General features: G+C 54.0%; 55 protein-coding genes (2 of these 55 only partly in view). 37 read left to right on the forward strand and 18 right to left on the reverse strand.

The genetic code is table 11. The features are described from left to right. On the reverse strand, nt 1-525 hold the 5' end (the start) of the coding sequence (gene ackA / locus J4728_RS09365) for an acetate kinase (protein WP_000095689.1). The gene continues 678 nt to the left of window position 1, outside the view; only the first 525 of its 1,203 coding nucleotides appear in the window; the start codon lies at nt 523-525; the stop codon falls past the left edge of the window. 339 nt (nt 526-864) lie between these two features. On the opposite strand from ackA, the gene yfbV reads away from it, so the two are divergent. The 4 genes from yfbV to J4728_RS09385 all read left to right on the forward strand — a co-directional run bounded on the left by yfbV (nt 865) and on the right by J4728_RS09385 (nt 4,470). Beyond that, nucleotides 865-1,320 carry a terminus macrodomain insulation protein YfbV gene (yfbV, locus tag J4728_RS09370; protein ID WP_000106617.1) on the forward strand — a complete coding sequence of 152 codons (456 nt, stop codon included), beginning with the start codon at nt 865-867 and terminating at the stop codon, nt 1,318-1,320. An 82-nt stretch (nt 1,321-1,402) separates the two neighbouring features. Further along, the gene (locus tag J4728_RS09375; protein ID WP_000426135.1) at nt 1,403-1,897 is read left to right on the forward strand and encodes a YfbU family protein; all 495 of its coding nucleotides are present in this window, start codon (nt 1,403-1,405) and stop codon (nt 1,895-1,897) included. Beyond that, entirely contained in the window at nt 1,890-2,567 is a 678-nt protein-coding gene (locus tag J4728_RS09380; RefSeq protein WP_001555201.1) for a sugar phosphatase, read from the forward strand. The genes J4728_RS09375 and J4728_RS09380 overlap by 8 nt, the downstream gene beginning before the upstream one ends. 76 nt (nt 2,568-2,643) lie before the next feature. Then, entirely contained in the window at nt 2,644-4,470 is a 1,827-nt protein-coding gene (locus J4728_RS09385; protein ID WP_001012856.1) for an SLC13 family permease, read from the forward strand. Between the two features lie 90 nt (nt 4,471-4,560). On the opposite strand, the gene yfbR is transcribed toward J4728_RS09385, so the two are convergent. Beyond that, nucleotides 4,561-5,160: a 5'-deoxynucleotidase gene (gene yfbR / locus J4728_RS09390; RefSeq protein ID WP_000813882.1), complete on the reverse strand. Its 600-nt coding sequence runs from the start codon at nt 5,158-5,160 to the stop codon at nt 4,561-4,563. Nucleotides 5,161-5,253: 93 nt separating this feature from the next. Continuing rightward, a complete protein-coding gene (gene alaA / locus J4728_RS09395) occupies nt 5,254-6,468 on the reverse strand; it encodes an alanine transaminase AlaA (protein WP_000074540.1) in 1,215 nt (404 codons plus the stop codon). A 931-nt stretch (nt 6,469-7,399) separates the two neighbouring features. Here alaA and lrhA point away from each other — a divergent pair. The 15 genes from lrhA (at nt 7,400) to nuoN (ending at nt 24,109) form a co-directional block, all read left to right on the forward strand. After that, nucleotides 7,400-8,338, forward strand: coding sequence for a transcriptional regulator LrhA (gene lrhA, locus J4728_RS09400; protein ID WP_000606288.1), 939 nt, complete (start codon nt 7,400-7,402; stop codon nt 8,336-8,338). A gap of 79 nt (nt 8,339-8,417) precedes the next feature. Continuing rightward, complete coding sequence (locus J4728_RS09405; protein ID WP_001522276.1) at nt 8,418-8,570, forward strand: hypothetical protein; 153 nt, start codon at nt 8,418-8,420, stop codon at nt 8,568-8,570. A gap of 394 nt (nt 8,571-8,964) precedes the next feature. Continuing rightward, a complete protein-coding gene (nuoA, locus tag J4728_RS09410) occupies nt 8,965-9,408 on the forward strand; it encodes an NADH-quinone oxidoreductase subunit NuoA (RefSeq protein ID WP_000062993.1) in 444 nt (147 codons plus the stop codon). A 15-nt stretch (nt 9,409-9,423) separates the two neighbouring features. After that, nucleotides 9,424-10,086: an NADH-quinone oxidoreductase subunit NuoB gene (gene nuoB / locus J4728_RS09415; protein WP_000386728.1), complete on the forward strand. Its 663-nt coding sequence runs from the start codon at nt 9,424-9,426 to the stop codon at nt 10,084-10,086. Nucleotides 10,087-10,172: 86 nt separating this feature from the next. Beyond that, a complete protein-coding gene (nuoC, locus tag J4728_RS09420) occupies nt 10,173-11,975 on the forward strand; it encodes an NADH-quinone oxidoreductase subunit C/D (protein WP_000247855.1) in 1,803 nt (600 codons plus the stop codon). 2 nt (nt 11,976-11,977) lie between these two features. After that, nucleotides 11,978-12,478 carry an NADH-quinone oxidoreductase subunit NuoE gene (gene nuoE, locus J4728_RS09425; protein WP_000545038.1) on the forward strand — a complete coding sequence of 167 codons (501 nt, stop codon included), beginning with the start codon at nt 11,978-11,980 and terminating at the stop codon, nt 12,476-12,478. Next, nucleotides 12,475-13,812: an NADH-quinone oxidoreductase subunit NuoF gene (gene nuoF / locus J4728_RS09430; protein ID WP_000800048.1), complete on the forward strand. Its 1,338-nt coding sequence runs from the start codon at nt 12,475-12,477 to the stop codon at nt 13,810-13,812. Before nuoE ends, nuoF begins: the two co-directional genes overlap by 4 nt. Before the next feature lie 30 nt (nt 13,813-13,842). Further along, a complete protein-coding gene (gene nuoG, locus J4728_RS09435; RefSeq protein WP_039590107.1) occupies nt 13,843-16,569 on the forward strand; it encodes an NADH-quinone oxidoreductase subunit NuoG in 2,727 nt (908 codons plus the stop codon). Further along, nucleotides 16,566-17,543 (forward strand): NADH-quinone oxidoreductase subunit NuoH, encoded by a 978-nt coding sequence (gene nuoH, locus J4728_RS09440; protein WP_000118515.1) that lies wholly within the window; start codon nt 16,566-16,568, stop codon nt 17,541-17,543. Before nuoG ends, nuoH begins: the two co-directional genes overlap by 4 nt. Nucleotides 17,544-17,557: 14 nt before the next feature. Then, nucleotides 17,558-18,100, forward strand: coding sequence for an NADH-quinone oxidoreductase subunit NuoI (nuoI, locus tag J4728_RS09445; protein ID WP_000172747.1), 543 nt, complete (start codon nt 17,558-17,560; stop codon nt 18,098-18,100). 10 nt (nt 18,101-18,110) lie between these two features. Beyond that, complete coding sequence (nuoJ, locus tag J4728_RS09450) at nt 18,111-18,665, forward strand: NADH-quinone oxidoreductase subunit J (RefSeq protein WP_208211650.1); 555 nt, start codon at nt 18,111-18,113, stop codon at nt 18,663-18,665. Next, nucleotides 18,662-18,964 carry an NADH-quinone oxidoreductase subunit NuoK gene (nuoK, locus tag J4728_RS09455; RefSeq protein WP_000612687.1) on the forward strand — a complete coding sequence of 101 codons (303 nt, stop codon included), beginning with the start codon at nt 18,662-18,664 and terminating at the stop codon, nt 18,962-18,964. The genes nuoJ and nuoK overlap by 4 nt, the downstream gene beginning before the upstream one ends. After that, nucleotides 18,961-20,802 carry an NADH-quinone oxidoreductase subunit L gene (nuoL, locus tag J4728_RS09460; protein WP_001056582.1) on the forward strand — a complete coding sequence of 614 codons (1,842 nt, stop codon included), beginning with the start codon at nt 18,961-18,963 and terminating at the stop codon, nt 20,800-20,802. The genes nuoK and nuoL overlap by 4 nt, the downstream gene beginning before the upstream one ends. 313 nt (nt 20,803-21,115) lie before the next feature. Beyond that, nucleotides 21,116-22,645, forward strand: a complete 1,530-nt coding sequence (gene nuoM, locus J4728_RS09465) for an NADH-quinone oxidoreductase subunit M (protein ID WP_000926431.1) — start codon at nt 21,116-21,118, stop codon at nt 22,643-22,645. A 6-nt stretch (nt 22,646-22,651) separates the two neighbouring features. After that, nucleotides 22,652-24,109 carry an NADH-quinone oxidoreductase subunit NuoN gene (gene nuoN, locus J4728_RS09470; protein ID WP_045901367.1) on the forward strand — a complete coding sequence of 486 codons (1,458 nt, stop codon included), beginning with the start codon at nt 22,652-22,654 and terminating at the stop codon, nt 24,107-24,109. A 377-nt stretch (nt 24,110-24,486) separates the two neighbouring features. On the opposite strand, the gene J4728_RS09475 is transcribed toward nuoN, so the two are convergent. Further along, on the reverse strand, nt 24,487-24,654 hold the full coding sequence (locus tag J4728_RS09475) for a DUF1877 family protein (protein WP_223149278.1): 168 nt from the start codon (nt 24,652-24,654) through the stop codon (nt 24,487-24,489). Nucleotides 24,655-25,113: 459 nt separating this feature from the next. Here J4728_RS09475 and J4728_RS09480 point away from each other — a divergent pair, with 459 nt between their 5' ends. Next, nucleotides 25,114-26,895, forward strand: a complete 1,782-nt coding sequence (locus J4728_RS09480; RefSeq protein ID WP_023200433.1) for a vWA domain-containing protein — start codon at nt 25,114-25,116, stop codon at nt 26,893-26,895. A gap of 40 nt (nt 26,896-26,935) precedes the next feature. Here the strand turns inward: J4728_RS09480 and J4728_RS09485 are convergent, their stop codons facing one another. Then, on the reverse strand, nt 26,936-27,937 hold the full coding sequence (locus J4728_RS09485) for a chemotaxis protein (RefSeq protein ID WP_208211652.1): 1,002 nt from the start codon (nt 27,935-27,937) through the stop codon (nt 26,936-26,938). A 65-nt stretch (nt 27,938-28,002) separates the two neighbouring features. Next, nucleotides 28,003-28,920: a ribonuclease BN gene (gene rbn / locus J4728_RS09490; protein WP_000419093.1), complete on the reverse strand. Its 918-nt coding sequence runs from the start codon at nt 28,918-28,920 to the stop codon at nt 28,003-28,005. 60 nt (nt 28,921-28,980) lie between these two features. Here rbn and J4728_RS09495 point away from each other — a divergent pair, with 60 nt between their 5' ends. The 9 genes from J4728_RS09495 to pmrD all read left to right on the forward strand — a co-directional run bounded on the left by J4728_RS09495 (nt 28,981) and on the right by pmrD (nt 37,262). Continuing rightward, nucleotides 28,981-29,442, forward strand: a complete 462-nt coding sequence (locus J4728_RS09495; RefSeq protein WP_000568155.1) for a GNAT family N-acetyltransferase — start codon at nt 28,981-28,983, stop codon at nt 29,440-29,442. Nucleotides 29,443-29,496: 54 nt separating this feature from the next. Continuing rightward, a complete protein-coding gene (elaB, locus tag J4728_RS09500) occupies nt 29,497-29,802 on the forward strand; it encodes a stress response protein ElaB (RefSeq protein WP_001519663.1) in 306 nt (101 codons plus the stop codon). Nucleotides 29,803-29,902: 100 nt separating this feature from the next. Beyond that, a complete protein-coding gene (gene menF / locus J4728_RS09505) occupies nt 29,903-31,198 on the forward strand; it encodes an isochorismate synthase MenF (protein ID WP_000555674.1) in 1,296 nt (431 codons plus the stop codon). Between the two features lie 85 nt (nt 31,199-31,283). Then, nucleotides 31,284-32,954, forward strand: coding sequence for a 2-succinyl-5-enolpyruvyl-6-hydroxy-3-cyclohexene-1-carboxylic-acid synthase (gene menD / locus J4728_RS09510; RefSeq protein ID WP_000116392.1), 1,671 nt, complete (start codon nt 31,284-31,286; stop codon nt 32,952-32,954). Next, on the forward strand, nt 32,951-33,709 hold the full coding sequence (gene menH / locus J4728_RS09515) for a 2-succinyl-6-hydroxy-2,4-cyclohexadiene-1-carboxylate synthase (protein ID WP_000979134.1): 759 nt from the start codon (nt 32,951-32,953) through the stop codon (nt 33,707-33,709). Before menD ends, menH begins: the two co-directional genes overlap by 4 nt. A 14-nt stretch (nt 33,710-33,723) precedes the next feature. Beyond that, on the forward strand, nt 33,724-34,581 hold the full coding sequence (menB, locus tag J4728_RS09520) for a 1,4-dihydroxy-2-naphthoyl-CoA synthase (RefSeq protein WP_000640013.1): 858 nt from the start codon (nt 33,724-33,726) through the stop codon (nt 34,579-34,581). Then, nucleotides 34,581-35,543 (forward strand): o-succinylbenzoate synthase, encoded by a 963-nt coding sequence (gene menC, locus J4728_RS09525; RefSeq protein ID WP_021000546.1) that lies wholly within the window; start codon nt 34,581-34,583, stop codon nt 35,541-35,543. Before menB ends, menC begins: the two co-directional genes overlap by 1 nt. Continuing rightward, complete coding sequence (menE, locus tag J4728_RS09530) at nt 35,540-36,907, forward strand: o-succinylbenzoate--CoA ligase (RefSeq protein WP_208211654.1); 1,368 nt, start codon at nt 35,540-35,542, stop codon at nt 36,905-36,907. Before menC ends, menE begins: the two co-directional genes overlap by 4 nt. Before the next feature lie 97 nt (nt 36,908-37,004). Then, nucleotides 37,005-37,262, forward strand: a complete 258-nt coding sequence (gene pmrD / locus J4728_RS09535) for a signal transduction protein PmrD (protein ID WP_000455132.1) — start codon at nt 37,005-37,007, stop codon at nt 37,260-37,262. Here pmrD and arnF read toward each other — a convergent pair. Genes arnF through arnB form a run of 7 tightly spaced genes read right to left on the reverse strand, consistent with a single transcriptional unit; the run spans nt 37,257 to nt 44,609 of the window. Then, a complete protein-coding gene (gene arnF, locus J4728_RS09540) occupies nt 37,257-37,634 on the reverse strand; it encodes a 4-amino-4-deoxy-L-arabinose-phosphoundecaprenol flippase subunit ArnF (RefSeq protein WP_000538694.1) in 378 nt (125 codons plus the stop codon). The two genes, pmrD and arnF, sit on opposite strands and share 6 nt — an antisense overlap. Beyond that, complete coding sequence (arnE, locus tag J4728_RS09545; protein WP_000579485.1) at nt 37,634-37,969, reverse strand: 4-amino-4-deoxy-L-arabinose-phosphoundecaprenol flippase subunit ArnE; 336 nt, start codon at nt 37,967-37,969, stop codon at nt 37,634-37,636. Before arnE ends, arnF begins: the two co-directional genes overlap by 1 nt. Continuing rightward, on the reverse strand, nt 37,966-39,612 hold the full coding sequence (gene arnT / locus J4728_RS09550) for a lipid IV(A) 4-amino-4-deoxy-L-arabinosyltransferase (protein ID WP_079840229.1): 1,647 nt from the start codon (nt 39,610-39,612) through the stop codon (nt 37,966-37,968). Before arnT ends, arnE begins: the two co-directional genes overlap by 4 nt. Then, entirely contained in the window at nt 39,609-40,508 is a 900-nt protein-coding gene (gene arnD, locus J4728_RS09555) for a 4-deoxy-4-formamido-L-arabinose-phosphoundecaprenol deformylase (protein WP_000169769.1), read from the reverse strand. Before arnD ends, arnT begins: the two co-directional genes overlap by 4 nt. Next, entirely contained in the window at nt 40,505-42,487 is a 1,983-nt protein-coding gene (gene arnA, locus J4728_RS09560) for a bifunctional UDP-4-amino-4-deoxy-L-arabinose formyltransferase/UDP-glucuronic acid oxidase ArnA (protein WP_001749045.1), read from the reverse strand. The genes arnD and arnA overlap by 4 nt, the downstream gene beginning before the upstream one ends. After that, a complete protein-coding gene (arnC, locus tag J4728_RS09565) occupies nt 42,484-43,467 on the reverse strand; it encodes an undecaprenyl-phosphate 4-deoxy-4-formamido-L-arabinose transferase (RefSeq protein WP_000458893.1) in 984 nt (327 codons plus the stop codon). Before arnC ends, arnA begins: the two co-directional genes overlap by 4 nt. Before the next feature lie 2 nt (nt 43,468-43,469). Next, the gene (gene arnB, locus J4728_RS09570) at nt 43,470-44,609 is read right to left on the reverse strand and encodes a UDP-4-amino-4-deoxy-L-arabinose aminotransferase (RefSeq protein ID WP_001279284.1); all 1,140 of its coding nucleotides are present in this window, start codon (nt 44,607-44,609) and stop codon (nt 43,470-43,472) included. 298 nt (nt 44,610-44,907) lie between these two features. Between arnB and pmrG the strand changes: the two genes are divergently transcribed. After that, on the forward strand, nt 44,908-45,513 hold the full coding sequence (gene pmrG / locus J4728_RS09575; RefSeq protein WP_000879258.1) for a lipopolysaccharide core heptose(II)-phosphate phosphatase PmrG: 606 nt from the start codon (nt 44,908-44,910) through the stop codon (nt 45,511-45,513). Between the two features lie 44 nt (nt 45,514-45,557). Here the strand turns inward: pmrG and nudI are convergent, their stop codons facing one another. Further along, complete coding sequence (gene nudI / locus J4728_RS09580) at nt 45,558-45,983, reverse strand: nucleoside triphosphatase NudI (RefSeq protein ID WP_001249902.1); 426 nt, start codon at nt 45,981-45,983, stop codon at nt 45,558-45,560. A gap of 278 nt (nt 45,984-46,261) precedes the next feature. Between nudI and J4728_RS09585 the strand changes: the two genes are divergently transcribed. The 7 genes from J4728_RS09585 to J4728_RS09615 all read left to right on the forward strand — a co-directional run bounded on the left by J4728_RS09585 (nt 46,262) and on the right by J4728_RS09615 (nt 52,722). Further along, entirely contained in the window at nt 46,262-46,804 is a 543-nt protein-coding gene (locus J4728_RS09585; protein WP_001670658.1) for a YfaZ family protein, read from the forward strand. 114 nt (nt 46,805-46,918) lie between these two features. Beyond that, complete coding sequence (locus J4728_RS09590) at nt 46,919-48,115, forward strand: nicotinamide mononucleotide deamidase-related protein YfaY (protein WP_208211656.1); 1,197 nt, start codon at nt 46,919-46,921, stop codon at nt 48,113-48,115. A gap of 249 nt (nt 48,116-48,364) precedes the next feature. After that, nucleotides 48,365-49,147, forward strand: coding sequence for an IclR family transcriptional regulator (locus tag J4728_RS09595; protein ID WP_000894170.1), 783 nt, complete (start codon nt 48,365-48,367; stop codon nt 49,145-49,147). Between the two features lie 13 nt (nt 49,148-49,160). Next, nucleotides 49,161-50,366, forward strand: a complete 1,206-nt coding sequence (rhmD, locus tag J4728_RS09600; RefSeq protein WP_001530644.1) for an L-rhamnonate dehydratase — start codon at nt 49,161-49,163, stop codon at nt 50,364-50,366. A gap of 55 nt (nt 50,367-50,421) precedes the next feature. Further along, nucleotides 50,422-51,711, forward strand: coding sequence for an MFS transporter (locus tag J4728_RS09605; RefSeq protein ID WP_000028931.1), 1,290 nt, complete (start codon nt 50,422-50,424; stop codon nt 51,709-51,711). A 25-nt stretch (nt 51,712-51,736) separates the two neighbouring features. Continuing rightward, nucleotides 51,737-52,540, forward strand: a complete 804-nt coding sequence (gene yfaU / locus J4728_RS09610) for a 2-keto-3-deoxy-L-rhamnonate aldolase (RefSeq protein ID WP_000992941.1) — start codon at nt 51,737-51,739, stop codon at nt 52,538-52,540. Between the two features lie 5 nt (nt 52,541-52,545). Beyond that, on the forward strand, nt 52,546-52,722 hold the full coding sequence (locus J4728_RS09615) for a hypothetical protein (protein ID WP_001112764.1): 177 nt from the start codon (nt 52,546-52,548) through the stop codon (nt 52,720-52,722). 109 nt (nt 52,723-52,831) lie between these two features. Here the strand turns inward: J4728_RS09615 and sseL are convergent, their stop codons facing one another. The 4 genes from sseL to glpA form a co-directional block, all read right to left on the reverse strand. Further along, nucleotides 52,832-53,854, reverse strand: a complete 1,023-nt coding sequence (gene sseL / locus J4728_RS09620; protein ID WP_001017720.1) for an SPI-2 type III secretion system effector deubiquitinase SseL — start codon at nt 53,852-53,854, stop codon at nt 52,832-52,834. Nucleotides 53,855-54,279: 425 nt separating this feature from the next. Next, nucleotides 54,280-55,470, reverse strand: a complete 1,191-nt coding sequence (gene glpC, locus J4728_RS09625; protein WP_208211658.1) for an anaerobic glycerol-3-phosphate dehydrogenase subunit GlpC — start codon at nt 55,468-55,470, stop codon at nt 54,280-54,282. Further along, nucleotides 55,467-56,726: a glycerol-3-phosphate dehydrogenase subunit GlpB gene (glpB, locus tag J4728_RS09630; RefSeq protein ID WP_000667146.1), complete on the reverse strand. Its 1,260-nt coding sequence runs from the start codon at nt 56,724-56,726 to the stop codon at nt 55,467-55,469. Before glpB ends, glpC begins: the two co-directional genes overlap by 4 nt. Continuing rightward, nucleotides 56,716-57,671, reverse strand: the 3' portion of a protein-coding gene (gene glpA / locus J4728_RS09635) for an anaerobic glycerol-3-phosphate dehydrogenase subunit A (RefSeq protein ID WP_208211660.1). It continues 673 nt past the right edge of the window; the window shows 956 of its 1,629 coding nt (coding positions 674-1,629); its start codon lies off the right edge, out of view; the stop codon is at nt 56,716-56,718. The genes glpB and glpA overlap by 11 nt, the downstream gene beginning before the upstream one ends.

The raw sequence follows: 57,671 nt of genomic DNA on the forward strand, positions 1-57,671 counted from the left end.
GCCGTGTTCTTTATACAGGCTGTACGGCAGGGCATACAGGTAAGATTCTTCCGGCATGGTCTGATGGAAGGCGGTGTCGAATACTGCAACGTTTTTATCTTTCAGCTGCGGGAAAGATTTCAGCGCTTCGGCGATACCAATCAGGTGAGCCGGGTTATGCAGCGGTGCGAAAGAGGCGGAATCTTTGATGCCCTGAATGACGGACTCATCAATGACTACGGAGCTGGTATACTTCTCGCCGCCGTGTACGATACGGTGACCAATTGCAGTTAACTGCGCAGACAGTTCTGGTTTTTGTGCCAGAATAGTGTTAACGATAAAGTTCAGCGCTTCACTGTGAGCGGCGCCTGCACCTAAAGCCGCTTCTTGTTTACTGCCGTCCATTTTCCATTTGATGCGTGCTTCTGGCAGATGGAAACATTCGGCTAAACCAGAAAGGTATTCATCACCATTAACTGCATCAATAATTGCAAATTTCAGTGAAGAACTACCGCAGTTCAGAACCAGTACTAACTTACTCGACATGGAAGTACCTATTTATGATACGTGGCTAAAAAAACGTCAGTGAGCCATAGAGCGTAGCGCATGATAGCCCTGACATTTATGATTAACATCATGCGCAGGAGTTTTTTTGGGCATGATGGAAGAAATACCTTTGAGTCTATGCCATTTTGCGTATTTTTCAGCCAATGGCATACTATGTGTAATATTGACGACTCAATGATTTTAAACTACCGGCCTTTGACAGGCCGACACAGGATACCTGATAGTGGGTATCGAAGACAAAATGTTTTGAACGTTGTCCCTCGCAGTTGTTGTTTTGCACAAATTTTTTAAATTTTATATGTGAAGTTGAGGTAGGCCATGTCGACACCGGATAATCGCTCCGTAAATTTTTTTAGCTTATTTCGCCGGGGGCAGCACTACGCGAAGACGTGGCCGATGGAAAAACGGCTGGCGCCCGTTTTCGTCGAAAACCGCGTCATTCGTATGACGCGCTATGCCATACGATTTATGCCGCCTGTCGCCGTCTTTACATTATGCTGGCAGATAGCGCTGGGCGGTCAGTTAGGTCCGGCCGTGGCGACCGCCCTGTTCGCCCTGAGCTTGCCTATGCAGGGATTATGGTGGTTAGGGAAACGTTCCGTGACGCCATTGCCGCCTTCAATCCTTAACTGGTTTTACGAAGTTCGCGGTAAATTGCAGGAGGCTGGACAAGCGCTGGCACCGGTAGAAGGAAAGCCGGATTACCAGGCATTAGCTGACACGCTTAAGCGCGCCTTCAAACAACTGGATAAAACTTTCCTGGATGATTTGTAATTGACCCCGGATTACGCATATAAAAGAAGGCATACCAATGCCTTCTTTTTTTCATCGCTATAGCGTGATACAGGAGTTCAAAATGGAAATGACCAACGCGCAACGTCTGATTTTGTCTAACCAGTACAAAATGATGACGATGCTCGATCCCACCAACGCCGAGCGTTACCGTCGCTTACAAACAATTATTGAACGCGGCTACGGCCTGCAGATGCGCGAGCTGGATCGCGAGTTTGGCGAGCTGACGGAAGAGACCTGTCGTACCATCATCGATATTATGGAGATGTACCATGCGCTGCACGTCTCCTGGACCAACCTCAAAGATACGCAAGCCATCGACGAACGTCGCGTCACCTTCCTGGGGTTTGACGCCGCGACGGAAGCGCGTTACCTCGGCTATGTCCGTTTTATGGTGAATATAGAAGGACGCTACACTCACTTTGACGCCGGGACGCACGGCTTTAATGCCCAGACGCCGATGTGGGAAAAATACCAGCGGATGTTGAATGTCTGGCATGCCTGCCCGCGTCAGTACCACCTGAGCGCGAATGAAATCAATCAAATCATTAATGCCTGAGGAGGCTCGCGTGCAGTGTAAAGGTTTTCTGTTTGATCTGGATGGAACGTTGGTTGACTCATTACCTGCCGTCGAACGCGCGTGGTGTAGCTGGGCCGATCGTTTTAACCTTGCTCATGATGAGGTGCTGGGCTTTATTCATGGCAAACAGGCGATCACCTCGTTGCGGCATTTTATGGCGGGTAAATCGGAGGCGGAAATTGCCGCTGAGTTTACGCGCCTGGAGCAAATAGAAGCCACTGAAACCGCAGGGATCACCGCGTTGCCGGGGGCAGTCGATTTACTCAATCACCTGAATAAAGCGGGCATTCCGTGGGCTATCGTCACCTCCGGTTCAATGCCGGTCGCGCGTGCGCGCCATCAGGTCGCGGGCCTTCCAGCGCCAGAGGTGTTTGTCACCGCCGAACGAGTCAAACGCGGCAAACCGGAGCCGGATGCGTATTTGCTGGGCGCACAACTGCTTGGCCTGGCCCCTCAGGAGTGCGTCGTAGTAGAAGATGCCCCGGCTGGCGTGCTGTCCGGACTGGCTGCGGGCTGCCACGTCATTGCGGTCAATGCGCCGGCCGACACGCCGCGTCTGGCGGATGTTGATTTTGCGTTGGATAGCCTGACGCAATTATCGGTCGCTAAACAACCAAACGGCGATGTGGTGGTGTTAAGAAAGACCTGATCATGATATCGCCCCGCTTTGGCGGGGCATATTTATGGCAGAATCGCGTTATCTTCTCATCTGACAAGGATATGTTGTGAACGGTGAATTGATTTGGGTTCTCTCTTTACTGGCGATTGCCGTCGTGTTGTTTGCGACGGGCAAAGTACGTATGGATGCGGTGGCTTTATTCGTCATTGTTGCTTTTGTCCTTAGCGGTACCTTGACCCTTCCGGAAGCCTTCTCCGGCTTTAGCGATCCGAATGTCATTCTTATCGCCGCCTTATTTATTATTGGCGACGGCCTCGTGCGCACCGGCGTTGCGACGGTGGTCGGTACCTGGCTGGTTAAAATGGCGGGCAGCAGTGAAATCAAAATGCTGGTTTTACTGATGATCACCGTCGCCGGACTTGGCGCTTTCATGAGTTCAACCGGCGTGGTGGCGATCTTTATCCCCGTTGTTCTTAGCGTTTCTATGCATATGCAGACCTCGCCTTCGCGCCTGATGATGCCGCTGAGTTTTGCCGGGCTTATCAGCGGAATGATGACGCTGGTGGCGACGCCGCCGAACCTGGTGGTTAACAGTGAACTGCTGCGTGAAGGCCTGCACGGGTTCAACTTTTTTAGCGTGACGCCGCTGGGGATAGTGGTGTTGGCGCTCGGCATTGTTTATATGCTGGTGATGCGCTTCATGCTAAAAGGCGATGCGCCCGGACAACAGGCCGGTAAGCGGCGCACTTTCCGCGATCTTATCCGCGAGTACCGTCTGACGGGGCGCGCTCGTCGTCTGGCGATTCGCCCCGGTTCGCCGATGGTGGGACAGCGGCTGGACGACCTTAAACTGCGCGAACGTTACGGCGCCAATGTCATCGGCGTTGAACGCTGGCGGCGCTTTCGGCGGGTTATCGTCAATGTGAACGGCGTATCGGAGTTTCGCGCTCGCGACGTTCTGCTGATTGATATGTCGGCGGCGGAGGTTGACCTCAGAGAGTTCTGCGCCGAGCAACTGCTGGAACCGATGGTATTGCGTGGAGAATATTTTTCCGATCAGGCGTTGGATGTTGGCATGGCGGAAATTTCGCTTATTCCGGAGTCTGAACTGATAGGCAAGTCGGTGCGTGAAATCGCCTTCCGTACACGTTACGGGCTGAATGTGGTCGGCCTGAAACGCGACGGCGTCGCGCTGGAAGGATCGCTGGCCGATGAACCGTTATTGATGGGCGATATCATTCTGGTTGTGGGGAACTGGAAGTTAATCAGCCTGCTGGGGCAAAAAGGCCGCGACTTTGTGGTGCTGAATATGCCGGTCGAGGTCAGCGAAGCCTCTCCTGCGCACAGCCAGGCGCCGCACGCCATTTTCTGCCTGGTACTGATGGTGGCGCTGATGTTGACCGATGAAATTCCCAACCCGATCGCGGCGATTATCGCCTGCCTGCTGATGGGGAAATTTCGCTGTATTGATGCTGAAAGCGCGTATAAAGCGATCCACTGGCCGAGTATTATCTTGATTGTGGGTATGATGCCGTTTGCGCTGGCGTTGCAAAAAACCGGCGGCGTCTCTCTGGTCGTGCAAGGATTAATGGATATCGGCGGCGGCTATGGGCCGTATATGATGCTGGGATGCCTGTTCGTGCTGTGCGCCGTCATAGGACTGTTCATTTCTAACACGGCAACGGCGGTGCTGATGGCGCCGATTGCGCTGGCGGCGGCGAAATCGATGGGGGTGTCGCCCTATCCGTTTGCGATGGCGGTGGCGATGGCGGCATCCGCCGCCTTTATGACGCCGGTTTCATCGCCGGTGAATACTCTGGTTCTGGGGCCGGGAAACTATAGCTTTAGCGATTTTGTGAAGCTTGGCGTGCCGTTCACGCTTATTGTGATGGCGGTTTGTATTGTGATGATTCCGATGTTGTTTCCGTTTTAACCCAGGCTGGAAAAGGCCTGATGGCGCTACGCTTATCAGGCCTACGGGAAGAACGGTAGGCCGGATAAGGCGTTAGCCGCCATCCGGCAACTAAAGCGGTGAATCCTGGCTTATCTCGTCAAGAGAGAGATGGAAACTTGGTACGAACACCGCCATAAAATAGTCCATCTCCTGGCTGCGACGTAATTCCAGCGTTTTTTCCAGCCGCGTTTTTGCCAGGCCAAACTCATTATTTCCCGCTGAGAGCTCCTCCAGGCATTTCAGGTAGGCGCAAAGCGCATCGGCCTGTTTTACGATTGCCTGTTCTTCTTCGCTCCAGGCATTCTCATCAATAAGCGGTGCGAAAATATCGCGTAATTCATCCGGCGCCATATCAACCAGCTTTTGCTGGGCGATTTTTTCGATCGCTTTATATTCCTGGGCTATCTGGGAATTAAAATATTTTACCGGCGTTGGCAGATCGCCGGTCAGTACTTCCGAGGCATCATGATACATCGCCAGAAGCGCGATGCGTTCAGCATTGAGCTGACCGCCAAATTTACGGTTTTTTATCGCCGCCAACGCATGGGCGACCATCGCCACCTGCAGACTATGTTCGGAGACGTTTTCCGTACGCACGTTACGCATCAGCGGCCAGCGGTTAATCAACTTCATGCGGGAGAGATGGGCGAAAAAATGGCTCTGCTTCATAGATTACCTTTTGTTTTCACTGCGGCAGACTTCATTGTGCGGGGAGGGGAATGAAGATGCAATTCAGGCTACCGAAGTAGCCTGAATTTAAGATTATTGATGGTAACCTGAGAGGAAACGCCCAAAGCGGTTGATGGCCATCTCCAGGTCATCTTCACGCGGTAGCGTCACAATGCGGAAGTGATCCGGCCACGGCCAGTTAAAGGCGGTACCTTGCACCAGCAGCACCTTTTCCTGTAGCAGGAAGTCCAGCACCATCTTCTGGTCGTCGTGAATATTAAAACGTTTAGCGTCGATCCTGGGGAACATGTACAACGCGCCGCGCGGTTTTACGCAGGAAACGCCGGGAATATCGTTAATCAACTCCCAGGCGCGGTTACGCTGTTCATACAGTCGACCGCCCGGCAGAATAAATTCGCTAATGCTTTGATAGCCGCCGAGCGCGGTCTGAATAGCATGTTGCGCCGGGACGTTGGCGCACAGGCGCATTGAGGCTAACATCTCCAGCCCTTCAATATAGCCCTTCGCATGTTTTTTCGGCCCGTTCAGCACCATCCAGCCCTGGCGGAAGCCGGCGACGCGATAGGTTTTAGACAAACCATTAAAGGTGATGGTCAGCAGATCAGGCGCCAGTGCGGCGATAGAGTGATGCTCGGCATCGTCATAGAGAATCTTGTCATAAATTTCATCGGCGAAGATGATGAGATTATGCTCGCGCGCAATGTTGACAATTTCCATCAACAATTCTTTAGAATAGACGGCGCCAGTAGGGTTGTTTGGATTAATAATGACAATACCACGCGTACGTGGGGTGATTTTGGCGCGGATATCGTCAAGGTCCGGGAACCAGTCGGAAGATTCATCGCAAAGATAATGTACCGCCTTGCCGCTGGAGAGCGATACCGCCGCTGTCCATAACGGATAATCGGGCGCGGGAACCAGCATTTCATCGCCACTGTTAAGCAACGCCTGCATCGCCTGAACGATCAGCTCGGAAACGCCGTTACCGATATAGATATCTTCCACGGTTACATCGCGCATTCCACGGGCCTGATAATGCTGCATAATCGCTTTACGGGCGGAATAAAGCCCTTTCGAGTCGCAATATCCTTGCGCCGTCGGCAAATTACGAATGACATCGACCAGAATTTCGTCCGGCGCTTCGAATCCGAAGGGGGCGGGGTTGCCGATATTCAGTTTAAGAACTTTATTACCTTCTTCCTCAAGGCGTTTCGCTTCTTTCAGAACGGGGCCACGAATGTCATAACAGACATTTTCGAGTTTGCTGGATTTTTCAATGGGGGACATGAATCTTGACCTTTTAGCTGTTATTGCCACTCCCTGCCGTGGAAGTCAGCACGAAACAATGTACTCCCACGACGGTGAGTTTTGAAGAGTGAACAGAAGAAGATTTTGTTTATTTTTAACGCGCTTTCGTACTGTTTAAAACTTCATAAAATCATTTGGTTAGATGCATTTTCTATTTTTGTCTGTATGTGTAGTGTTTTATTCTATATGATTGCGCGTAATGTGGTTTTTTATGTTGTCAGAAATTATCTGTTTTATGAGAGATAAGCATTCATCATTAGTGTCGCGTCGGCTATTTCGGAAATACTGAGTATTAAAGGTAAAATGAGAAGGTTAGACCTTTCCGGCGGCGGGGGGTGTGAAACTATTGTTAAGTATAATTAATGAATGGTAGAAATCTTAATTAATTATTATTTAATATTTAAAAAGCATTTACTAAAGTCGTAATAATATCTTTCTGGTCCGATTAGTATAACATATCCCAGGTTAAGATTATTCGTAATAATACTTATAAATATAGCGGTTTTAGGTTAAGATAATGATCCGAAACGGGGGCGTAGTCTGCGTTGTCTGCTAATTATCATGACGCGATTTTATACATAACCTATTGTTCAATATATTGTTTTTGTATCTGTGCGTCTCGGTAAACTATTTGACGCTGTTACAAGATTTACACGTCCATCATTAGCAGAAATCTGTAGACGCCTAAAGGTATGACACATTCTCTTTGATATATCCAGATCGGTTGCATTTGGTATTATATCAGTAAGTAAGAGAAGTGTTTTGGTCGTATTTTCAATTACATTCTAACATTTACCTGGGTAACCAGGCGGTACTGCGAAGGATGCACATTACAAATGGAATTGCTTGTTTCTGAATGCACAGCATTAACCAGGTCAGCCCGATATGACCCGCCAGTAAGTGAAAAATTATGATAAATGCAAATCGTCCGATAATTAACCTCGATCTCGATCTGCTGAGAACGTTCGTGGCCGTTGCCGATCTGAACACCTTCGCCGCGGCGGCGGCGGCGGTATGTCGTACTCAGTCTGCGGTCAGTCAGCAAATGCAGCGTCTTGAGCAACTCGTGGGAAAGGAATTGTTCGCCCGCCATGGTCGTAACAAACTTTTGACCGAACACGGTATCCAGCTTCTGGGGTACGCCAGAAAAATCCTGCGTTTTAATGATGAGGCGTGTTCATCATTAATGTTCAGTAATCTTCAGGGAGTGTTAACAATCGGCGCTTCTGATGAATCAGCTGATACTATCCTGCCTTTTTTGCTTAGCCGAATCAGCTCGGTTTATCCGAAACTCGCGCTTGATGTACGGGTAAAACGCAACGCCTATATGGTGGACATGGTTAAATCGCAGGAAGTAGATTTGGTGGTGACGACTAACCAACCTCATTCGCTGGACTGTCTGAATTTGCGGACCTCGCCCACCCATTGGTATTGTGCGGCTGAGTATGTTTTGCAAAGGGGAGAGCCCGTACCACTAGTCCTGCTGGACGATCCCAGTCCATTCCGCGATATGGTGCTGGAGACGCTAAATGCAGCGGGTATTCCCTGGCGGCTGGCCTATGTGGCGTCTACATTACCGGCGGTACGCGCGGCCGTTAAAGCCGGTCTTGGCGTAACGGCTCGACCTGTCGAAATGATGAGTCCCGACCTTCGCGTGCTGGGCGCCGCAGACGGATTACCGCCTTTGCCGGATACGGAATATCTGTTGTGCCGCGATCCCAATAGCCAGAACGAGCTGGCGATGGTGATTTTCCATGCGATGGAAAGCTATCAAAACCCATGGCATTACAACCAGTTTTCTGCAGAGGGCGGAGATGATCCGCTGATGGTGGAAGGGGGTTTTGAGTAGCTCGCAGGCAAAAGGCGCTAAGTCGTAAATGTAAAAAAGAGCCGCTGGCGATGAAAAAACGCTCAGTGGCTCTTTTTTTGTGCCCATCTGTACGCGCTTAACCGCACAAATTGTAAAAGTTGCGGTAAATCAGCCAGTAGCGATTCGCAGTTCAATGTGGGCAAAAAATAACCAGAACATCCATTTTATGAATTTGCATGTTAAAAAACTAGAGAAATTGTTGCTGTTTTAGGGGGTGAATTAACAAAAGCGTGTCACAGATCAAGAAAATACTCCCATTTAGGGGGAGGCATCTTCACAAATTCCTGTCAAAATAGGTGTGTGTTATTTCTTTTGCTTCACAACGGACACGATTCAACAACATAAAATCCCCCCTGGTCGAAGAGTCATTTTCTCCAGGATGGCACTTAATGTTAATGATGATGAATTGATGTAAATTAATGTGAAGGAACTTTTGTTAAAGTTGACAAAAGGTTATAGAAAGGAGTAAAAAACCACATCAATTAGCTGTTTTTATCATTTTCTACAGTAATTGTAGGGTTTTTTTTATTCCTCCCCATGAATCGATGTGGCGTCCATCTGCCGTAAAGAGCAGAGGAACTGGCGCTACTTTTGATGAGTAAGCAATGAGTATGTCAACATCCACTGAAGTCATCGCTCATCACTGGGCATTCGCTATCTTTCTTATCGTTGCCATTGGCCTGTGCTGCCTGATGCTGGTAGGCGGTTGGTTTTTGGGCGGTCGCGCACGCGCGAGGCACAAGAACGTTCCGTTTGAATCAGGTATCGACTCGGTCGGCACCGCCCGCTTACGCCTGTCTGCCAAGTTTTACCTGGTAGCCATGTTCTTCGTTATCTTCGACGTTGAAGCGCTGTATCTGTTCGCATGGTCGACTTCTATCCGCGAAAGCGGCTGGGTTGGCTTTGTGGAAGCTGCAATTTTTATTTTTGTGTTACTGGCTGGTCTGGTTTATCTGGCGCGTATTGGCGCGTTGGACTGGACGCCCGCGCGTTCACGCCGCGAGCGTATGAACCCGGAAACGAACAGTATCGCTAATCGTCAACGCTAACCGCGAGGCATTAAGATGGATTATACGCTCACCCGCATAGATCCTAACGGTGAGAATGACCGTTACCCCCTGCAAAAACAGGAGATCGTAACCGACCCCCTGGAGCAGGAAGTTAACAAAAACGTGTTCATGGGCAAACTGCATGACATGGTTAACTGGGGCCGTAAAAACTCAATTTGGCCCTACAACTTCGGCCTTTCTTGCTGCTATGTAGAGATGGTGACCTCTTTTACCGCAGTGCATGACGTTGCCCGTTTCGGCGCGGAAGTGCTGCGTGCGTCGCCACGTCAGGCTGACCTGATGGTGGTGGCCGGTACCTGCTTTACCAAAATGGCCCCGGTTATTCAGCGTCTGTATGACCAAATGCTGGAGCCAAAATGGGTCATTTCTATGGGCGCCTGCGCCAACTCCGGCGGCATGTACGATATTTATTCGGTAGTGCAGGGCGTTGATAAGTTCATCCCGGTGGATGTGTATATCCCTGGCTGTCCGCCGCGTCCGGAAGCGTATATGCAGGCGTTGATGCTGCTGCAAGAATCGATTGGCAAAGAGCGCCGTCCGCTCTCATGGGTGGTGGGCGATCAGGGCGTGTATCGCGCCAATATGCAGCCAGAACGCGAACGTAAACGCGGCGAGCGTATTGCCGTCACGAACCTGCGTACCCCGGACGAGATTTAATTTGCGCCTGTCGGCAGCAGCACTTCACTTCGCTAACCACTATTTTAATAGCGCGAAGCACTGCCGACCACCACGGACCATTTGCAATGGTGAACAATATGACCGACTTAACCGCGCAAGACGCTGCATGGAGTACCCGCGATCATCTTGATGATCCGGTTATCGGCGAACTGCGCAACCGTTTTGGGCCGGATGCCTTTACCGTTCAGGCGACCCGCACCGGTATCCCCGTTGTTTGGGTCAAGCGTGAACAACTACTGGAGGTTGGCGATTTCTTAAAGAAACTGCCGAAACCTTACGTCATGCTGTTTGACTTACACGGCATGGATGAACGCCTGCGTACGCACCGTGACGGGTTACCCGCCGCGGATTTTTCCGTTTTCTACCACCTGATTTCCATTGAGCGTAATCGCGATATCATGCTCAAGGTGGCGTTGTCTGAAAACGACCTGCGCGTGCCGACCTTCACTAAACTTTTCCCTAACGCCAACTGGTACGAGCGTGAGACCTGGGAGATGTTTGGTATTGATATCGAAGGCCACCCGCACCTGACGCGCATCATGATGCCGCAAACCTGGGAAGGCCATCCGCTGCGTAAAGATTATCCGGCGCGCGCGACCGAATTCGACCCGTTTGAGCTGACCAAAGCCAAGCAGGATCTGGAGATGGAAGCGCTGACCTTTAAGCCGGAAGACTGGGGGATGAAGCGCGGGACTGACAACGAGGACTTTATGTTCCTCAACCTCGGCCCGAACCACCCGTCTGCGCACGGTGCGTTTCGTATTATCCTGCAACTTGACGGTGAAGAAATCGTCGACTGCGTGCCGGATATCGGCTATCACCACCGCGGCGCCGAAAAAATGGGCGAGCGCCAGTCCTGGCATAGCTACATTCCCTATACCGACCGTATCGAATACCTCGGTGGTTGCGTCAATGAAATGCCGTACGTGCTGGCGGTAGAAAAGTTGGCAGGGATCACCGTCCCGGATCGTGTGAACGTCATCCGCGTGATGCTCTCCGAACTGTTCCGCATTAACAGTCATCTGCTGTACATCTCGACCTTTATTCAGGACGTCGGCGCGATGACGCCGGTCTTCTTTGCCTTTACCGACCGGCAGAAAATTTATGACCTGGTGGAAGCCATTACCGGTTTCCGTATGCACCCGGCCTGGTTCCGTATCGGCGGCGTCGCGCACGACTTGCCGCGCGGTTGGGATCGCCTGCTGCGAGAGTTCCTTGAGTGGATGCCGAAGCGTCTGGATTCTTACGAGAAAGCCGCGCTGCGTAACACTATTCTGAAAGGGCGTTCGCAGGGCGTTGCCGCTTACGGCGCGAAAGAGGCGCTGGAGTGGGGCACCACCGGCGCAGGGCTGCGCGCGACCGGGATCGACTTCGACGTACGTAAATGGCGTCCATACTCTGGCTACGAAAACTTTGACTTTGAAGTGCCGGTGGGCGGCGGCGTTTCCGACTGCTATACCCGCGTGATGCTGAAAGTGGAAGAGCTGCGCCAGAGTCTGCGCATTCTTCAGCAGTGCCTCGATAACATGCCGGAAGGGCCGTTCAAAGCGGATCACCCGCTGACCACGCCGCCGCCGAAAGAGCGCACGCTGCAACATATCGAAACCCTGATCACCCACTTCCTGCAGGTCTCCTGGGGCCCGGTGATGCCGGCGCAGGAGTCCTTCCAGATGGTGGAAGCGACGAAGGGGATTAACAGTTACTACCTGACCAGCGACGGCAGCACTATGAGCTACCGTACCCGCGTGCGCACGCCGAGCTTTGCGCACCTGCAGCAGATTCCCTCGGCGATCCGCGGTAGCCTGGTCTCCGACCTGATTGTCTATCTGGGTAGTATCGATTTTGTTATGTCAGATGTGGACCGCTAATTATGCACGAGAATCAACAACCACAAACCGAGGCTTTTGAGCTGAGTGCGGCAGAGCGTGAAGCGATAGAGCACGAGAAGCACCACTACGAAGACCCGCGTGCGGCGTCCATTGAAGCGCTGAAAATCGTTCAGAAGCAGCGTGGCTGGGTGCCGGACGGCGCGATCTACGCTATTGCCGATGTGTTGGGTATTCCGGCGAGCGACGTCGAAGGCGTCGCCACATTCTACAGCCAGATCTTCCGTCAGCCGGTCGGTCGCCACGTGATTCGCTACTGCGACAGCGTGGTGTGCCATATCACCGGCTATCAGGGGATTCAGGCCGCGCTGGAAAAAAATCTCAACATCAAACCGGGGCAGACGACCTTTGATGGTCGCTTTACGCTGCTGCCGACCTGCTGCCTGGGGAATTGCGATAAAGGGCCGAACATGATGATTGATGAGGATACTCACAGCCATCTGACCCCGGAAGCCATTCCTGAACTACTGGAGCGGTATAAATGAAAAACGTTATCCGTACTCCCGAAACCCATCCGCTGACCTGGCGTCTGCGCGATGACAAACAGCCGGTCTGGCTGGATGAATATCGTAGCAAAAACGGCTACGAAGGCGCGCGTAAGGCGCTGACCGGCCTGTCTCCGGATGAAATCGTCAGCCAAGTAAAAGACGCCGGTCTGAAAGGGCGCGGCGGCGCGGGCTTTTCCACCGGTCTGAAGTGGAGCCTGATGCCGAAAGATGAATCCATGAACATCCGTTACCTGCTGTGTAACGCCGATGAAATGGAGCCGGGCACCTATAAAGACCGTCTGCTGATGGAACAGCTGCCGCACCTGCTGGTGGAAGGCATGCTGATCTCCGCGTTCGCGCTGAAAGCGTATCGCGGCTACATCTTCCTGCGCGGCGAATATATCGAAGCGGCTGTACATCTGCGCCGTGCGATTGCTGAAGCCACCGAGGCCGGGCTGCTTGGCAAAAATATCATGGGCACCGGGTTCGACTTTGAACTGTTTGTCCACACCGGGGCAGGGCGTTACATCTGTGGTGAAGAAACGGCGCTGATTAACTCCCTCGAAGGCCGCCGCGCGAACCCACGCTCCAAGCCGCCCTTCCCGGCGACCTCCGGCGTATGGGGCAAACCGACCTGTGTGAATAACGTCGAAACGTTGTGCAACGTCCCGGCAATCCTCGCCAACGGCGTGGAGTGGTACCAGAACATCTCGAAAAGCAAAGATGCGGGTACCAAGCTGATGGGCTTCTCAGGTCGCGTGAAGAATCCGGGACTGTGGGAATTACCGTTCGGCACCACCGCGCGCGAGATCCTCGAAGACTACGCGGGCGGTATGCGCGATGGCCTGAAATTCAAAGCCTGGCAGCCTGGCGGGGCGGGAACCGACTTCCTGACCGAGGCGCATCTTGACCTGCCGATGGAGTTCGAAAGCATCGGTAAAGCAGGCAGCCGTCTGGGCACCGCGCTGGCGATGGCGGTAGACCACGAAATCGGCATGGTGTCGCTGGTGCGTAACCTGGAAGAGTTCTTTGCCCGCGAATCCTGCGGCTGGTGTACGCCATGCCGCGACGGGCTGCCGTGGAGCGTGAAAATTCTGCGCGCGCTGGAGCGTGGCGAAGGCCAGCCGGGGGATATCGAGACACTTGAGCAACTGTGTCGTTTCCTCGGACCGGGTAAAACCTTCTGCGCGCATGCGCCGGGCGCGGTTGAGCCACTGCAAAGCGCAATTAAGTATTTCCGCGAAGAATTCGAAGCTGGCATCAAGCAGCCGTTCAGCAATACCCATTTAATCAATGGTATTCAGCCGAACCTGCTCAAAGAGCGCTGGTGAGTTAACGATTTTTAATTTGGAAGCATGCTAATGGCTACGATTCATGTAGACGGCAAAGAATACGAGGTCAACGGCGCGGACAACCTGCTACAGGCATGTCTGTCCCTCGGCCTTGATATTCCGTATTTTTGCTGGCACCCGGCGCTGGGAAGCGTCGGTGCTTGCCGCCAGTGTGCGGTGAAGCAATACCAAAACGCGGAAGATACGCGTGGTCGCCTGGTGATGTCCTGTATGACGCCAGCCACCGACGGTACCTTTATCTCTATTGACGACGAAGAAGCGAAACAATTCCGTGAAAGCGTGGTGGAGTGGCTGATGACTAACCACCCGCACGACTGTCCGGTCTGTGAAGAGGGCGGTAACTGCCATCTTCAGGATATGACCGTGATGACGGGTCACAGTTTCCGTCGCTACCGTTTCACCAAACGTACCCACCGCAACCAGGATCTGGGGCCGTTCATCTCTCACGAAATGAACCGCTGCATCGCCTGCTACCGTTGTGTGCGTTACTACAAAGATTATGCCGACGGCACCGATCTGGGCGTCTATGGCGCGCATGACAACGTCTACTTCGGGCGTCCGGAAGACGGTACGCTGGAAAGCGAATTCTCCGGTAACCTGGTCGAGATTTGCCCGACCGGCGTCTTCACCGATAAAACGCACTCCGAGCGTTACAACCGTAAATGGGACATGCAGTTTGCGCCGAGCATCTGCCAGCAGTGTTCCATCGGCTGTAACATCAGCCCGGGCGAGCGCTATGGCGAATTACGCCGTATCGAAAACCGTTACAACGGTACCGTTAACCACTACTTCCTCTGCGACCGCGGTCGTTTCGGCTATGGCTATGTGAACCTGAAAGACCGTCCGCGTCAGCCGGTTCAGCGCCGCGGCGATGACTTTATTACTCTCAACGCCGAGCAGGCGATGCAGGGCGCGGCGGATATTCTGCGCCAGTCGAAGAAAGTGATCGGTATCGGTTCGCCACGCGCCAGCATTGAGAGCAACTTTGCGCTGCGTGAGCTGGTTGGTGCGGAAAACTTCTACACCGGTATCGCGCGCGGCGAGCAGGAACGTCTGCAACTGGCGCTGAAAGTGCTGCGTGAAGGCGGCATTTACACCCCGGCGCTGCGGGAGATCGAATCTTATGACGCGGTACTGGTACTGGGCGAAGACGTTACCCAAACCGGCGCGCGCGTTGCGCTGGCGGTACGCCAGGCGGTGAAAGGTAAAGCGCGTGAAATGGCGGCGGCGCAGAAAGTGGCCGACTGGCAGATTGCGGCCATCCTTAACATCGGCCAGCGTGCCAAACATCCGCTGTTCGTGACCAACGTGGACGACACCCGTCTGGATGATATCGCCGCCTGGACCTATCGCGCGCCGGTGGAAGATCAGGCGCGCCTGGGCTTTGCGATTGCCCATGCGCTGGACAATACAGCGCCTGCGGTTGACGGTATCGACAGCGACTTGCAAAACAAAATTGATGTCATTGTGCAGGCGTTGGCCGGCGCGAAAAAACCGCTGATTATCTCCGGCACTAACGCCGGTAGCAGTGAGGTGATTCAGGCGGCCGCCAACGTGGCGAAAGCGCTGAAAGGCCGTGGCGCCGACGTCGGTATTACTATGATTGCCCGCTCCGTGAACAGCATGGGGCTGGGTATGATGGGCGGCGGTTCGCTTGACGATGCGTTGGGCGAGCTGGAAACCGGCAACGCGGACGCGGTGGTGGTGCTGGAAAACGATCTCCACCGTCATGCAAGCGCTACGCGCGTGAACGCTGCGCTCGCCAAAGCGCCGCTGGTGATGGTGGTTGACCATCAGCGCACGGCGATTATGGAAAACGCGCATCTGGTGCTTTCCGCGGCAAGCTTCGCCGAAAGCGATGGTACGGTCATCAACAACGAAGGCCGCGCGCAGCGCTTCTTCCAGGTTTATGATCCGGCCTACTACGATAACAAGACGATTATGCTGGAAAGCTGGCGCTGGCTGCATTCGCTGCACAGCACCGTCGAAAACCGCGAAGTGGACTGGACTCAGCTTGACCACGTGATCGACGCGGTCATTGCCGCTATGCCGCAATTTGCCGGCATTAAAGACGCCGCGCCGGATGCGACCTTCCGCATTCGTGGGCAGAAGCTGGCGCGCGAACCGCATCGTTACAGCGGTCGTACGGCGATGCGCGCCAATATCAGCGTGCATGAACCACGTCAGCCGCAGGATAAAGACACCATGTTCGCCTTCTCGATGGAAGGGAATAACCAACCGACTGCCCCGCGATCTGAAATTCCGTTCGCCTGGGCGCCGGGCTGGAACTCCCCGCAGGCGTGGAACAAATTCCAGGATGAAGTGGGCGGCAAACTGCGTCACGGCGATCCGGGCGTGCGTTTGATTGAAGCGACTGAGGGCGGTCTGGATTATTTCACTACCGTGCCGGCAAGCTTCCAGGCGCAGGACGGTCAGTGGCGTATTGCGCCGTATTACCACCTGTTTGGCAGCGACGAATTGTCTCAGCGTTCTCCGGTCTTCCAGAGCCGTATGCCGCAGCCGTATATCAAACTTAACCCGACGGATGCCGCGAAGTTGGGCGTCAATGCCGGGACGCGCGTCTCCTTTAGCTACGATGGCAATACGGTGACGCTGCCGGTTGAAATCTCTGAAGGGTTAGCGGCAGGGCAGGTAGGGCTGCCGATGGGTATGCCTGGCATCGCGCCGGTTCTGGCTGGCGCGCGTCTTGAGGATCTGCGGGAGGCGCAACAATGAGTTGGATTACACCGGATCTGATTGAGATCCTGCTGAGCATTCTCAAAGCGGTGGTGATTCTGCTGGTGGTCGTCACCTGCGGGGCCTTCATGAGCTTTGGCGAACGTCGTCTGCTGGGTCTGTTCCAGAACCGTTATGGACCAAACCGCGTTGGCTGGGGCGGCTCGCTCCAGCTGGTCGCGGATATGATCAAGATGTTCTTTAAAGAAGACTGGATCCCGAAATTCTCGGATCGCGTCATCTTTACCCTGGCGCCGATGATCGCGTTTACTTCGCTGCTGCTCTCCTTCGCCATTGTGCCGGTTAGCCCTAATTGGGTGGTGGCCGATTTAAACATCGGGATTTTGTTCTTCCTGATGATGGCCGGTCTGGCGGTTTACGCGGTACTGTTCGCCGGGTGGTCGAGTAACAACAAATACTCGCTGCTCGGCGCGATGCGCGCGTCTGCTCAGACGGTGAGCTACGAAGTGTTTCTTGGTCTTTCCCTGATGGGCGTGGTGGCGCAGGCCGGTTCATTTAATATGACCGATATCGTCAATAACCAGGCGCATCTGTGGAACGTGATTCCGCAATTCTTTGGGTTTGTTACTTTCGCCATCGCGGGCGTAGCGGTCTGTCACCGTCACCCGTTTGACCAGCCGGAAGCCGAGCAGGAACTGGCGGACGGTTACCACATCGAATATTCCGGTATGAAATTCGGTCTGTTCTTCGTGGGGGAGTACATCGGCATCGTCACCGTTTCCGCGCTGATGGTAACGCTGTTCTTCGGTGGCTGGCATGGCCCGTTCTTACCGCCATTCGTCTGGTTCGCGCTGAAAACCGCGTTCTTCATGATGATGTTCATTTTGATTCGTGCGTCGTTACCGCGTCCGCGTTATGACCAGGTAATGTCCTTCGGCTGGAAAGTTTGCCTGCCGCTGACGCTCATCAACTTGCTGGTAACGGCGGCTGTCATTCTGTGGCAGGCGCAATAAGGGACACAAAGACCATGACCTTAAAAGAATTATTAGTAGGTTTCGGCACTCAGGTACGCAGTATCTGGATGATCGGCCTGCATGCGTTCGCCAAACGCGAAACGCGGATGTATCCGGAAGAGCCGGTCTATTTACCGCCCCGTTACCGTGGTCGTATCGTGCTCACGCGCGACCCGGACGGTGAAGAGCGCTGCGTTGCCTGTAACCTGTGCGCGGTAGCATGTCCGGTAGGCTGTATCTCTCTGCAAAAAGCAGAGACCAAAGACGGCCGCTGGTATCCGGAGTTTTTCCGCATTAACTTCTCACGCTGCATCTTCTGCGGCCTGTGCGAAGAAGCGTGCCCGACCACGGCGATTCAGTTGACTCCGGACTTCGAACTGGGCGAATACAAACGTCAGGATCTGGTGTACGAAAAAGAGGATCTGCTGATTTCCGGTCCGGGCAAATACCCGGAATATAACTTCTACCGGATGGCGGGTATGGCAATCGACGGCAAAGATAAAGGCGAAGCAGAGAACGAAGCCAAGCCTATCGACGTCAAGAGCCTGTTACCGTAAGGAGAGGGCAATGGAATTCGCTTTTTATATCTGTGGCCTGATAGCCATCCTCGCGACCCTGCGAGTGATCACCCATACCAATCCGGTACACGCGCTGTTGTATCTGGTGATATCGCTACTGGCGATTTCCGGGGTGTTCTTTTCGCTGGGCGCTTATTTTGCCGGTGCGCTGGAAATTATCGTCTACGCAGGCGCCATCATGGTGCTGTTTGTGTTCGTGGTGATGATGCTCAACCTCGGCGGCAGCGAAATCGAACAGGAACGCCAGTGGCTGAAACCGCAGGTGTGGATTGGTCCGGCGGTTTTGTCGGCCATTATGCTGGCGGTTATTGTGTACGCCATTCTGGGCGTTAACGACCAGGGCATCGACGGCACGCCGATTAGCGCGAAAGCGGTGGGCATTACGCTGTTCGGGCCTTATGTTCTGGCGGTCGAACTGGCGTCTATGCTGCTGCTGGCAGGCCTGGTGGTGGCGTTCCACGTCGGTCGTGAAGAGCGTGCGGGCGAAGTGCTAAGCAACCGCACCGATGACCGCGTGAAAAGAAAAACGGAGGAGCGCGCATGATCCCCTTAACACATGGACTGATCCTCGCTGCGATTTTATTCGTCCTGGGTTTAACCGGTCTGGTTATCCGCCGCAATCTGCTGTTTATGCTGATCGGGCTGGAAATCATGATTAACGCCTCCGCGCTGGCCTTTGTGGTCGCCGGGAGCTACTGGGGCCAGACCGATGGTCAGGTGATGTACATTCTCGCCATCAGCCTTGCGGCTGCGGAAGCGAGTATTGGACTTGCACTGTTGCTGCAACTCCATCGCCGTCGCCAGAACCTGAACATCGATTCAGTAAGTGAGATGCGTGGATGAACATGCTTGCCTTAACCATTATTCTGCCATTGATTGGCTTTGTACTGCTGGCGTTCTCTCGCGGACGCTGGTCGGAAAATCTCTCCGCGACCATTGGCGTGGGCTCCGTTGGTCTGGCGGCGTTGGTGACAGCGTTTGTCGGGATGGATTTCTTCGCCAACGGCAAACAGGCGTTCAGCCAGCCGCTGTGGACGTGGATGTCGGTCGGTAACTTCAACATCGGTTTTAATTTGGTGCTGGACGGCCTGTCGCTGACCATGCTCTCTGTGGTCACCGGCGTCGGCTTCCTGATCCACATGTTCGCGTCCTGGTACATGCGTGGGGAAGAGGGCTACTCTCGCTTCTTCGCTTATACCAACCTGTTTATCGCCAGCATGGTTGTTCTGGTGCTGTCCGATAACCTGCTGTTGATGTACCTCGGCTGGGAAGGCGTGGGCCTGTGCTCTTATCTGTTGATCGGCTTCTATTACAGCGATCCGAAGAATGGCGCAGCGGCAATGAAAGCCTTCGTGGTGACCCGTGTCGGTGACGTGTTCCTCGCCTTCGCGCTGTTCATTCTCTACAACGAACTGGGCACGCTGAACTTCCGCGAAATGGTCGAGCTGGCGCCAGCGCACTTTGCTGACGGCAACAACATGCTGATGTGGGCGACGCTGATGCTGCTGGGCGGCGCGGTCGGTAAATCTGCGCAGCTACCGTTGCAGACCTGGCTTGCCGACGCGATGGCCGGTCCGACGCCGGTCTCCGCGCTGATCCACGCCGCCACCATGGTTACCGCCGGTGTCTACCTGATCGCACGCACGCATGGCCTGTTCCTGATGACCCCGGAAATTCTGCATCTGGTGGGCATTATCGGGGCGATTACGCTGGTCATGGCGGGTTTCGCCGCGCTGGTGCAGACCGATATCAAACGCGTGCTGGCCTATTCCACCATGAGCCAGATTGGCTACATGTTCCTGGCGCTTGGCGTGCAGGCGTGGGATGCGGCGATTTTCCACCTGATGACGCACGCCTTCTTTAAAGCGCTGCTGTTCCTGGCCTCCGGCTCGGTAATTCTGGCCTGCCATCACGAACAGAACATCTTTAAGATGGGCGGTCTGCGTAAGTCCATTCCACTGGTGTATGCCTGCTTCCTGGTGGGGGGCGCGGCGCTGTCGGCGCTGCCGCTGGTCACTGCGGGCTTCTTCAGTAAGGATGAGATCCTGGCCGGGGCGATGGCGAACGGTCATATCAATCTGATGGTGGCGGGTCTGGTCGGCGCGTTCATGACCTCGCTGTACACCTTCCGGATGATTTTCATCGTATTCCACGGGAAAGAACAAATTCATGCTCATGCAGGGAAGGGGATTACCCACCATCTGCCGCTGATTGTCCTGATGATTCTGTCTACCTTTGTTGGCGCGCTGATTGTGCCGCCGCTGCAGGGGGTGCTGCCGCAGACAACTGAACTGGCGCATGGTCGCGTCATGACGCTGGAAATTACCTCTGGCGTAGTGGCGATTGCCGGCATCCTGATTGCCGCATGGCTGTGGCTGGGTAAACGCACGCTGGTGACGTCGATCGCCAACAGCGCGCCGGGCCGCCTGCTGGGGACCTGGTGGTATAACGCCTGGGGCTTTGACTGGCTGTACGACAAAGTATTCGTCAAGCCATTCCTCGGTATCGCCTGGCTGCTGAAGCGCGACCCGCTTAATGCGTTGATGAACATTCCGGCTATCCTTTCCCGTTTTGCAGGCAAAGGCCTGGTACTGAGCGAGAACGGTTATTTGCGCTGGTATGTGGCATCCATGAGCATCGGCGCTGTCGTTGTGCTGGCACTGTTGATGGTACTGCGTTGAGTTTGTTGGCTGGATGAACGACTGCCGGATGGCGCAGTGCTTATCCGGCCTACAAACCCAAAAATAATTTTTAGAATTCGTTGAAAATCTGTTCCTGAAGTACAGGCGTCATCGGCGAAGTCAGACCGGATACCGCCAGCGCACAGCAACCGGAGCGTACTGAAGTACGTGAGGATGATTCGCGAAGCTCACCCCTACGGGGCCGTCCTTACGGACGTTCAAAACGCGCTGCGTTTTGTGTGAGCACTGGCAGGATTTGGGCTGACGAGTGAGATAGCCTGAGCAGGAGTAAATATAAGGGACATACTTAGCTATGTTATTACCCTGGTTGATATTAATCCCCTTTATCGGCGGCTTTCTATGCTGGCAGACCGAACGCTTTGGCGTGAAGGTGCCGCGCTGGATAGCGCTGATTACCATGGGGCTGACGCTGGCGCTCGGTCTGCAATTGTGGTTGCAGGGCGGCTACTCACTGACGCAATCCGCCGGTATTCCACAGTGGCAATCTGAATTTGTCCTGCCGTGGATCCCGCGTTTTGGCATCTCTATCCATCTGGCGCTCGACGGACTGTCGCTGCTAATGGTGGTGCTGACCGGCCTGCTCGGCGTTCTGGCGGTGCTTTGCTCCTGGCGAGAAATCGAAAAATATCAGGGCTTCTTCCACCTGAACCTGATGTGGATCTTAGGCGGCGTTATCGGCGTGTTCCTGGCCATCGACATGTTCCTGTTCTTCTTCTTCTGGGAAATGATGCTGGTGCCGATGTACTTCCTGATAGCGCTGTGGGGCCACAAAGCTTCTGACGGGAAAACGCGTATCACGGCGGCGACCAAGTTCTTCATCTACACCCAGGCGAGTGGTCTGGTGATGCTGATTGCCATCCTGGCGCTGGTCTTTGTGCACTACAACGCGACCGGCGTGTGGACCTTCAACTATGAAGAGCTGCTGAATACGCCGATGTCCCACGGTGTGGAATATCTGCTGATGCTGGGCTTCTTCATCGCCTTCGCGGTGAAAATGCCGGTGGTTCCGCTGCATGGCTGGCTGCCGGATGCGCACTCCCAGGCGCCGACCGCCGGTTCCGTCGACCTGGCCGGTATCTTGCTGAAAACCGCCGCTTACGGTCTGCTGCGTTTCTCCCTGCCATTGTTCCCGAACGCGTCGGCGGAGTTTGCGCCTATCGCCATGTGGCTGGGCGTTATCGGCATTTTCTACGGCGCGTGGATGGCCTTTACCCAATACGACATCAAGCGCCTGATTGCCTATACCTCCGTTTCCCACATGGGCTTCGTGCTGATCGCTATCTACACCGGCAGTCAGCTGGCGTACCAGGGCGCGGTGATTCAGATGATTGCGCACGGTTTGTCCGCGGCGGGTCTGTTCATTCTGTGTGGCCAGTTGTACGAACGTCTGCATACGCGTGACATGCGTATGATGGGCGGCCTGTGGGGCAAAATGAAATGGTTGCCTGCGCTGTCCATGTTCTTTGCGGTGGCGACGCTCGGGATGCCGGGCACCGGTAACTTTGTCGGCGAATTTATGATTCTGTTCGGCAGCTACCAGGTGGTGCCGGTGATTACCGTGATCTCCACCTTTGGGCTGGTATTCGCCTCTGTATACTCGCTGGCGATGCTGCATCGCGCTTACTTTGGTAAGGCGAAGAGCCAGATTGCCAGTGTAGAACTGCCAGGGATGTCGCTGCGCGAGCTGTTTATCATTCTGTTGCTGGTGGTGCTTCTGGTACTGCTTGGCTTCTATCCGCAGCCGATTCTGGATACCTCGCATTCTGCGATGAGCAACATCCAGCAGTGGTTTGTTAATTCCGTTACTACTACAAGGCCGTAAATCGCCATGACAATAACTCCACAACACCTGATTGCGCTGCTACCGCTGCTGATCGTCGGCTTGACGGTGGTGGTTGTGATGCTCTCCATTGCGTGGCGACGCAATCACTTCCTCAATGCCACGCTGTCGGTCATTGGGCTTAACGCTGCTCTGGTTTCGCTTTGGTTTGTCGGCCAGGCGGGCGCCATGGACGTCACCCCGCTGATGCGGGTTGACGGTTTCGCCATGCTCTATACCGGGCTGGTGCTGCTGGCGAGTCTTGCCACCTGTACCTTTGCTTACCCGTGGCTGGAAGGTTACGACGACAACCGGGAAGAGTTCTACCTGCTGGTGTTAATCGCCAGCCTGGGCGGAATTCTGCTGGCGAACGCCAACCATCTGGCGGCGCTGTTCCTCGGTATTGAACTGATCTCACTGCCGCTGTTCGGCCTGATTGGTTATGCTTTCCGCCAGAAACGCTCGCTGGAAGCCAGTATCAAATACACCATCCTCTCCGCCGCCGCCTCGTCTTTCCTGCTGTTCGGGATGGCGCTGGTCTATGCGCAGTCCGGCAACCTGTCTTTCGAAGCGCTCGGTAAGAGCCTCGGCGATGGTATGCTGCACGAGCCGTTGCTGCTGGCGGGCTTTGGCCTGATGATTGTCGGTCTGGGCTTTAAACTCTCTCTGGTGCCGTTCCACCTGTGGACGCCAGACGTTTACCAGGGCGCGCCTGCGCCGGTTTCTACCTTCCTGGCGACGGCGAGCAAAATCGCTATCTTCGGCGTGGTGATGCGTCTGTTCCTGTATGCGCCGGTAGGCGACAGCGAAGCGGTACGCGTGGTGCTGGGCATTATCGCCTTTGCCTCTATCATCTTCGGTAACCTGATGGCGCTGAGCCAGACCAACATCAAACGTCTGCTCGGTTACTCTTCTATCTCTCACCTCGGCTATCTGCTGGTGGCGCTGATTGCCCTGCAGAGCGGCGAGATGTCGATGGAAGCGGTAGGCGTTTATCTGGCCGGTTATCTGTTCAGCAGCCTCGGCGCGTTTGGCGTGGTCAGCCTGATGTCCAGCCCGTTCCGCGGCCCGGATGCCGACTCCCTGTACTCTTACCGTGGTCTGTTCTGGCACCGTCCGGTTCTTGCCGCGGTGATGACGGTGATGATGCTGTCGCTGGCAGGTATCCCAATGACGCTGGGCTTTATCGGCAAATTCTACGTGCTGGCGGTCGGCGTTCAGGCCAGCCTGTGGTGGCTGGTCGCCGCCGTGGTGGTGGGTTCCGCGATTGGTTTGTACTACTACCTGCGCGTTGCGGTGAGTCTCTACCTGCACGCGCCGCAGCAACCGGGACGCGACGCGCCGACAAACTGGCAGTACAGCGCAGGCGGTATCGTGGTGCTGATCTCCGCGTTGCTGGTGTTGGTACTGGGCGTCTGGCCGCAGCCGCTGATTAGCCTTGTGCAACTGGCGATGCCGCTGATGTAATGCCGCGTTGATGATGTCAATAACCGCCGATTTATCGGCGGTTGAGGCTGATGAGCAACACCGGAGCCTCTAAATGTTGGATTGCATCCAACTTATGAAAACCTGTGACGCATAGAGACCATAGACTCGTTGGGTGAGGCGTAGCCGAAACCCAACACTTTTTCAACGAACACAGAACCAGATGCCGGATAAGGCGTAGTCGCCATCCGGCATCAACGTTGTATTAGTGGCGTAGGTTGGGTGGAGCGAAGCTAACCCAAATTCATACCCAACACGTCCCGACGAACGAAGAGCCGGATGTTGGGCGGTTCCGTAAGCGCCAGCGGTTTCATATGGGTAATTCACAATAATTGTCGAAGTGATAAACATATGGCCCATTACTCCGCTATAAAAATTATAACGTGACTGTCATTTCTCAGGCATCGCTGATAAAAACTCAGCAGTTTGTCCATTTCTTGCATCAGGCAGTGGAACAACTCTCCCAACTGTTTTCGTGACCCGTTTCCCGGATAAATGTCTATCTCATCGACTTCAATGGGAAAAATTTGATCTGAAGCGTATTTCTGTTAGCGTTTTTCAAGGCGTCCGATCGCGCTCAGTTCATTATTTCATGTGACGGCAGCATATAATATCTTTCCATCAATAACGTGAGTGTCGGCACGGCTTAATGGATTGCTGTTTGGTGGGTTGTAAAAGGAAGTATCGGCGAGGGCACAGTGCAGATAGTCCCCCATCTTATATATTCACTTTTGGTAAATCGGTCACCTGTAAATAGTGTTCTTCACGCAGAATCTGTGGGTCGAACGCCAGCAACTGATTAAGCCGTTCATCTTAAACGTAAATATTATTTACCTCAAAAATATAATTATCTTTTTTATTATTGGTGGCTATTAACGCAGGTAAAATTATTTTCTACTTTCGTCATGCTGATAATAAAAGTAAAGCGGAATATAATGCAGGACATCTGCAGAGAATTACCCGAATATAATTGAAAAGGAATTTGTATGCTTAACGGAAAAACATTAATGCTGTTGTTGGGTGGGGTTATTCTCTCGGGCTGTGGGCCGGAGCCCTCCGACCCGCAGGGAAATAATCCGGCTGAGTTAAAACAGAAGCGGACTATCCAGAAAGAAAATAGCGCTCAGGCCGGGGATGACACTGTCCAGAAAAGACAAGCCGAGGCCGCCCAACAGGCTGCGAAAAAAGCAGCCGAATATGCTGAAGCCAAAGCCCTGGCAGATGCCAAAGCGGCATCTCTGGCAACAGCCGAAGCACCGCAATATGTAATGCAGACACGTGCCGCGGCACCAAAAGCGTTCGCTGCACAAGGCGGTAATGTAATGGGGACCGCGCGTTACGAACACTACGATGAAAATCCGATTAAACAGGTAAGTCAGGCGCCGCTCGCCACGTTTAGTCTGGATGTAGACACTGGCAGCTACGCTAACGTGCGGCGCTTTCTGAATCAGGGACAACTGCCGCCGCCGGAAGCCGTGCGGGTAGAAGAGATGCTCAACTACTTTCCCGCCCCTCAGCCCGTTGCGGATAAGCAGGATAACACGAAACCCATTGCGGCCTGTATACCGATGCCATTTGCGGTTAAATACGAACTGGCTCCCTCGCCGTGGAACGCGCAGCGTACGCTATTAAAAGTTGATGTTCAGGCCCGGGACATGCAGACCAGTGAACTGCCACCTGCCAACCTGGTTTTTCTCATTGATACTTCCGGCTCTATGCAGCCAGCGGAACGCCTGCCGCTGATCCAGTCGGCGCTAAAACTGCTGGTGAACGATCTGCGTGCGCAGGATAACATCACGATTGTGACCTACGCGGGCGGCACTCACGTCGCGCTGGCGTCTACAGCGGGAAATAACACAACCGCGATTAAAGCGGCAATTGATAATCTGGATGCTTACGGGAGTACCGGTGGTGAAGCGGGATTACGACTAGCCTACGAGCAGGCCGAAAAAGGGTTTATCAAAGGCGGCGTTAACCGCATTTTGTTGACCACCGACGGTGATTTTAACCTCGGTATTACCGATCCCAAAGACATCGAAGCTCTGGTAAAAAAAGAGCGCGAGAAAGGTATTACCTTATCTACGCTGGGCGTCGGCGATGACAATTTCAACGAAGCCATGATGGTGAGAATTGCTGATGTGGGTAACGGCAATTACAGCTACATCGACTCCCTCTCCGAGGCGCAAAAAGTCCTCAAGGATGAGATGCATCAAACGCTGGTCACCGTTGCCAAAGATGTAAAATCGCAAATCGAATTTAATCCGCAGTGGGTGACTGAGTACCGGCAGATTGGTTATGAAAAACGCCAACTGCGCGACGAGGATTTCAATAACGATAAGGTTGATGCCGGTGATATCGGCGCGGGTAAACACGTCACGCTATTCTTTGAACTGACGCTTAACGGGCAGAAAGCCTCGGTGGATAAACTGCGCTACGCTCAGGACAAAGCCGCCTCAAAGCCAACAAAATCAAGCGAGCTGGCGTGGATCAAATTGCGCTGGAAAGCGCCGCAGGGCAGCGAAAGTACATTAGCCGAGTTCCCGGTCGTTATGGGAAAGATGCCGATCTTTGCTGACGCCTCTGAAGATTTTCGTTTCCGCGCGGCGGTAGCGGCTTTCGGGCAAAAACTGCGTGGCTCAGAAACGCTGGCAGATACGACCTGGCCGCAAATTATTAAATGGGGTGAACAGGCGCGCGGGGAAGATAGACAAGGCTATCGCGCGGAGTTTATTAAACTGGTAAAACTGGCGGAAGGCTTGTCTCACTAAGCGTCAGGGGATGCCTGTACTGTAGGCATCCCCTGTTACGTCAGGCGCTTTTGCGGCTGATCAGTGGTCCCTGGCTGTTTGTTGCTGCGCGCTCCAGCACTTCCTGAATGACCGAAGAGAGTTCGTTAATCTCAAACTTGGCCACGTAGCCGTCGGCCTGCACTTTACGTATATGATCTTCATTGGCGCTGCCGGAAAGGGAAGAGTGGATAACGACCGGGATCTTTTTCAGCCGTTCATCGGCTTTAATTTTACGCGTTAACGTAAAGCCATCCATCTCCGGCATCTCAAGATCTGTCAGGACCAGCGCGATTTTCTCGCTAATTGGCTTACCTTCGGCCTCCGCTTCCTGCGCCAGTTGCTGGATTCTCTCCCATGCATCCTTGCCGGTCACATGCATCTGGTGCGGAATTCCCATCGCGTTCAGCCCTTTTTCCAGCATCGCGCGGGCGACTTTGGAGTCTTCCGCCACAATGGCTACCGCGCTAGGGGTAATATAAAATTTATTGGTCTTCAGATTGGTGGCGCGCAGATCGTGGCTGGAGGGGACAATATCATAAAGGATCTGCTCAACGTCGAGCACCAGCGCCAGGTTGTTGGTTTCTTTGTTATCATCCAGGCAGGCAATACTGGTGATGTAGCGACCGTTGACGGCTTTCTCGGCGGTATGCACCTGTTGCCAGTCAAGACGCATAATATTTTCCACCGACTCGACGGCAAATGCCTGTACGCTGCGCGCATATTCGGTGATCAGCAAAATATTCAGCCCGGTTTCCGGCTTGCAGCCCGCTACCGCTGGCAAATCAATCACTGGAATGACCTGATCCCGAATATTGACCATGCCCAATAGCGGCGCTTTCATGCCTGCCGGGCGCGTAAAGGCGGGCATTGGTACGATTTCGCGCAGCTTAAATACATTGATGCCGAACAGCTCTGACTTCTGTTCATGCAGCGATGTACCAAGACGGAATAACAGCAGTTCAAAACGGTTGGACAGGGTTAAATTGGCCCTGTCATCAATATCTTTCTGAAAATTGTCCATCCTAACCTCATTATGAAAGCCTGCCTTTTTTAGTGTTATCGGCAATGAGGACAAAAAATGGAGCGCTAAACCGGGAAAACAGAAAAATCGTAAGCCAGCTCCGTCGCCGGGAAAATAGCGCGGCATTCCGCCAGTAAGCGCTGACAGCCTTTATCGTCATAGCGTGAGCTAATATGGGTCATGATCAGCCGACCGACGGCAGCTTCCCGCGCCAGCGTCGCGGTTTGACGGGTGGAGCTGTGTCCGCGAGCGTTGGCTTTCTCCTCCATTGACGCATCCAGCGTGGTTTCATGGACCATCACATCCACACCTTGCGCCAGCGCGAGGGCGGCCTCGCAGGGCGCGGTATCGCCGAAAATCGCCACTGATTTCCCGGCCACGGCGGGAGCAAGGTAGTCGGCGCCATTGATCTGCCTTCCATCGGCAAGCGTGACGGTTTTTCCTGCCTTCAACGCCTGAAACAGCGGGCCGGGCGTAACGCCTGCGGCTTTTAACGCCCTGGCATTCAGCGCGCCAGGCTTGTCATGTTCAACAACGCGATATCCGTAGCACTCCAGTGGATGCTCCAGCCTGAATGCGGTCACTTTACGCAGACCGTCGTCAAGAATATCGCCTGCGCTAATTTCTTCAATTTGCAACGGAAAATCGGTCCATGAACCGCTAAGACGCAGTGTGGTTGCAATAAACTCACGCACGCCTTGAGGCCCGTATACGGTTAGCGGATGGGGGTTCCCCGCCATCGACCGGCTGCATAGCAGACCCGGCAGGCCAAACAGATGATCGCCGTGAAGATGGCTGATAAAAATGCGCTCAAGCTTACCGGGATGAAACGCGGTATTAAGCATTTGATGCTGTGTCCCTTCGCCGCAATCAAAAAGCCATACTCCCGGCTGCGTTGGATGTTGCAGATGTAATAAAATTGCCGTTACATTGCGTGAGCGCGTGGGAACGCCTGCGGACGTACCTAAAAAAATTAATTCCATCTTGTCCATACACGTTTGGTTATCGTTTAACCCAAGATTACCACAACACAGGAGCGCATCATGATTGACTGGCAGGATCTCCACCATAGCGAACTTACCGTTCCTCAACTTTACGCGTTACTCAAATTGCGCTGCGCGGTCTTTGTGGTAGAACAGCGCTGTCCTTACCTGGATGTGGATGGCGATGATTTAGTCGGCGACAATCGGCATATTCTGGGCTGGCATCAGGATGAGCTGGTGGCGTATGCGAGGATTCTGAAAAGCGATAACGAATCAGACCCGGTTGTCATTGGCCGGGTGATCGTCAGCGATGCCTGGCGAGGGGCGAAACTGGGCCAGCAATTAATGGCGAAAACGCTGGAATCTTGTGGGCGGCACTGGCCGGATAAGCCGCTATATCTGGGGGCGCAGGCGCATCTACAACCTTTTTATGCGCGGTTTGGTTTTATTCCGGTTACCGATGTTTATGACGAAGACGGCATTCCGCACCGGGGAATGGCGCGGGAGGTTCATCAGGCATAAACCGAAACCGTTGACTATAGTTAGGAGCAGGTGTTAACACAACGGAGAATGAGAATGTCATATCAATTTGGTGAATCACGTGTTGATGATGATCTGACTTTGCTCAGCGAAACGCTGGAAGAGATTTTACGTTCCTCAGGCGATCCCGCCGATCAAAAATACATTGAGCTGAAAGCCCGCGCGGAACAAGCGCTGGAAGAGGTGAAAAACCGCGTAAGCCATGCGTCGGATAGCTATTATTACCGGGCAAAGCAGGCCGTTTATAAAGCGGATGACTACGTTCATGAAAAACCCTGGCAGGGTATTGGCGTAGGCGCGGCGGTAGGACTGGTACTTGGACTGCTGCTGGCGCGGCGCTAAATCCCCCTACTGAACAGAATTGCAACCCTCCCTAAATGAGGTACTGCTTTTTTAGGGCAGTACCCCGTATAATGTGGGGTTTTTAACAGGGAGGGGCCGCGTGCATTCTATTACTACTGCGCTGGAAAATCTGACGCGTCAGCTATCGCAAGAGATACCGGCGACGCCAGGGCTTTGCGTTTTCGATGCGCCTTTCCCTTTAAACGATGCCTTCGATGCATTGAGCTGGCTGGCCAGCCAGTCATCCTTTCCGCAATTCTACTGGCAACAGCGCAATGGCGACGAAGAAGCTGCCGTTCTCGGGGCAATCACCGTTTTTTCATCGCTCGATCTGGCGCAACGGTTTTTACGTCAGCACGCGCAGCCTGACCTGCGTATTTGGGGGCTGAATGCGTTCGAGCCGAAAGAGGGCTACTTATTGCTGCCGCGGCTGGAGTGGCGACGTAGCGGGGGTACGGCGACCTTACGCTTACATCTGCACAGTGACGTTTCGCTACGCGATGATGCGCGCCAGGCGAAAGCGTTTCTCGCTTCTCTGGTCGGCATTAAGCCTGTTCCGGCGCTACGCCTTTCGCTCACGAGCGAACAACACTGGCCGGACAAAGACGGTTGGGTGAAGCTGATTCAGCAGGCCACCCACACCATTGCGCAAGAGGCGTTTGATAAAGTTGTGCTGGCGCGGGCCACCGACTTACAATTCTCCCGTCCGGTCAATGCCGCCGCGATGATGGCGTCCAGTCGTCGTTTAAATCTCAACTGCTACCACTTTTTTATGGCTTTTTCCGCTGATACCGCCTTTTTGGGATCATCGCCGGAGCGGCTCTGGCGGCGGCGTGAAACGGCGCTGCGTACCGAAGCGCTGGCCGGGACGGTGGCGAACCATCCGGATAACCATAAAGCCTGGCAGCTTGGCGAATGGTTAATGAAAGACGATAAAAACCAGCGAGAAAATATGCTGGTTGTCGAAGACATCTGCCAGCGACTGCAAAACTGCACCCACTCGCTGGATGTGCTGCCGCCGCAGGTGCTCAGACTGCGCAAGGTACAGCATTTGCGCCGCTGTATCTGGACGGCGCTTAATCAGGCGGACGACACGCTCTGCCTGCACCAGTTACAGCCTACCGCAGCGGTCGCCGGGATCCCTCGTGAACCCGCGCGTTGTTTTATAGAACAACATGAGCCGTTCGAACGTGAATGGTATGCCGGGTCGGCAGGCTATCTCTCCACGCGGCAAAGTGAGTTTTGCGTGACGTTACGTTCAGCCAAAGTGACGGCCAATGTGGTGCGATTGTATGCCGGCGCGGGAATCGTCCGCGGCTCCGATCCGGAACAGGAATGGCAGGAAATAGATAATAAAGCGGCCGGATTACGTACCTTATTGCAGATGGATGCGTAATGAGTCACATATTCCCGACCCATATCAATAATCCATTTTTGCAGCTCTTTATACTTAGTCCCAATGATTGATACCGGACAAACTCATGTCAGTAAGTGCATTTAACCGGCGCTGGGCGGCGGTCATCCTGGAAGCCTTAACCCGTCATGGCGTCAGGCATGTTTGTATCGCCCCTGGTTCCCGTTCCACGCCGCTCACGTTGGCGGCGGCAGAGAATCCTGCTTTTATTCACCATACGCACTTTGATGAGCGTGGGCTTGGTCATCTGGCGTTAGGGCTGGCGAAAGTCAGCCAACAGCCGGTTGCCGTTATTGTCACTTCAGGTACCGCCGTGGCGAACCTCTATCCGGCGTTGATTGAGGCGGGGCTGACGGGCGAGAAGCTCATTTTACTTACCGCCGATCGCCCGCCAGAGCTGATTGACTGCGGCGCCAACCAGGCGATCCGTCAGGCGGGGATGTTTGCCTCGCACCCCTCCCAAACTTTGTCGTTGCCGCGTCCCACGCAGGACATTCCGGCGCGCTGGCTGGTGTCGACCATCGACAATGCGCTCGCCATGCTTCATGCGGGCGCGCTGCACATTAACTGTCCTTTTGCCGAACCGCTGTATGGCGATATGAATGACACCGGTCTGGTCTGGCAGCAGCGTCTCGGCGACTGGTGGCAGGATGAAAAACCCTGGCTGCGCGAAGCGCGTCGACTGGAAAGCGACAAACAGCGCGACTGGTTCTTCTGGCGACAAAAACGCGGCGTTGTCGTCGCTGGGCGTATGAGCGCGGAAGAAGGCAAAAAAGTGGCGCAGTGGGCGCAAACTCTGGGATGGCCATTAATTGGCGACGTATTGTCGCAAACCGGGCAGCCGCTGCCGTGCGCCGACCTGTGGCTCGGCAACGCCAAAGCGGTGACCGAACTGCAGCAGGCGCAAATTGTCGTCCAGCTTGGCAGTAGCCTTACCGGAAAACGCTTACTGCAATGGCAGGCAACCTGCGAGCCGGAAGAGTACTGGGTAATCGACAATATTGAAGGTCGTCTGGACCCTGCGCACCATCGTGGACGCAGACTGGTAGCGAAAATCGCCGACTGGCTGGAACTGCATCCGGCGGAAAAACGTAAACCGTGGTGTGTAGAGATCCCGCGTCTGGCGGAACTGGCGTGGCAACGGGTGGTCGCGCAGCGAGACACCTTTGGCGAAGCGCAGCTGGCGCACCGTATCCGCGACTATCTGCCGGAGCAGGGGCAATTGTTCGTGGGCAATAGTCTGGTGGTGCGTCTGATCGACGCGCTGTCACAGTTGCCGGCTGGCTATCCGGTATACAGCAATCGCGGGGCGAGCGGCATTGACGGCCTGCTTTCCACGGCGGCAGGCGTGCAGCGCGCCAGCGCCAAATCGACGCTGGCTATCGTCGGCGATTTATCCGCGCTGTACGATCTTAACGCGCTGGCGTTACTACGTCAGGTATCTGCGCCGTTTGTGTTGATTGTGGTCAACAATAACGGCGGGCAGATCTTTTCCCTGCTGCCGACGCCGCAAAGCAAACGCGAGCGCTTTTATTTGATGCCGCAAAACGTCCATTTTGACCATGCGGCCGCCATGTTTAACCTGCGCTATCATCGCCCGGAAAACTGGGAAGAGCTGGAGTCTGCGCTGGCTGGCGCGTGGCGAACCCCGGCGACAACGGTGATTGAGCTGGTGGTAAACGATACGGACGGCGCGCAGACGTTGCAGCAACTTTTGGCTCAGGTAAGCCATCTATGATGTTGCACGCGCAGCACATGCCCGGACAGCCTGGGGCGCCCTCACTGGTTTTCCTGCACGGTTTTTCTGGCGATTGCCGTGAATGGCAGCCGGTTGGCGAACAGTTTCACGGCTGTTCGCGGCTCTATATTGACTTACCGGGACATGGCGGATCTGCGGCTATTCCGGTCGGCGGCTTTGCCGATGTCATCAGATTACTGCGCGCCACGTTAATTAGTTACAACATACTAAAGTTTTGGTTGGTGGGATACTCTCTTGGCGGCCGGGTGGCGATGATGGCAGCCTGCCAGGGAATACCCGGCCTGTGCGGCCTGGTGGTTGAAGGCGGTCATCCGGGGCTGCAAAATGAACAGGCGCGCGCTGAAAGACGATTGTCCGACGGGCGCTGGGCAGAGCGTTTTCGTCGTGAACCCCTGACTGAGGTTTTTCACGACTGGTATCAGCAGCCGGTGTTCGCCTCGCTGACGGCGCAGCAAAGGCAGGCGCTGACGGCGCTGCGTAGCCAGAATAACGGCGAAACGCTGGCTGCGATGCTGGAGGCGACATCGCTTGCCGCCCAGCCGGATTTACGCGAGGCGCTCAACGCGCTGGCATTTCCGTTTTATTATTTATGTGGCGAACGCGACAGCAAATTCCGCGCCCTGGCGCAGGAAGTGGCGGCGACATGCCATGTTATTCGTAACGCCGGACACAACGCGCATCGGGAAAACCCCGCTGGCGTGGTAGACAGTCTGGCTCAGATTCTGCGTCTCTGACTAAAGGACACACTATGATCTATCCTGATGAAACAATGCTTTACGCACCGGTAGAATGGCACGACTGCTCGGAGGGTTACACCGACATTCGTTATGAAAAATCCACCGACGGTATTGCAAAAATCACCATTAATCGTCCGCAGGTGCGCAATGCATTTCGTCCGTTGACCGTCAAAGAGATGATTCAGGCGCTGGCGGATGCCCGTTACGACGACAACGTGGGCGTGATTATTCTGACCGGCGAAGGCGATAAAGCGTTTTGCGCGGGCGGCGACCAGAAGGTGCGCGGCGATTACGGCGGTTATCAGGATGACTCCGGCGTGCATCACCTGAACGTGCTGGATTTCCAGCGCCAGATTCGCACCTGTCCAAAACCGGTTGTCGCGATGGTCGCGGGGTATTCTATCGGCGGTGGTCATGTGTTGCACATGATGTGCGACCTGACCATAGCGGCGGAAAACGCCATCTTCGGCCAGACCGGTCCGAAAGTCGGCTCCTTTGACGGCGGTTGGGGCGCTTCGTATATGGCGCGTATCGTTGGTCAGAAGAAAGCGCGTGAAATCTGGTTCCTGTGCCGCCAGTACGATGCGCAACAGGCGCTGGACATGGGGCTGGTTAACACCGTCGTTCCGCTGGCGGATCTGGAAAAAGAGACCGTGCGCTGGTGCCGCGAAATGTTGCAAAACAGTCCGATGGCGCTGCGTTGCCTGAAAGCGGCGCTGAATGCCGATTGTGACGGTCAGGCCGGGCTGCAGGAGCTGGCGGGCAACGCTACCATGCTGTTCTACATGACGGAAGAAGGGCAGGAAGGCCGTAACGCCTTTAACCAGAAGCGTCAGCCTGACTTCAGCAAATTCAAACGGAACCCATAATGCGTAGCGCGCAGGTATACCGCTGGCAGATCCCCATGGACGCGGGGGTGGTTCTGCGCGACAGGCGGTTAAAAACTCGCGACGGGCTGTATGTTTGTCTGCGTGACGGCGAGCGTGAAGGGTGGGGAGAGATCTCCCCGCTGCCGGGGTTCAGTCAGGAAACGTGGGAAGAGGCGCAGACGGCGCTTCTGACGTGGGTGAACGACTGGCTTCAGGGGAGCGAGGGATTACCCGAGATGCCTTCGGTCGCGTTTGGCGCAAGCTGCGCGCTGGCGGAACTGACTGGCGTCTTGCCGGAGGCGGCGGACTATCGCGCTGCGCCGTTATGCACTGGCGATCCTGACGATTTGGTGCTGCGGCTTGCCGATATGCCCGGCGAGAAAATCGCTAAGGTCAAAGTAGGTCTCTATGAAGCGGTACGCGACGGCATGGTGGTTAATTTGCTGCTGGAGGCGATCCCGGATCTGCATCTGCGTCTGGATGCGAATCGCGCCTGGACGCCGCTAAAAGCCCAACAGTTCGCAAAGTATGTTAATCCAGACTACCGCGCTCGTATCGCCTTTCTCGAAGAACCGTGTAAGACGCGGGATGATTCCCGCGCCTTTGCCCGTGAAACCGGCATCGCGATTGCCTGGGACGAAAGTCTGCGCGAAGCGGATTTCACCTTTGAAGCCGAAGAGGGCGTCAGGGCTGTGGTTATCAAACCTACTCTGACCGGATCGCTTGATAAAGTGCGTGAGCAAGTCGCTGCCGCCCATGCGTTGGGACTGACGGTGGTTATCAGCTCTTCGATCGAGTCCAGCCTCGGCCTGACGCAACTGGCGCGGATTGCCGCCTGGTTGACGCCGGGAACGCTGCCCGGACTGGATACCTTGCATCTGATGCAGGCGCAACAGGTTCGCCCCTGGCCCGGTAGCGCGTTGCCTTGTCTGAAGCGTGAGGAGCTGGAACGACTGTTATGACATTCACGGACTGGCCGTGGCGCCACTGGCGTCAGGTTCGCAGCCTGGCGCCCGCTCTGTGCCTGAACGATGAAGTGCTAAGCTGGCGCGCCCTCTGTGAGCGTATTGATGCGCTGGCGGGCGGGTTTGCCGCGCAGGGCGTACGCGAGGGCGACGGTGTCCTGCTGCGCGCCGGGAATCAGCCGCGCACTCTGTTGGCATGGCTTGCGCTGATGCAGTGCGGCGCGCGGGTTCTGCCCGTCAATCCGCAGTTGCCCCAGACGTTGCTGGAGGCGCTGGTGCCGAAGTTAACGCTGCGTTTTGCGCTGACACTGGAAGGCGAAAACGCGTTTTCCGGATTAACCGCGTTGCAGATACAAAAGAGCACAGCGGCGTATGCTGTGGACTGGCAACCGCAGCGTCTGGTTTCCATGACGCTGACATCGGGTTCCACAGGATTGCCAAAAGCGGCTGTACATACGTGCCAGGCGCATCTTGCCAGCGCGCAGGGGGTGCTTTCGCTAATGCCGTTTGGCCCTCAGGATGACTGGCTGCTATCGCTGCCGCTGTTTCATGTATCCGGGCAGGGTATTATGTGGCGTTGGCTCTTCGCCGGGGCGCGCATGACGGTACGCGATAAGCAACCGCTGGAGCAGATGCTGGCAGGGTGTACTCATGCTTCGCTGGTGCCGACGCAGCTATGGCGGTTGCTGGCGAATCGGGCGGCGGTGACGCTGAAAGCCGTTTTGCTCGGCGGCGCGGTGATTCCGGTTGAACTCACCGACCAGGCCAGCAAACAAGGGATTCGCTGCTGGTGCGGGTATGGGCTCACGGAGTTCGCGTCTACGGTATGCGCCAAAGAGGCCGATGGTTCGGATGATGTTGGCGCGCCGCTTCCCGGCAGAGAGATCAGAATCGTCGATAATGAAGTCTGGCTGCGCGCCGCCAGTATGGCGGAAGGTTACTGGCGTGATGGCAAACTGATCCCGCTGGTTAATGACGAAGGCTGGTTTGCCACGCGCGATCGCGGCGAGCTGAACCACGGCAGGCTAACCATCGCCGGGCGGCTGGACAACCTGTTCTTTAGCGGCGGCGAAGGCATTCAGCCGGAGGAAGTCGAACGCGTTATTAACGCGCATCCGCTGGTGCAACAAGCCTTTGTCGTGCCGGTAGAAGATAAAGAGTTTGGCCATCGTCCCGTTGCGGTTGTGGAGTATGCATCGCAGGCCGGAGACGTGAACCTCGCTGAATGGGTTCGCGATAAGCTGGCGCGTTTTCAACAGCCGGTTCGCTGGTTGACGCTGCCGTCAGAACTGAAAAACGGAGGGATTAAAATATCTCGCCGTGCGCTCCAGCAGTGGGTGTGTAAGATCTGTAAAAATTAATGTTAGGTTAATATACAACCATTCCATCGCTATTGCCGTTTTGTTTATCCGTTGATGTGTAACGTGTTATGAACAATCAGCGTGAAACGGGGGCGCTATGGAATGGTTGGTTAAGAAATCGCATTATGTCAAAAAGAGGGCGTGCCATGTTCTGGTGCTGTGCGATAGCGGCGGTTCGCTAAAAATGATCGCCGAGGCGAATTCCATGATATTACTGAGTCCCGGCGATATCCTGTCGCCTTTACAGGATGCGCAGTATTGTATTAATCGGGAAAAACACCAGACCTTAAAAATCGTTGATGCACGCTGTTATTCCTGCGACGAATGGCAGCGGTTGACGCGCAAGCCATCATGATCTGGCGGGCAGAAAAATCAGCATTACCCCCGCCATAATGCACAATACGCCGAGCATCGCTTTTAGGCTGAAAGCGCCTTGCAAACCGGGTAACAACATTGAGGCTACCCAGACAAGCACATAACTGAGACTCAGCAGCGCATAGGCTTTGCTGAGCGCGAGCGTGTGTAATGTTTTCTGCCAGCAGAAGACGGAAACCAGATACCCCGCCAAACCGGCGAATAGCGCCAGGGTCGCGGCATTAAATGCGCCCAGCCCGGAAATAAACGCCAGTGGATGCGCTATCGATGGCAGTCGCATCATGGCGAATCCTAAACTCAACTGGGCGAGGGAGGCAATCGCAACGCTTATCAGTCCCCACATTACGCCCATTATGCCGCACTCCCCAGAATGATAATGCCGCTGATAATTAATGCGACGCCCAACCAGTGGCGGGGCGGAACCTGTTCATGCCAGATTTTCCAGGCCGCCAGCGTGACCCAGACAAAATTCAGACTCAACATCGGGTAAGCAATTCCCACCGGCAGGGTTTGTAGCACCAGCAGCCACAGCACCATCGCTGCACCCATGCATATCAGCGCCAGGCCCAGCCACAGCATCAGGTGACGGCGGCGTCTGCCCGTCGTCAATGGCCGTGTCGCTTGCTTCTGGCAGAGCTGACCGCCAACGCTGAGCAGACTGGCAAGCACCAGAACGATGCCGATCATTTAGGCCGATACTGAATTAACACCAGACGCCCCTGATAATCAACATTGTCCGCAGGGGGAAGGGAAAGAGCGCTGATGTCTTCGTCTTTGTCTATTGAAAGTACTAGCGTAATAATGCCCTCCTGACGATGCTGGTTGAGCCAGGCGTTAAAATCGTCGGCTTTAACGAATTTATTCTGTACATCAGGATAGCTAAGACCATACCTGAGTTCGCCCGCGTGTCCGTAGAGCATAATATCGTCTCGTTTCAGACTCCAGGCCAGCCCGGCGGCGACGCCCACGCTGTCGGCAAGAATATAGCGGCTTGATGCCAAAGGCGCCTGGGTCATTTCGACAAAAAACTGTGGCTGTTTGGATTCCATCACCCTGTCGGGGACGGAAAAGCCGAACAGCAGCGCCAGTCCCAGCGGACAAAACGCGGGTAATAGGTATTTTTGGCTATGACAGAGGCTATACCAGCCCACAAACGCCCAAACAGTAAAGACGCCCCAGACGCAAAACACTTTATAGGTTTCGATATGCGTCCACACCGGCGATTTCAGCGGGCCCCATGAGGAGACGACAAACGCTGCGACGATCCCGACTAACCCGAACACCAGGTTGATCCCGCCGTTGACACGCAGCGCGGCGATGCCTTCTTTTACGTTATGCAGGACGAAGCGCGCCATGAGTATCGCTATCGGTGCGAAACAGGAAAGAACATAGGTGGGCAGTTTCCCTTTCGCAATGCTGAAAAAGAGAAGCGGCATGATCGTCCATCCGAGCAAATAGAATGCGCCGTTTCGCTCGCGCCAGCCCAGTTTAAGCGCGCCAGGCAGTAACCCCAGCCACGGTAAACTTCCCGCGAGCAGTACCGGCAGATAGTACCAGAAAGGGGCCTTATGCTGGGCATCGCTCATGGCGAATCGCTGGATATGCTCCACCCAGAAAAAGTAATGCCAGAAATCGGCTTCGCGCCGCGCAATGGCGATCGCCCAAGGAAGGACAACCACAAAGCAGCTCAAGACCGCCAGCCAGCCGTAAAGCAAAAAGTCCTTCCAGCGTTTCTGGACAATGACCCACGGCAGCACGCTCACCACCGGTACGGCCAGGGCGAGGAAGCCTTTAGTTAATACACCCAGACCGCAGGTTGCGCCCAGTAGCAAAAACATCCCAATCTTGCCCGTTCGGGTCGTGGCCTGCATCCCCTGCCAGAAACAACACATCCCGGCCGTAAGCCAAAGCGCGATCATCGGGTCGAGTACCGCATACGTCCCGATACTGTAAACGGCAAAGAGGGAGAGAAAGATAACGGAGGCGAGCAACGCGGTACGTTTATCCCGCCATAAGCGGAACGTCAGCCACGCCACCAGCGCTGCGGCCAGCAATGTCGTTAAAATAGCGCCAGCCCGCACGCCAAAATTGGTAGCGCCAAAAAGCCACTGACCCAGACTGTTTATCCAGTAACCGGCTATCGGTTTTTCAAAATAACGTAATCCCAGAAAATGCGGCACGATCCAGTCGCCAGACGCCAGCATCTCCCGACTTATTTCGGCATAGCGCGTTTCATCCGGCTGCCAGAGCAGGCGGCTATTGACAGGAATAACATAGTAGAGCGCGATAAATGCGGCGAAAGCCAGATAATAGCGTATCGATTTCATCATGAGGCGCTCGCTGCCTGTTGGCACCCCAGCCAACCTTCACGGCCAGGGATGTGTCCACGTACAATTTGCCCCAACGGCAGAGACTCAGGCGATGTCGGCAGCAGTTCGCCCAGAGGACAAAAGGTGATCCCCGCGTCACGTGCACGAACGAGCAAATCTTCAAACAGCGGCTGATGGACAATACCTTCGACTTCCGCATGGATGGTATATACCGGCGTGCCTTTGTCCTGCAACATACGGGAGATAATCCAGGTATTGAACGACTGCGCCTGAACGGCGGGGCCGATAACCTCATCCCATGTGGGTAAGGTGACCGGGATTTGCGGCGTCCCTGTCTGGCCCGGCATCAGTAGCGGACGGAATAAGGTGGTTCCACGGCAATCGCTGTTATACCTCAGGTTGAACGACTCCTTCGCACGAACAACGCGCCCATCCGCTCGCCAGCCGGCCGCGGCTGAGCAGGTGACGGGTTTTCCGATAATGGCCTCAAGTGCCGTTATGCCGCGCGCAATATCTTCTTCAAGCTGGCGGATACTCCAGTGGCCGCTGTGAGTCTGCCACGCATGGTGATCCCAGGCATGTAGTCCCGTCTCATGGTATGTTGCCGTTTCACGAATAATCCCGGCATTGGCGTTGCCGATATTTTTTCCCGGCCAGGCGGTACCGGCCAGCAGGATATCCCAGCCGTAGAGCGAGGCGGCGTTTGAACGTAGCATTTTCCATAAAAATCGCGGTCTTATCAGACGCCAAAGATGACGTCCCATATTGTCCGGCCCGACGCTGAAGAAAAAGCTGGCCTGAACGCCGTGGCGATGCAATGTCGCCAGCAGCCGGGGAACACCTTCACGCGTTCCTCGCAAGGTATCAACATCAATGCGTAAACCGACTTTCGTCATGATGCGCGTTCCGCGACATCTACGCTGCGCAGGAAGAAGTCCAGCGTTTCTTCAACCGTATCACGCATCGCAATAGACGGTTCCCAGCCCAGACAGCGCCTGGCATTGTCGATACTGGGTTTCCGGTGTGCGACATCCTGATAACCCTTGCCGTAATAACTACGGCTTTCGACGACCTGGAAACCGGCAAACGGTGGGAAATGGCAGCGCAGCGGATGCTTATCAAAACTGTCGAGCAACAGCGTCGCCAGTTCCTGAATACTGGCTTCGTTGTCAGGATTGCCGATATTAATGATTTTGCCATCGCACCGATCGCCATCATTCACAATAATGCGGAATAATGCTTCGATACCATCGCGAATATCGGTGAAACAGCGCTTCTGCTGACCACCGTCGATAAGCTTGATCGGCGTCCCTTCTACCAGGTTCAGAATCAACTGCGTTATCGCGCGTGAACTGCCGATACGCGCCGCGTTCAGGCTATCCAGCCGCGGCCCCATCCAGTTAAAGGGACGGAAAAGCGTGAAGCGCAATCCCTCTTTTTCGCCATAAGCCCAAATCACCCGGTCGAGAAGCTGTTTGGAAACGGAGTAAATCCAGCGCGGCTTATTCACCGGCCCGACGATCAGATTCGATTTGTCCTCGTCAAAAGAGGCGTCCGTACACATGCCGTACACTTCAGAGGTAGACGGAAAAACCACGCGTTTACGGTATTTTACGCAATAACGGATAATCCGCAGGTTTTCTTCAAAATCAAGTTCAAAGACGCGCAGCGGGTTGCGGGTGTATTCAATCGGGGTAGCAATTGCTACCAGCGGCAGTACGACATCGCATTTTTTGACATGATATTCGATCCATTCTGAGTGGATGCTGATATCTCCCTCCACGAAATGAAAGCGAGGGTGGAGCAGGAATCGGCTAATGGCGTTGCTGCCGATATCCATACCGTAGACCTCGTAATTCTCTTCATTCAGTAACCGTTCGGTCAAATGATTGCCGATAAAACCGTTGACGCCGAGGATGAGAACGCGAATGCGACGTTTACCGCTGGTCGCTGGTGGACGATTCAAACGCGCGCCCGCCACCAGACCAAGCGTCTGTGCAAGCTGCGAGCCCTGTACAGTAATACCGTCTCCGGCCTGGCCGGTAATAATCTCCAGCGCGCCATCGGCGCAGGCGACCCGCAGCGGAGAGACCGAAATTACCGAGCCGGGAAGCGCGCCCTGCGCATCCGGACAAATTCGGGAAGACCAGATAGTGAATTTTTGCGAGCCGTTATAGCTGAACGCGCCGGGCCAGGGGGCGGCTACCGCCCGCACCAGGTTATGCACCGTGGAAACCGGTTTGTGCCAGTCGATAAGGCCATCTTCCGGCCTGCGGCGACCATAATATGTAGCGTCAGACTCACGCTGAGGAACAGAAGGTATATCGCCGCATTTCATGGTGGGCAGGATGCTATTAAGCAACTGGCGCGCGGCCTGACATAGCTTATGATGCAGGGTAAGCGCAACATCGTCCTGCGCAATAGCGACGCGTTGACTGGCGACAATCTCTCCGGCGTCGGCACGTTTGACCATACGATGCAGCGTTACGCCCGTTTCGCTTTCGCCGTTAACCAGAACCCAGTTTAGCGGCGCACGGCCACGATAGGCAGGCAATAGAGAACCGTGCAGATTGAACGCGCCAGCCGGGGCGAGGTGCAGAATTTCTTCGCTTAACAGGTTGCGGTAATAGAACGAAAAAATAATATCCGGCGCAAGCTCAGCGATGCGGTCGACCCAGATAGGATGATTTACGTTATCCGGCGCATAAACCGGAATCCCTAATCCTGCCGCCAGCCGGGAGACGGAGCCAAAAAAGGTGTTTTCCGCAGGATTGTCGGCATGAGTGAAAATCGCGGCAATCTCATATCCTGCATCCAGTACGGCCTGCACGCCCTGACATCCCATATCGTGGTAGGCAAAAATAACGGCTTTCATTGGTGACTTTCCTCAGTAAACGGCGTGCTTTCCGGGTAGATAACTTGTTGAACAAAATAGCGGGGGCGGGCGCGGACATCGTTATAAATGCGACCAATGTATTCGCCCAGCAGCCCCATACCGATGAATTGCGCGCCGATGAAGGTAAACAGGACGGCAAAGAGCATAAATACGCCTTCCGCCGCCCACTGCGGCCCCAGCGCCAGGCGAAGTACAATAAGCAATACCGACAGGCTAAACCCGCCGATGGCGATAACGCTGCCCAGCAGGCTCAACAGGCGCAGCGGCGTCGTCGTCAGGCAGGTCACCAGGTCATACATCAGGTTAATGAGACGCATAAAACTGTATTTAGAGTCGCCAAATTCACGTTCAGCGTGATGCACCGGGATCTCGGTAGCCCGACGAGCGAAAATGTTGGCCAGAATAGGGATAAAGGTGCTGCGTTCATGGCAGCGCAACATGGTATCGATAATAGGGCGGCGATAGGCGCGTAACATGCAGCCGTAATCGCCCATCGCTTTGCCCGTTGTGCGCTGGATCAGCAGATTAATGATTTTTGACGCCGATTTGCGAAACAGGCTGTCCTGTCGGTTCTGGCGCACGGTGCCTACCACATCGAACCCTTCATCGGCTTTCGCCACCAGGCGCGGGATCTCTTCCGGCGGGTTTTGCAGATCGGCATCCAGCGTAATGATGAGATCGCCGCTTACATGGCTAAACCCCGCCATAATTGCTGCATGTTGACCGTAGTTACGGTTGAGTAAAATAGAGATGATATGGCTATCGGCCTCCTGGGACGCCTTAACCATCAGCTCCGCCGAGCTATCGCTGCTACCATCATCTATCAATAAAATCTCCCACGCTTTGCCCAGGCTCTCGCAGGCGGTGGTGGTGCGTCTTATCAATTCCGGCAGGCTTTCCTGTTCGTTATAGACAGGAATAACCACCGAGACTTTTTTTATGGGGGCGGCGTCAAACATGCTTATTGTCCTGCTATCTGATGAAGGGCGGTAATGACTCGATCAAAGTCACTCTCGGTCATGTCCGGGAAGAGCGGCAGTGAGCAGATCCGCTCGCTGTTCCACTCGGTGTCAGGCAGCGTGAGCGTTGGGAAACGTTCGCGATAATATTTTTGCGTATGCGCGGCGCGGAAATGCAGCCCTGTGCCGATGCCTTTCGTTTTCAGCGATGCCATCAGAGCATCCCGGGTAATACCGCAGCGGGCTTCATCGACCCGGATAATGAATAAATGCCAGGCGTGAATATGCTCCCACGACGGAAGGCTCAGAGGCTGAAAAGGCAGGTCTGCCATTGCTTGGTGGTACTGCGCTGCGATGGCGGCGCGGCGAGCGTTAAGCGCATCCAGTTTCTGTAACTGAGCAAGCGCGATAGCGGCGTTGAGGTCGGGCAAATTATATTTGTAGCCCGGCGCCAGGACTTCCGCTTGTGGCGCGCGTCCCCCGCTCTGTCGATCCCAGGCATCAACGCCAAGCCCGTGAAACTTGAGACTGCGCAGTTTATCGGCGAATTGCGGGTTATCCGTGACGACGATACCGCCTTCAGCGCAGGTAATGTTCTTAATGGCGTGGAAGGAGAAAATCGCGGTGCCCCGGGCGCCAATGTGGCGACCTTTGTAGCTGGTTCCTGTCGCGTGCGCCGCGTCTTCAATCACTGGAATGCCATAACGCTCGCCAAGAGCGTAAATAGCGTCCAGATCGGCGGGCGCGCCAGCGTAGTGGACGGGGATAATTGCTTTGGTTTGTGGCGTAATCGCGGCTTCGATATGTTCAGGCGTGACCATCAGCGTATCGCGATCGACATCGACCATGACGGGGTTCGCGCCGAGTAAAACGATCATATTTAGCGTAGAAACCCACGTCATTGACGGTGTAATGACCTCGTCGCCTTCACCAATGCCCAGCGCCATCAACGCGATGTGCATACCGGCAGTGGCTGAACTGACGGCAACGGCATATTGATTGCCAGTTAGCCGACAAAACGCCGCTTCCAGTTCCTGATTTTTCGGGCCGGTTGTTATCCAACCTGAGTCCAGTACGGTCTTAACGGCAGCAAGCTCTTCCGCGCCCATCGCCGGACGGGAGAAAGGCAAAAAGTCCGACATCATTTTTCCTTCAGCCATTGAAAGCCGCTTTTCAAATATTTCGGCAATAGAAAAGGGCTTATTTTTTAACGCATTTAGCTGAACCCTACTAGATGAATATTAAATTAACATTAAGAAATTAAGGTGAAGTAAAAAGATAATTTTTAACGGAATTATGCTTTGCTTTCGCCGAAAGTTTAAGGCATTTTATGCATGCCCAAAAGCTGTTTTTATGTTTCTGGCCTGGTCTTCCGTTGCGGAATTTCATTTTAATCGTATTGCTATTAAGTTAGCTGCACTGTCTGCCTGAGAGGTTAATGTGCTGGCATTTACCCTACGCTTTATTAAAAACAAACGCTATCTCGCGACTCTGGCGGGGGCGTTGGTTATTATCGCCGGGTTGACCTCACAACATGCCTGGAGTGGTAACGGTCTACCGCAGATTAACGGTAAAGCGCTGGCGGCGCTGGCGAAGCAGCATCCGGTAGTCGTGTTATTCCGCCATGCCGAGCGGTGCGATCGTTCCGATAATACCTGCCTGTCAGACAGCACGGGGATTACGGTCAACGGTGCGCAAGATGCCAGAGCGCTGGGTAAAGCCTTCAGTGCCGATATACAAAATTACAATCTCTATTCCAGTAATACGGTGCGCACCATCCAGTCGGCAACCTGGTTTTCTGCGGGCAGGTCGCTTACGGTGGATAAAAAAATGATGGATTGCGGCAGCGGTATTTATGCTTCAATCAATACGTTACTGAAAAAGTCGCAGAATAAAAATATAGTCATTTTTACCCATAATCATTGTTTGACGTATATTGCAAAAAATAAGCGCGGCGTAAAGTTTGATCCGGACTATCTTAATGCGCTCGTTATGCATGCGGAAAACGGAAAACTCTTTTTAGATGGTGAATTTGTTCCCGGCTAGCCGCATGTTAAAAGCGTAAAGACAGCCTGAAGCGGCTGTCGTCATTATAATAACCCTTTCAATGCTAATGTGTGGCGTGTCGCTACATTCAAATCATACAGCGCCAGTTCTTCTGGCTTGACCCAGGCGTAGTCCTGAAATTCGTCGTTAATACATATATCGCGGTTAGCGGAAACACAGTCGAAGATGAGATAAATCATATAAATCTCTTCTTGTCTGCCATCAGCGTAGGTTTTAACGCGGATATCGTCGCGGAAGGTCCACGGCGTAATATCGCTCAGAATCAGTTGTTCGCCGAGTTCCTCCCGAATCTCCCGACGCAGCGCCTCTTCAATGCGTTCGCCTGGCTCGACCCCGCCGCCCGACAGCGCCCACTGACCGGGAAAGACGCCGCGGTTGTCGGCCATTTTGCACAGCAGATAACAGCCATCATTTTGAATTAATGGGCAAACTATAGTTCGTTGACGCATAAGTCGCTTCCTTAAACCACCAGGTCGTCAGCTTAACAAATCATTCTGCGAAATTCTTTGTGAAAAATGGAAGCGATAACGCAGACTGCGTTTTTTGTTAATCCTGTTGATGCAGGCGTCGCCATGTGATGGCGCAATGATGCGGCATGGCGAAAGTAGTATTTCGTTACAATATGTTTTTGGAATGGTTTTTTAGTGCATTGATTCCTCAGCGTCTGGCAGTACAATTCTGCCGTTTTGGGGAGTTTTTCTTTATGTGCTTGCTGGAAAGGGTAAAAATGAAAAAAAGCATATTATTAGGTTTTGCCGGAATGCTGTTCGTTTCTGCATCGGCGCAGGCCATCAGTATTAGCGGCCAGGCGGGCGAAGATTACACCAACATTGGCGTGGGTTTTGGTACGGAATCGACGGGACTGGCGCTAAGCGGCAACTGGATGCACAACGATGATGATGGCGACGCTGCGGGCGTGGGTCTGGGGCTGAACATTCCGGTGGGACCGCTGCTGGCGACGGTAGGCGGTAAAGGTATTTATACCAATCCGAAAGACAGCGATGAAGGATATGCGGCGGCTGTCGGCGGTGGGCTACAATGGAAAATCGGCAACAGCTTCCGTCTGTTCGGCGAGTATTATTATTCACCAGATTCGCTGTCCAGCGGTATCGACAGTTATGAAGAAGCGAATGCAGGCGCGCGTTTCACCATTATGCGCCCGCTGAGCATTGAAGCCGGTTATCGTTACCTGAACCTGGCGGGTAAAGACGGCAACCGCGATAATGCGATTGCTGACGGCCCTTATGTTGGCGTAAACGCCAGCTTTTGATGCTAACGGCGCGGCAATCGTCGCGCCATATTCCTCCTTTTCCCGTCATTCTTCTTTCCACGTCCTATTCCTCTTTGCGTTATAGTGTTTTCATCATAAGAGCAGGAGAACACAATGCTAAATGTGGAAATGCTATCCACCGGGGATGAGGTGTTGCACGGACAAATCGTTGACACCAATGCCGCCTGGCTGGCTGATTTTTTCTTTCATCAGGGCGTTCCGTTATCACGGCGAAATACGGTAGGCGATAATCTGGACAGTCTGGTCGCTATCTTGCGTGAACGCAGTCAACATGCTGATGTTTTGATTGTTAATGGCGGGTTAGGGCCGACCAGCGATGATTTAAGCGCGCTCGCCGCGGCAACGGCAAAAGGCGAAGGATTAGTACTGCACCAGGCGTGGCTGACCGAAATGGAACGCTACTTTCAGCAGCGTGGCCGCGTGATGGCGCCGAGCAACCGTAAACAGGCGGAACTGCCTGCCAGCGCGGAGTTTATTAATAATCCGGTCGGCACTGCCTGTGGATTTGCGCTACAGCTCAACCGCTGCCTGATGTTTTTCACCCCCGGCGTACCGTCTGAATTTAAGGTTATGGTGGAGAAGGAAATCTTACCGCGGTTACGCGCGCGTTTTTCGCTGCCGGAGCCGCCGCTTTGCCTGCGGTTAACGACTTTTGGACGTTCAGAAAGTGACCTCGCGCAGCGTCTCGATTCACTGCCGTTTCCGCCCGGCGTGACGATGGGGTATCGCTCATCAATGCCGATCATTGAACTGAAATTGACCGGCCCGGCTACGCAACGGGAGGCGATGCTGGCGTTATGGCCAGAGGTCAAACGGGTTGCCGGGCAGAACCTGATTTTTGAAGGTACGGAAAACCTGCCGGCGCAAATAGCCCGCCGCCTGCAGGAAAGGCAGTTGAGTCTGACGTTGAGCGAGCAATACACCAGCGGCTTACTGGCGCTACAGCTTTCCCGCGCCGGGGCGCCTGTTCTTGCCAGCGAAGTCGTTCCTTCTCAGGAAGAGACGCTGGCGCAAACGGCGCACTGGACGACAGAACGGCGCAGCAATCATTATGCCGGTCTGGCGCTGGCCGTGTCGGGGCTGGAAAACGAACATCTTAATTTCGCGCTGGCGACGCCGGATGGCACGTATGCCTTACGCGTGCGTTTTAGCGCCAATCGGTATAGCCTGGCAATACGTCAGGAGGTCTGCGCGATGATGGCGCTAAATATGCTGCGCCGCTGGCTTAATGGCGAGGACATTACCAGCGAGCATGGCTGGATAGACGTGGTTGAATCATTGACATCATAATCCCTTTCTCTTATCTGCGATGGGAACGACATCGTGAGCCGGATAAGGCCGCTATGCCATTATCCGGCAATATCATCTGCTTTTTTGTCCAGCCAATTGTACTGAATACAAAGTAATACGTGCGTTAATTCACATTTATATGGTTAACCCTTCCACTCCGTTGGAAGGCGGATAAGCTTTGACGCGCTTCACAATTTTTTCCCTACTGACCTTTCACACTGATTCCAGTGTCTCAGACTGGAGTCCAATATGTTGGAATCAAGTAAAGTCCCGGCTCTTACCCGCGCAATCGACATCCTCAATTTGATCGCGCGTATTGGCCCATGCAGCGCGGCAATCATTATTGAAACGCTGCGTATTCCAAAAAGCACCGCGTACCTGCTGTTGAATGAATTAAAACGTCAGCGATTTATTAGCCTCGATCATCAGGATAACTACTGCCTGTGGACTAAGCTCGTTGAATTGTCGGGTCATGCGCTCAGCAAGATGGATCTGCGGGAGCTGGCGCGTCCTCGTCTAACACAACTGATGGATGAAACCGGGCTGCTGTGTCACTTGGGGATCATCGACCACGAAAATGCGTATTACATACTGAAAGTGGAATCCTCATCCACTATCAGCGTGCGCTCGCATGAGGGGAAAAGCCTCTCTCTTTATCGTTCCGGCATCGGCAAATGCCTGCTGGCATGGCAGCCGGCCGCCGTACGCAAAGCCATTATTGAACAACTGGTATGGGAGCGAGCCACGCTGACCACCATCACCGAGCCGCAACAATTGAATGATGAGCTGGAACGCATTCGCCAGCGTGGATGGAGCTTTGATAACGGGGAGGATTATCCGGATGTCCGCTGCGTTGCCGCACCGGTATTTAATGCCAGAAACGAACTGACCGCGGCAATTTCAGTGGTCGGCACGCGCCTGCAAATCAACGAAGAGAATCTTGATTATTTGGCCGGTAAAGCTATTGCCTGTGCCAAAGATATTTCACGCCTGTTGGGATGGAAAAGTCCCTTCGACTCACTCGCATCTTAAAATGGAGAATATTATGACTCTTCCTAAAATTAAACACGTTCGAGCCTGGTTTATTGGGGGCGCTACCGCAGAGAAAGGGGCTGGCGGCGGGGATTATCACGACCAGGGAGGAAATCACTGGATTGATGACCATATCGCCACTCCCATGAGCAAATATCGCGACTATGAGCAGTCTCGTCAGTCTTTTGGAATCAACGTGTTAGGGACGCTGATTGTCGAAGTAGAGGCGGAAAATGGGCAGACGGGGTTCGCCGTTTCGACAGCAGGGGAGATGGGCTGTTTTATCGTAGAAAAACATCTTAACCGGTTTATTGAAGGCAAATGCGTAAGCGATATCAAACTTATTCACGATCAGATGCTCGGCGCGACCATGTACTACTCCGGTTCCGGCGGTCTGGTGATGAACACGATTTCCTGTGTGGATCTGGCGCTGTGGGATCTGTTTGGCAAGGTGGTTGGGCTGCCGGTTTATAAATTGCTGGGCGGAGCGGTGCGCGATGAAATTCAGTTTTACGCCACCGGCGCACGCCCGGATCTGGCTAAAGAAATGGGCTTTATCGGCGGTAAAATGCCGACTCACTGGGGGCCGCACGATGGTGATGCGGGGATCCGTAAAGATGCCGCGATGGTGGCGGATATGCGTGAAAAGTGCGGGCCGGATTTCTGGCTGATGCTCGACTGCTGGATGAGTCAGGATGTGAACTATGCGACTAAACTGGCTCACGCCTGTGCGCCATTTAATCTCAAATGGATTGAAGAGTGTCTGCCGCCGCAGCAGTATGAAGGCTATCGCGAATTAAAACGCAACGCGCCTGCAGGGATGATGGTTACCAGCGGCGAACACCATGGTACGCTGCAATCCTTCCGCACTCTGGCAGAAACCGGCATTGATATTATGCAGCCGGATGTTGGTTGGTGCGGCGGATTAACCACGCTGGTTGAGATCGCCGCGCTTGCCAAATCGCGCGGGCAACTGGTGGTGCCGCACGGTTCGTCTGTCTATTCGCACCATGCAGTTATTACTTTCACTAATACCCCTTTCAGCGAGTTCCTGATGACCAGCCCGGACTGTTCCACCCTGCGTCCGCAATTTGACCCGATTCTCCTGGATGAGCCGGTGCCGGTGAATGGACGCATCCATAAATCAGTGCTGGATAAGCCGGGCTTCGGCGTCGAGCTTAACCGTGACTGTCACTTGAAACGCCCTTATAGCCACTAATAACTCGTGCGTTGCCTTTGTACGGCAACGCCCTCATCCTGTTGAGGATATTGCTATGAGCATCACTTTACTTGACGGCGTAGTGAAGAAAAACCGCGCACGTTTAATTCCTTTTATGTTGGCACTGTATGTACTGGCGTTTCTGGATCGTTCAAATATTGGTTTTGCCAAAGAGACCTATCAGATAGATACCGGGCTAAGTAATGAAGCCTACGCGCTAGGGGCCGGTATTTTCTTTGTGGTTTACGCTTTCCTTGGCGTACCGGCTAACCTGCTGATGCGCAAATTTGGCGCAAGAACCTGGATCGGCACGACTACCCTGCTGTGGGGCTTTCTCTCTGCTGCGATGGCCTGGGCGGATAGTGAAGCAAAATTTCTGATAATCCGCACGCTATTGGGCGCGGCGGAGGCTGGATTTTTCCCCGGCATGATCTATCTAACTTCACAATGGTTCCCGCAGCGTAACCGTGCCAGCATTATGGGGCTATTTTATATGGGCGCGCCGCTGGCGTTAACGTTGGGTTCGCCGCTCTCCGGCGCTCTGCTGGAGATGCATGGTTTTATGGGGCACCCGGGATGGTTCTGGATGTTCGTTATCGAAGGCCTACTGGCGATTGGCGCAGGGATATTCACCTTTTTCTGGCTTGATGACACTCCGCAGCAGGCGCGTTTTCTTAGCCTGGAAGAAAAGAACGCGCTTATCAGGCAACTGGCGAGCGAAGAAGAAAAAAAGGTCACGTCAAGGCTTGCGGATGCGCTGCGTAATGGACGCGTCTGGCAACTGGCTATTATTTATCTGACGATTCAGGTGGCGGTATACGGACTCATCTTTTTCCTGCCGACCCAGGTTGCCGCGCTATTGGGCACTAAAGTGGGCTTTACCGCTTCGGTGGTAACAGCGGTTCCCTGGGTGGCGGCTTTGCTTGGCACATGGCTTATTCCTCGCTACTCCGACCGTACCGGCGATCGCCGTAACGTTGCGGCAGTGACGCTACTGGCTGCGGGCATTGGCATTGGCCTGTCAGGTCTGGTTTCTCCGGTGCTCGCTATTCTGGCGCTCTGTGTTGCAGCAGTAGGATTTATTGCCGTTCAGCCCGTATTCTGGACCATGCCAACGCAGCTACTTTCCGGTACGGCTCTGGCGGCAGGAATTGGTTTCGTTAATCTGTTTGGCGCTGTGGGCGGTTTTATTGCCCCAATTCTGCGCGTAAAAGCGGAAACGTTGTTTGCCAGCGATGCGGCGGGCCTGCTGACGCTGGCCGGAGTCGCCATCATTGGCTCATTAATTATCTTCACGCTGAGCGTTAATCGTCCGGTGGCGCAATCCGGCGCTGCGCATCATTAATCTTATCTACGTTGTAAGGATCGCTATGAACGCATTGTTATCAAATCCTTTTAAAGAAGGATTACGTAAAGGGGATACGCAAATTGGTTTGTGGCTCAGTTCAACCACCTCTTATATGGCGGAGATTGCGGCGACGTCGGGTTATGACTGGTTGTTAATAGATGGCGAGCACGCGCCTAATACGGTGCAGGACTTGTATCATCAGTTACAGGCCATCGCCCCATACGCCAGCCAGCCGGTGATTCGCCCGATCGAGGGAAGTAAAGCGCTCATTAAACAGGTACTGGACATCGGGGCGCAAACGCTACTGATCCCGATGGTTGACACCGCAGAACAGGCGCGCCAGGTCGTTTCCGCTACCCGATACCCGCCGTTGGGGCAACGAGGCGTTGGCGCGAGCGTGGCGCGTGCGGCTCGCTGGGGGAGAATCGACAACTATATGGCACAGGCCAATGAGTCGCTCTGCCTGTTGGTGCAGGTTGAAAGCAAAGTGGCGCTGGAAAACCTTGACGCGATTCTGGAGGTTGAAGGCATTGATGGCGTCTTTATCGGTCCGGCAGATCTCTCTGCTTCATTGGGTTACCCCGATAATGCCGGACACCCGGAAGTGCAGCGGATCATTGAAGCGTGTATTTATCGTATTCGCGCCGCCGGAAAAGCGGCGGGTTTTTTGGCGGTCGATCCGGCAATGGCGCAGAAATGTCTGGCGTGGGGCGCGAATTTTGTCGCGGTCGGGGTAGATACGATGCTCTACACCGAGGCGCTGGACAGCAGGTTGGCGATGTTTAAATCTGTTCAGTCAGTAAGCACGGCAAAACGTAGTTATTGAGAAAAATGCCGGATGGCACGTATGCCTTACGCATGCGTCTTAGCGCCTATCGGTATAGTCTGGCAATACGTCAGGAGGTTTGTGCGGTGATGGCGCTAAATATGCTGCGCCGTTGGCTTAATGGCGAGGACATTACCAGCGAGCATGGCTGGATAGACGTGGTTGAATCATTGACGGCATAGAACTTTTAGTGGGAAGGCTTGGCCTTCCCATCCTTATATACTTATAAATTCTTCGCAGAGCATCATTTCAGGATAAGAGCCTAATGGGATAGGCTCTAAGTACTCACCATTACTGGAGACTGTATTCATATATTTGCCGCCGGGTTTGGGTGTTAAATAGTGCTTGTTCTTCTACTGAAAGCGTTAAGAATTTTTCCGCAAATTCTCGTAGTGTGGTAACAGGATCGTTTTGTCCGGCATTCGATAAGAGTTGAATTGTATGGTAACAAAATAGACCACAGCCGTTGGGTACATTGTTCTGTAAATTCATTTCAATAAAATTAACCTCATCGCTTTCTGATATGCCTGCAATTTTTGCTGCTTCTATAATCTCTTGCTTAGTATTTTCATTTAAATCATAATAAGTATTAAATATAAGGCATTTTATTTTTTCTGCAAGTTTATAAAATAAACAGAGAAGCCAGTGATCTCCTGTATTTACCAGGAAGACTTCATTGTGAGATAATCCTGATTGAGCAATCTTTTCAAGTAGCTGAGTGCTTAATATATTTTCTTTGGTGGTAGGATGAATCAGCCCAATAGGATAGTTTACCGAGAGAAGAGGTGATTCTTGAACCAGACCTTGCGTTGCAGCTGCTAGCTCATCTGACGACAACATTCGCGCACCACACCAAAGATTTTCAACTCCTACCTGTTCTTGATCTGTCTGAGCGAACTGGTCGCCCATAATTTTATGTGCTATTCCTATTTTTTTAGAAAGGTCGGTTGTCGCGGAACCTGCCATATAAAGTAATCTGGAAGGGGCATGTAGCTTTTTCCACTCAGTATTATCTTTTGTTATATCGTTATTGGCGATTTGATGTAATACAAGGCAAGCCTGATTGATTTTTTTGTCTATATCTGATGATCCCGATCTTTTCCCGCTAAAGAGATCAAAAAGAAATTTCTCAACTCTATGCCCCAGGTCATCGTTGCGTAACGCAAGATTGCATAACAGATCAATACAATTCTGATCACCGTTCTCTACGGCGCTAAACAACAATGTAAGCGCCTCATCGCTCACCTCTTCTGTATATAAGCTGTGAAATTGCGGTATGCTCAATCGGTAAAGTGAATTTACACATATATTCATTTTGCTCTGTTTCCTGGTAAGTGAAAGTAGCGAATATGATGTAATGTATAATTATTTGTAAAAATATTATTATTAGCGGGGGATATATTAAATCAGGCATAGACCTGATTTTCTTATTATTCACATAACACTCAATTATTATTGGGGATATTCAGTTATCCCCCTCTTTAAAGGAGGCTGGTAACGCGTCGATACAAGAGATATTGCTCTATAAACAGTAACGTCGTTATCTGTCATGCCACCGTGGGTTAGCGGTCATGGTTAACCAAATAGGGCAGGTTATTGCAAAGAGACATCCGCGTTTATACCCAAAATAATCCGTAGCCAACACATAAGCAACTTGAAGTATGAAGGGTATATGTCTGATGGAAAATCGGCCCTGGTGAGTAGGGTAATGGCGCCGGAGGGGCTCCGGCGCTTTTTACTTAGCCGAGCGCCTGGGCCAGTAGCGTAATGGGGTGTTCGCAGCGTTTGCTTGTAGACATCTCAATTTGCCACTTACAGGTTTCACAATCGGTGACGACAATGTCGGCGCCGCTCTCTTCAATCTGGCGGAACAGTGGCGCGCCGATGGACTGTGATGTCGGATAGTTTTCCTTTTTAAATCCATACGTACCGGCAATGCCGCAGCACTGTGAATCAAGTACCGTCAATTCAAGCCCCGGAATTTGCCGCAACAGTTCAAGCGTGTAAAGCGTCCAGCCCATTTTTTCCATATGACACGGCGTATGGTAGACCACTTTCAGCGGCAAAGGATTAAGCGGCAGCGTTTTCCCGGCATCCAGTTTGCGCCATAGCCAGCGGGTGGCCAGCTCGATATGTTCGCGCAGCCCGGCGTTGTCCACGTCCAGCACTTCAGGATATTCATCGCGCAACGCAAACGCACAGGTGGATGACGTGGCGATGACCGGAATACCTTTGACGGCAATCGCCTCGCGTAGCGACTCCACATTGCTGATAGCCTGTTTGCGAGCTTTATCCGTAAAACCGTTAGCGATCAGCGGTACGCCGCAACACTTCTCTTTACTCAGTAACTGTACGCCAGTACCCATTGCGTTCAGCACCTTAATCAGATCTTTTCCGAGCTGCGGATGGTTGTAATTCACAAAACAGCCATGGAAAAAGGCGACCTGATCTTTGTATTTAGCCTGCTGCGCCGCCACGCTACGATACCAGCGGCGGAAGGTGCCGAAAGAGTATTTTGGTAAGGTGCGGCGATGATCGATTTTGAGCGCGTAATCAAGCAACTGGCGCACTGGCTTTAATGCGGTGGCGGTATTGACCACCGGCGCGAACGGCGTTGAAACGCTGCCCATCAGATCGGTATGGCTGAGAATAAAATTACGCAATGACGGGCGCGTCGTATCGTATTTCGCGCGGGCGCGCTGGATGATATCGCCAATCTTCACGTCCGACGGACAGGCGACCTCACACCGTTTGCAGTTAATGCAATATTTCAGCGCCTCATCATACAGTGCGCCGTCTTTCAGACGCAGGCGTTCGCCATCCGGTCCGGCCTGTTTAGGGCCAGGGTAGCCAGGATTAACGCGGCTGACCGGGCACGCGGTGGTGCACACCGTACATTTAATACAACTTTCAAAACGTGTGTCGCTCATTGCTGTTCTCCTGCACGCTCAGCGATATGGTGCGCGGCCTGGAGGGCGCTGACTGCGCAGACACCGCCGCCGCATCCCTCAGCTATAGGATCGAATCCCGCCAGCACAGAACCTATTGCATACAGATTTTCTACCGTGTTGCCCGCAAGGGAGGGGCGGAAGGCGTCATCCGTCACGACGCCAAACTGCTGCCAGGGCTGTGGGTCGAAGAAATGTTGTTGATACCATTCGGCGCGGGTGGCCGTTTGCTGTACGTCGAGCCCTAAAATAGGTTCGCGGATCCCTTCGCGCTCGGCAACCAGACCGCTACTAAAGAAGCTACCGCTGGCAAGTACGGCAAAACGCGGGCGCAGTGGGATATCGGCATGGTTGCGGGTCCATATTTCGCTCACGGTACCGCGACGGCAGGTGACTTTCTTCACTTCATCGCCCGGCATCCAGATGCCGCCCTGACGGACAAACTGGCGCTGGAGCTGATTGTGCAGACGAATACCGAGCACCGATGGCGGCAGCGTCGGCAGCAGCGTGAGCGCGCAGGGCAGACGTTCGTTAAGCCAGCGCCACAGCGTATCGTTCGCCAGCCCGAAACAGGCGGGCATGATGATCATGTCGCAGTTTGTCGCTATTGGCGACAGCGCGTCGTACAGCAGCGGCCATTTTTCTTCGTTATCAAGCAGACGCGCAATATTGACCGCGCGAAATTCCGTCGGGTTATCACGCAGTACGTCCAGTTCCGGAAGGTCGATTTCTGCGGTTTCCACGTTGAGGTCGCGTTGGCGCAGCGACGCTGCCGCAAGGTGCGCCTGGAAATCCAGTAATCCGCTAACGCCGACGACGCAAATTCGCTGTGCGGATAACGGCCAGACCGGTACTTCCGGCGAGCTAAGCCAGGTTGAACGCAATGTGCCAAGCGGCGTGACACGCTGGTGCGCCTGCTGTACGTCACCGTATAACTGCGCGCCGCTGGCGTTAAGTAGCGTTTGCGCTTGTTGCGCCAGCGTAAGGACTTTTTGCGCGCCTAAACGCGAATAAGGATGTTCAGGCGCCTGGCGGCACAGCGCATCAAGCCCGGCGGTAATGTCGGTCACCGGTTGGCCGTCGGGCAGGGCGCTGAGTAGATCCAGCGAGCCGGAGGAAAAATGCAGCGCGCTTTGTCCGCGGGTGACGATGGCGCAGCGTAATCCATGCTGCTGGAGTTGCAGTCCGCATAGCAAACCGGCGAGACCGCCGCCCATAATAACCGTATCAAATTTCATCCTGGTGCTCCTTCTCCAGACCGCATAATCCCTGATAAACCCAGCGCGTGAATTCGCTTTCGCGCAGCGCGTCTCCCCAGGCGACAGGTTGTACGCCTTTCCAGCGCTCATTCAGAAATTCAGAGAGTTGCGTAATAGATTGCGCCGCGGTCGTCACATTAAAACGCTGCAATAGCCCGGCTGCGCGGCAGGCGCATAGCTCGCCCTGGCAAGTGCCCATCCCTACGCGGGTGCGACGGCGCAGATCCAGCAGGCTATTCACGGTTAAGTTTTCGACGGCATACTGCACTTCCCCCGCCGTGACGGCCTCGCATTCACAGACCAGGCTACGGTGTTGGCGGCCTTCACTCAGCCACCCCGGCGTGCGATCGCCATGCCGATAAACCGCCGATCCGCGTAGCGGCGCGGGAAGCGAGATAATGCGTTTCAGCGTATGTTCTGTAGACTCTTTTGAGCCAGGCAACGGCGTATCCGCCGTGATGCAGGGGCGAGTATTGCCCAACTTGCGGCACACGGCATCGGTCGCCCATTCCGCCATCAGGCGGTAAGTCATTAGCTTCCCGCCGGTAATGGTAATGAAGCCTTCAAGCCCGTCGCGCTCGGCGTGGTCGAACAACACAATACCGCGACTGACGTTACGACCACTGGGATCGTCATCGCTGGCCACCAGCGGGCGGACGCCGGAATACGCGCGCAGAATACGCGTCTTCGCCATGACAGGGGCCAGTTTTTCCCCTTCACGCAGCAGGATATCGACTTCATCTGCGGTGACGCGGTTGCTGTCTATCTCATTGTAATCAATATGGGTAGAGGTGGTGCCGATCAGTGAAATCGTATCGCCAGGTACCAGAATGTCGGCATCCGATGGTTTCCGGCAGCGGTTAATGACATGCTGGTTGATCCGATGGTCCATGATCAACAGCGAGCCTTTCGCCGGGAACATGC

Source organism: Salmonella sp. 32070601201500089SM (genome assembly GCF_017573605.1).
Taxonomy (GTDB): domain Bacteria; phylum Pseudomonadota; class Gammaproteobacteria; order Enterobacterales; family Enterobacteriaceae; genus Salmonella; species Salmonella enterica.

Bases quoted from the DNA above. Each gene is read 5' to 3' on its own strand.
- arnT (WP_079840229.1), bottom strand. From the start codon at position 39,612: ATGATGAAATCGATACGCTATTATCTGGCTTTCGCCGCATTTATCGCG.
- rbn (WP_000419093.1), bottom strand. From the start codon at position 28,920: ATGGAATTAATTTTTTTAGGTACGTCCGCAGGCGTTCCCACGCGCTCA.
- J4728_RS09375 (WP_000426135.1), top strand. From the start codon at position 1,403: ATGGAAATGACCAACGCGCAACGTCTGATTTTGTCTAACCAGTACAAA.
- nuoF (WP_000800048.1), top strand. From the start codon at position 12,475: ATGAAAAACGTTATCCGTACTCCCGAAACCCATCCGCTGACCTGGCGT.
- nudI (WP_001249902.1), bottom strand. From the start codon at position 45,983: ATGCGTCAACGAACTATAGTTTGCCCATTAATTCAAAATGATGGCTGT.
- nuoK (WP_000612687.1), top strand. From the start codon at position 18,662: ATGATCCCCTTAACACATGGACTGATCCTCGCTGCGATTTTATTCGTC.
- menB (WP_000640013.1), top strand. From the start codon at position 33,724: ATGATCTATCCTGATGAAACAATGCTTTACGCACCGGTAGAATGGCAC.
- nuoB (WP_000386728.1), top strand. From the start codon at position 9,424: ATGGATTATACGCTCACCCGCATAGATCCTAACGGTGAGAATGACCGT.
- menE (WP_208211654.1), top strand. From the start codon at position 35,540: ATGACATTCACGGACTGGCCGTGGCGCCACTGGCGTCAGGTTCGCAGC.
- alaA (WP_000074540.1), bottom strand. From the start codon at position 6,468: ATGTCCCCCATTGAAAAATCCAGCAAACTCGAAAATGTCTGTTATGAC.
- J4728_RS09380 (WP_001555201.1), top strand. From the start codon at position 1,890: ATGCCTGAGGAGGCTCGCGTGCAGTGTAAAGGTTTTCTGTTTGATCTG.
- nuoG (WP_039590107.1), top strand. From the start codon at position 13,843: ATGGCTACGATTCATGTAGACGGCAAAGAATACGAGGTCAACGGCGCG.
- J4728_RS09495 (WP_000568155.1), top strand. From the start codon at position 28,981: ATGATTGACTGGCAGGATCTCCACCATAGCGAACTTACCGTTCCTCAA.
- arnF (WP_000538694.1), bottom strand. From the start codon at position 37,634: ATGGGCGTAATGTGGGGACTGATAAGCGTTGCGATTGCCTCCCTCGCC.
- rhmD (WP_001530644.1), top strand. From the start codon at position 49,161: ATGACTCTTCCTAAAATTAAACACGTTCGAGCCTGGTTTATTGGGGGC.
- nuoE (WP_000545038.1), top strand. From the start codon at position 11,978: ATGCACGAGAATCAACAACCACAAACCGAGGCTTTTGAGCTGAGTGCG.
- arnA (WP_001749045.1), bottom strand. From the start codon at position 42,487: ATGAAAGCCGTTATTTTTGCCTACCACGATATGGGATGTCAGGGCGTG.
- J4728_RS09605 (WP_000028931.1), top strand. From the start codon at position 50,422: ATGAGCATCACTTTACTTGACGGCGTAGTGAAGAAAAACCGCGCACGT.
- menC (WP_021000546.1), top strand. From the start codon at position 34,581: ATGCGTAGCGCGCAGGTATACCGCTGGCAGATCCCCATGGACGCGGGG.
- yfaU (WP_000992941.1), top strand. From the start codon at position 51,737: ATGAACGCATTGTTATCAAATCCTTTTAAAGAAGGATTACGTAAAGGG.
- J4728_RS09585 (WP_001670658.1), top strand. From the start codon at position 46,262: ATGAAAAAAAGCATATTATTAGGTTTTGCCGGAATGCTGTTCGTTTCT.
- glpB (WP_000667146.1), bottom strand. From the start codon at position 56,726: ATGAAATTTGATACGGTTATTATGGGCGGCGGTCTCGCCGGTTTGCTA.
- J4728_RS09590 (WP_208211656.1), top strand. From the start codon at position 46,919: ATGCTAAATGTGGAAATGCTATCCACCGGGGATGAGGTGTTGCACGGA.
- nuoM (WP_000926431.1), top strand. From the start codon at position 21,116: ATGTTATTACCCTGGTTGATATTAATCCCCTTTATCGGCGGCTTTCTA.
- J4728_RS09595 (WP_000894170.1), top strand. From the start codon at position 48,365: ATGTTGGAATCAAGTAAAGTCCCGGCTCTTACCCGCGCAATCGACATC.
- arnE (WP_000579485.1), bottom strand. From the start codon at position 37,969: ATGATCGGCATCGTTCTGGTGCTTGCCAGTCTGCTCAGCGTTGGCGGT.
- nuoI (WP_000172747.1), top strand. From the start codon at position 17,558: ATGACCTTAAAAGAATTATTAGTAGGTTTCGGCACTCAGGTACGCAGT.
- J4728_RS09480 (WP_023200433.1), top strand. From the start codon at position 25,114: ATGCTTAACGGAAAAACATTAATGCTGTTGTTGGGTGGGGTTATTCTC.
- arnB (WP_001279284.1), bottom strand. From the start codon at position 44,609: ATGTCGGACTTTTTGCCTTTCTCCCGTCCGGCGATGGGCGCGGAAGAG.
- elaB (WP_001519663.1), top strand. From the start codon at position 29,497: ATGTCATATCAATTTGGTGAATCACGTGTTGATGATGATCTGACTTTG.
- arnD (WP_000169769.1), bottom strand. From the start codon at position 40,508: ATGACGAAAGTCGGTTTACGCATTGATGTTGATACCTTGCGAGGAACG.
- yfbR (WP_000813882.1), bottom strand. From the start codon at position 5,160: ATGAAGCAGAGCCATTTTTTCGCCCATCTCTCCCGCATGAAGTTGATT.
- nuoA (WP_000062993.1), top strand. From the start codon at position 8,965: ATGAGTATGTCAACATCCACTGAAGTCATCGCTCATCACTGGGCATTC.
- sseL (WP_001017720.1), bottom strand. From the start codon at position 53,854: ATGAATATATGTGTAAATTCACTTTACCGATTGAGCATACCGCAATTT.
- nuoL (WP_001056582.1), top strand. From the start codon at position 18,961: ATGAACATGCTTGCCTTAACCATTATTCTGCCATTGATTGGCTTTGTA.
- menD (WP_000116392.1), top strand. From the start codon at position 31,284: ATGTCAGTAAGTGCATTTAACCGGCGCTGGGCGGCGGTCATCCTGGAA.
- arnC (WP_000458893.1), bottom strand. From the start codon at position 43,467: ATGTTTGACGCCGCCCCCATAAAAAAAGTCTCGGTGGTTATTCCTGTC.
- lrhA (WP_000606288.1), top strand. From the start codon at position 7,400: ATGATAAATGCAAATCGTCCGATAATTAACCTCGATCTCGATCTGCTG.
- nuoC (WP_000247855.1), top strand. From the start codon at position 10,173: ATGGTGAACAATATGACCGACTTAACCGCGCAAGACGCTGCATGGAGT.
- nuoJ (WP_208211650.1), top strand. From the start codon at position 18,111: ATGGAATTCGCTTTTTATATCTGTGGCCTGATAGCCATCCTCGCGACC.
- menH (WP_000979134.1), top strand. From the start codon at position 32,951: ATGATGTTGCACGCGCAGCACATGCCCGGACAGCCTGGGGCGCCCTCA.
- J4728_RS09615 (WP_001112764.1), top strand. From the start codon at position 52,546: ATGCCGGATGGCACGTATGCCTTACGCATGCGTCTTAGCGCCTATCGG.
- J4728_RS09485 (WP_208211652.1), bottom strand. From the start codon at position 27,937: ATGGACAATTTTCAGAAAGATATTGATGACAGGGCCAATTTAACCCTG.
- nuoH (WP_000118515.1), top strand. From the start codon at position 16,566: ATGAGTTGGATTACACCGGATCTGATTGAGATCCTGCTGAGCATTCTC.
- glpC (WP_208211658.1), bottom strand. From the start codon at position 55,470: ATGAGCGACACACGTTTTGAAAGTTGTATTAAATGTACGGTGTGCACC.
- nuoN (WP_045901367.1), top strand. From the start codon at position 22,652: ATGACAATAACTCCACAACACCTGATTGCGCTGCTACCGCTGCTGATC.
- pmrD (WP_000455132.1), top strand. From the start codon at position 37,005: ATGGAATGGTTGGTTAAGAAATCGCATTATGTCAAAAAGAGGGCGTGC.
- yfbV (WP_000106617.1), top strand. From the start codon at position 865: ATGTCGACACCGGATAATCGCTCCGTAAATTTTTTTAGCTTATTTCGC.